Source organism: Methylophaga sp. SB9B (assembly GCF_004832235.1).
Classification (GTDB): domain Bacteria; phylum Pseudomonadota; class Gammaproteobacteria; order Nitrosococcales; family Methylophagaceae; genus Methylophaga; species Methylophaga muralis.
On sequence record NZ_SSXS01000001.1, the window covers coordinates 128,506 to 185,043 of the forward strand.

The following is a 56,538-nucleotide window of genomic DNA, read 5'->3' on the forward strand; positions in this document are numbered from 1 at the left end:
AGATATCACTACCCCAACGAACATCATCAAGAATGAAGAATTCTGGTTCAGGACCAAAGTAAGCAGTATCTGCCAAACCGGTAGAAGCAAGGTAAGCTTCTGCACGTTTTGCAACGCTACGTGGGTCACGCTCATAGCCTTGCATGGTCGCTGGCTCAACGATATCGCAACGAACGATCAACGTTGTATCATCCATAAATGGATCCAAAACGGCTGTCGAAGCATCTGGCATCAGAATCATGTCTGATTCGTTGATACCTTTCCAACCTGCAACAGATGAACCATCAAACATCACACCTTCTGAGAAAGTATCTTCATCAATTGAATGGGCAGGGTAAGAAACGTGCTGCTCTTTACCACGCGTGTCGGTGAAACGGAAATCAAGGAATTTAACGTCCTCGTCCTTAATCAACTGAAGCACATTTTCGACTGACATTTATAATCTCCAAAATTGAAAAAACTGCACACCTTGGTGCAAAAAACTCACTCGCTAATACAGCACAAACCTTGCCAACTAATCTGTCCTATAAAATCAACCATTTGAGTGCAACCATCAACAACAACTGCATCAAAATGGTGCAAACTCTTTTACTTATGCACAAAAAAGGTGCTACGCACCAACACGGACCGTAATAGTGATCTCATCCCCCTCTTCCACGGACTCCACAATTTGATGTCCATGGATTCTGGCCCAAGCCGGAATATCACTTAATGCTCCAGGATCGGTGCAAATTACTTTTAGAAGATCTCCTGAAGATAATTCAGCTACTTTATTCTGCGTTTTGATTACTGGCAAGGGACATAACAGTCTTCTTGCATCTAATTCGAGTTGCTTCACACGTACCACTCCTGTGGAACATGTCCTACATTGATAGGCCGGGTTTGAATATGTTTGGGTGGTTTGTCTGGAACAGTAATCTCCACCTCAACTTCATCAGCATGTCGACCTTGGCCAAAACGCGCAACAATGGATGCTGCCAGTGGAAAATCCTGCTGTTCAATATCGCCATCAATAATTGCCATAGGCCCATTATGGCTGGTGGAATACAGGCTGATAAACTGTTTGCGATAGCCTTCAAGAAACTTACTTTCACCCGCATCACGGGCGATGATCATTTTAAAATCTGCTTTCGGTCGAATATGTCGGCCAACTTTCAACAACATAATGTCATCCAGTTCATATTCCCGGCTATTTCTGGCTTGCCACAAATCTACCAACTTGCTGGAGTAACTTTCGTCGGTTAGAAAACAACAGCGCCGGCGGGAGTAGCAAAATCATCGAAACCAAATTGTTTTGCCAATGCGATTTGCGGCTTACGATTTCGACCATGAAAACCAAAAAGCTGATCCCGATCAACCCAGCCTTCACGCTCTGGCTTAGTGGGCTGCAAATTCTTGGCGCATAAAGGACGTAACAGCAGATCATCAGCACCGGATTCCGCTGCCACAATTGGCATAGTCCGTTTTAATTGGGATTTAGGCCTCTGACCGATTACTTCACCGGTGATAATGAAATCAAACCCGCGCATATGGTTTTGTTTTACCCATTCAACTGCTTTTTTGACCATAAAGATCTTACAGTCAAGACAGGGATTCATATTGCTACCATAGCCATGCTTGGGATTAAGCAACACATCTTTGTATTCTTCAATGACATCAATTATGTGTAACTTTATGCCCAGCTGTTCGGCAACCCATAACGCGTTATTACGTTTCTGTTTGTCTTTATGCTGATTACGAATCGCGTGGGTATGGCCTTCGACGCAAAATCCGGTAAAAAAATTGATGCCTTCAACTTCAATGCCCTGCTCTTGCATCACTCGCACTGCCAGCATTGAATCCAGACCACCGGAGATCAATGCAACAGCTTTGTGCGATGAACTCATTAAGCTGTTCCCCCGACAGTTAATGCATCAATTTTCAGCGTTGGTTGGCCCACGCCCACGGGCACGCTTTGTCCCTCTTTTCCACAATTACCAATGCCTGAGTCCAACTCGAGATCATCGGCCACCATGCTGATACGATTCATTACTTCCGGACCATTGCCAATCAACGTCGCCCCTTTTACCGGACGAGTCACTTTGCCATTTTCAATCAGATACGCTTCACTGCTGGAAAACACAAACTTGCCGGAGGTAATGTCGACCTGCCCACCGCCAAAATTCACCGCATAAATGCCTTTTTCAACCGAAGCAATTATCTCTTCGGCCTTGTGTTGTCCGGCCAACATGTATGTATTGGTCATACGAGGCATCGGCAGATGCGCATATGATTCCCGGCGTCCATTACCGGTACTACGCATTCCCATTAAACGGGCATTTAGTTTGTCCTGCATATAGCCAGTCAATCGGCCATTTTCGATCAATGTGGTGAATTCGGTTGGCGTACCTTCATCATCAATGGTCAGCGAACCGCGTCTATCCGACAATGTGCCATCATCTACCACCGTGCATAATGGTGACGCTACTTGTTCACCAATTTTGCCGGAAAAAGCCGATGTAGCCCGGCGATTAAAGTCACCTTCCAAGCCATGACCGACAGCTTCATGCAATAACACGCCGGGCCAGCCCGAGGCTAACACTACCGGCATCGTTCCAGCCGGTGCATCAACTGCATCAAGATTAACCAAAGCCTGCCGAACCGCCTCTTTAGCAAACTCAACTGCTAAATCATTATCCACAAAATATTGATAATCCAGACGACGACCACCACCCGCGCTGCCACGTTCCCGACGTCCTTTTGACTCAACAATCACGCTGACATTCATCCGGATTAATGGTCGGATATCCGCGGCATAGGTGCCATCGCTGGCAGCAATCAAGATATGTTCAAGACTGCCCGCCAGACTTACGGTGACTTGTGTGACACGCGGATCAGCGGCGCGTGCATAAGCATCAGCTTCGCGTAGCAGGTTTAATTTTGTTTGGGTGTCCATGCCTAAGATAGGATCAAGCTCTGGATAGAAGGCTGCTGCATTCACCATTTTTCGAGCATCAACCTGTTTTTGCTGTCCATGTTTTACCACGGCACTGGCTGCATGAGTGGCTTCCAGCAGTGATTTCAAACTCAGATCATCCGAGTAAGCAAATCCGGTTTTCTCACCACTACAGGCACGAACACACCTACACCTTGCTCAAGATGATAACCACCATCTTTAATGATGCCGTCATCCATCAGCCAGTTTTCCCCGCGCGAACGCTGGAAATACAAATCAGCAAAATCAACACCGGGACGCATGGCACTCGATAATGCCCGCTCAATATCCTGCGATTGCAGATCAGCAGGCATAAGGATGTGTTGTTCCAATTGTTCAAATAGAGAGTTTGTCATTGTATTTGGACTACGCGGCAAAATGACAATCTTAGCAGATCATAGGGCCTATTGATCTTTCATAGCCGCTTACATTGGAAATGAAAGGTGACTAGACTTAGGGTGTTTCTGGGCGATTCAGCGACAGATCAGGCTCATCCCAAGTGCCAGTAAGTCTATAGCGATAACTGATCATATCGACCAAATCCCGATCAAATAGTCGACCAGCTATTCGGTCAACCAGATAGATAGCGGTACCAACACCAAGCCCTACCGGACCGCCCGCAACTGCGCCGGCAAGTGGCAAGGTTGAGGACACCTTCGGTGTCACTACAACAGTTTGATGATAGGTTCGGTCAACAATATTAATGGGACCGGAGACATCAATAGTGGCACTTTCCCCGCGCATGGTTAAGTTATTGGTGACAGCCAGGCCATTAGCGAAATCAAAATCGCCACTGATTTGCCGGAACGCAAAACCTTTACCAAAAAAATCACTGAAATCTAAAGCCAGACGACGAGGTATGGCGGCAAAACTCATCAAACCAAATATTCTTCCGGCTGCTCCCGGTTCTACGTCAACCAACTGACCATTATTGACTTGAAGATTCAGCTTACCTTGTAGCTCAGCCAAAGACAGATTCAATGGCTCATCAGGCCAACTGAACTGTCCCGTCACATTGACTTGATTCGATTGAACCGCGGGTTGATAACCTAAATCCATAAACAAGCCAGCCAGATCATTACTGCTGAGCTGTAAATTTAATTGGCTGTTATCTGCGGATTCACTTTTTTGCCAAACACCGTCCAAATTGGCCTGTAACACGGCTGACTGCAGAGTGGCATTTTCCAATACCCAGCGATTACCTTGCTGAAGTGCTTTAGCTTGCACTCTTCCTAATTGCATGCCGTCGACAGTCAAATTATCAATATTCAACTGAAAACTGGGCCACAAGTCTGAACTGAATTTTTTACGGCCAGCGTTATCATTGGTAGATGCCGGTAATTGCAGGTCTACAAAATCAAAATGCAAGGTGGGTAATAATGTGGCATCCATTGGCCAACGAATATCACCACGTAATTGTCTGGACTGGATTTCCAGCTGCCATATTTGATTTCTTTGAAACGCTTTTGACTGCACATCGCTCAGCGTCCACTGATTAAACTGCAGGCTATCAGCCGCTAATTCAATTTCTACGGCAGGCCAGTTATCGGTATTTTCAGTAGCAGGCAAATCTGCCAGCCATTGTTGCTGCCACTGTGTCCAATCCGATATGGATAATTCGTTAAAACGTCCTCTTAAGCGAATGCCCGAAGTCGGTAACTGCGGGTCAGCTATGCCAATCGTTATTTCTGCTCTTGCAGGATCCTGTACAAGCCAGAGAGCATGCAATGTATCGTCATAATTTACGTGGATAAGCGATCGCTGCTGAGGATCTTGGTCTAATCGTATGTTAAGTAGACGACTTTCTGTTGCCGTTTTTCCAAGCGGTTCTGGTGCATCAATGGTTAAACCGGTTAATTCTGAAGTGACCTGTATATCGGTTTCAAAATCGCCCATCGATTTTTCACGAATTTCAATATCTGCCTGATAACGTGTAATGCCCCGAACAAAGCCAGGCATTTCACCTTGCCATAATTCAGCGAGTTGCAGGACATCTACCTCACCTTTTGCTGTCACCAGGGTTGATTCTGCTTGTGGAATAACATCCACTGTCACTGGTCGAGAAAAAACAGTTGCAGTAATGGCTTGTGCATTGACACCATCATTATTGAAAAACAACTTTCCTTTAACATCTTCAATAGGCATGCCCGGCAAGGTTTCCAAACTTAACTGGCTGCTCTCAAAACTGACATATCCTTCAACATCAGTTGCATAAGGATCAAGTAGTGGAATTTTCAGTTTTAAGTCGATATTGCTATTGCCCTGAGCTTTTACCCAATTAGTGATCTCTCCATAACGCGGACTTAAAGGACTGGCCTGTAAAAAGCCGAGTGCATCAAGAGTGCTGCCCGATAAAAAGCCTTTTAAGTCTAATACCGGTTTTCCTTGGTAAACATTATTGATATCGGCTTTAACATCAACAAAATTGAAACCCGCAATCTTTCCCGAACGCGGCAAAATTTTCAGATTATTACCGCTACTAAGCACTTGCCCGTTGATAGACTCCAGCATTGGCCACCCCTCACCATAATTCAGGCCGACATCCATCACATTTAAGGCAAACTCAAATTCATTTGCTGAATCGTCATCTTTAAATGGAAACTCAGACAAGTCACCTTTTAAGCGAAGCGTTCCAGTTTCGATCTGTCCACTGGTATAGGCATCTTCGGCCCAGGCAAGATAAGCAGGATCTAAAATAGAACGTGGCACATAGGTCAACCATTTAGCGACCGCCACATCGAGCATTTGCATATCGATATCAGCCAATGTGCTATCACTTTGTTGTTCAATACCGATTTTGCCACGCAAGCTCAGATCGTTATTCCAGATGTTCATTTCTGAAAGTTTGAATTGCCAATGATCTTCATCCTGTTGCCAGTCAATATTTGCTTCGGCTACATCAAAGTAAATGGCCTCTGGTAACCAGCTCGGAGCAAATATCGTTAAGTTTCGACTGTTAACCAACACTTTTGCATAGCTTGGCTCCCATTCAACTTGCAAACTGAGCCCGGTTACCCCAGGAATATCTTCAACAGGCTGACTGGCAAACTCATCTACCAGCATTTTCACCGATAACAATTCATTTTGATTATTCAGTTGTAGCTGTAGCTCTCGAATATCGCCTGCCGGTTGATATTGTGTTAAAAATTCTGGTGCGGTCTGACTAAGTAGTGCCAGTGCAGTTGCATCACTAAGCCGCAAATAACTGCTTTCAGCTTCCCAGCCTTGTTCGCTTGAAAATTGCAGATTGAACATTGACTGCGGCCAACTATCGCCTTCAATCGTTAACTGAATGGGATTGGCATTTAATTGCCATGCTGCAGCATCGCCTTGCCAATTAAATTGTCCAGACATGGCATCAATGTTTAAAGGTTCAACGTCCGGTTTATTCAAATTTGCCAGACTGACATCACTGAACTGAACTTGGCCTCGCCATTGTTTTTTCACTATTGAACTAGTGTCTATCGTGATATCAGCACGACCTCGCAACAATGAAACATCATCCAGTTGTTGATCCTGCAACAGAGCCGCAAGTTGCAATTGGCTGGCATCAAGTTCATCAATCTGCCAACTCGCTACGCCATCAGCAGTTAATACAGCATCAACTGTAAAACTAAGTTGCTGCCCCAAATGATTCGGCAGCTGAACATCGCCTATCAGTTTGGACTTTTTAGCCTGGATGAAGGCCAACTGGTTAACTTGATAGAGACCACTGAATTGAGACTGCAACAAGTCTTCAAATTGGATTTCAGCCGACAGCAATTCAATATCGCGCCAAGACTTTAGTTGTTCAAGCCAAGCAATCTCAGAATCAACCAAATTCTCGTTGGCTGTTTTACCTTGCAGGCCAATCAAACTGATAGTCCCGTCGGGGCTACGTTGAATACCCAGTTTAAGACCGGATAAACGCGCTGAATCAACGACCAGTTGCCGTTGCTGCAAACTCGCGATCAAATCCAGACCAATATAAAGTTCTTTGGCAGTGAACAACTCCTCGACATTCGGCTCAGCCTGCATCACCGCAATATCGGTCACCATCAATTTTGGAAATAAATCAAACCAGTAGAGGCCGGCTTCGCCGATTTGAATTGGATAACCCGTTTTCTCGGTTGCCCAGGCTGCAATTTCATCTTTACGTTCAGCAATTGCGCTGGATAGCCAGTACGCCAATCCAAAACATACCAGCAGTACCACCACGAGCAAGGCCGTAATGTTGGTCACTTGTCTGCCAACGATTTGCAGACTGCGATGCAGTAGTGCCACGGCTACATCAACACCACATTAAATTGTTCACGGCCATATTGCGGCTCACATTGAAACAGAATCGGTTTACCAATAAATTGCTCCAACTCCGCCACTTTGGTGGAATCTTCATCATTGAGTCGATCAATCACGTCCTGAGAGGCCAGCACCAGAAACTGCTTGGATTCATATTGGCGGGATTCACGCAAAATTTCTCGAAAGATTTCATAGCAGACAGTTTCAACATTTTTGGTGTAGCCCCGTCCATCACAACATGGGCAAGGTTCGCATAAAATATGCCCCAGACTCTCGCGGGTACGTTTACGGGTCATTTCCACCAAACCTAATTCAGAAACCGCGCAGATATTGTGTTTGGCCCGATCCATCTGCATGGCTTTTTCGAAGGTGCGTAACACTTGCTCGCGATGACTAACTTCTTCCATATCAATGAAATCAATAATGATAATGCCACCCAGATTACGTACTCGTAGCTGTCGGGCAATTGCCTGTGCGGCTTCCAGATTGGTTTTGAAAATAGTTTCTTCGAGATTTTTGTGACCGACAAATCCGCCGGTATTCACATCGACGGTGGTCATCGCTTCGGTTTGATCAAAAATGACATAACCACCAGATTTTAGCGGGACTTTGCGATCCAAGGCTTTTTGGATTTCGTCCTCTACGCCGAATAAATCGAACAGAGGTCGGTCACCACGATAATGTTCCAATCTAGCGGCACATTCCGGCATAAAACCTTCAGCGAACTGCTGAGCTTCTTTGAATGTTTCAGCAGCATCAATGCGAATACGTTCAATTTCTGGCGAAAACAAATCGCGTAAGGCACGTAAAGTTAACGGTAAGTCCTGATATAAGGCTTCGCCACATTGTGTTGAGGTGACACGTTGGCGTAACTTTTCCCACAGACGATGTAAAAACTCCAGATCAGCTTGTAACTCAGCATCTGTGACACCTTCGGCAGCAGTTCGTAAAATATAGCCACCTTGTTGCTCACCGAGCAGTTCTGATAAACAATTTTTCAGCCGCTCACGCTCTTCTTCGCCTTCAATTTTCAGAGAGATACCGATGCCCTCAGCTTCTGGCATGTACACCAAATATCGTGAAGATGCGGATAGCTGAGTAGTCAGGCGTGCGCCTTTACTGCCCATTGGATCTTTGATGACCTGCACTAGCAACTCATCGCCTTCACGCAACAAACTGGTAATCGGCGGAGTAATTCGTGGCGCTTCTTTTAAATCACCAGACTGGCCTTTGGGAATCGAAATATCTGAAGCATGTAAAAATGCGGCGCGGGATAATCCAATTTCGACAAAGGCGGCTTGCATGCCTGGTAAAACACGGCAGACTTTGCCTTTATAAATGTTACCAACCAAACCGCGATGTTCACTGCGCTCAATGAAAACCTCCTGCAACACCCCGTTTTCCACCACTACGGCGCGAGTTTCACTTGGTGTCACATTAATCAGAATTTCACTGCTCATTGAGATTAGTTACCTGTTGTAAAAGCTGACGAGTTTCAAATAATGGCAACCCCATCACACCGGAATAGCTACCGCTGATATTTTCAATAAACATCGCCGCTAAGCCTTGTACAGCATATCCTCCGGCCTTGTCTTTACCTTCCCCCGTCGCCAGATACCAGTCGATTTCTGTGTTTGTCAGTGTTTTGAATCGCACATCACTGATTTGCAAGCTTAGCCAATATTGCTGTTGCCAGACAATCGCCACTGCGCTTAATACTTGATGTTGAATACCTGACAATTGCCCTAAGAAATCTCTGGCTTGATCCAGACTTTCCGGTTTGCCAAGAATTTGCTGAGTGGGCAGTACTACGGCTGTGTCTGCACCAATAACCGGTCGAAAATCCGTTTGCAATATATCCCATCCGGCCCGAGCTTTTGCCAGCGCAATACGCTCAACGTAATCCGAAGGGTTTTCACCAGACTTAACCGACTCATCCACCGCGATACTTAATATTGAAAAATTGACTCCGATTTGGGTCAGGAGTTCTTTACGCCGTGGGGAGGCTGAAGCCAGATAAACCTTTGGAAAGTTCATGCGCGATGATAAGGATGATTTTGCAGAACCGTCCAGGCGCGATAGAGCTGCTCGGCAACCACAATACGTACTAAGGGATGCGGCAGTGTCAAATTAGATAATGACCACTGTTGATCTGCACGTTGTTGACACTCACGGGATAACCCATCAGGGCCGCCAACTAACAAACTGACATCACGACCAGAGGCCTGCCAGTTTTTTAATTGCTCTGCTAATTGCTCAGTTGACCAGTTACGCCCACCAACTTCCAGCGCCACCACATAATCATTTTCAGGTAAGGCTGTCATAATCCGTTTGCCTTCTTCCTGCATCCATTGACTTGTACTTCCAGATTTACCACGTTTGGCCGGCGCTATCTCATTCAGCAACAACTGACATTCGCGCGGCATTCGCTTGGCATATTCGTTATAACCTTCGGTAACCCACTGCGGCATTTTCTGCCCAACAGCGAGCAAATTCAGTTTCATTCACGCTCGGCCGAAGCACTTTGCGTGACCTCAGCGACAGACCATAATTTTTCAAGATTGTAGATTGCTCTGGTTTGCGGCGTCATGATATGCGCAATAACATCACCCAAATCAACTAATGCCCATTCACCTACGTCTTCACCTTCCATGCCCAACGGTTGTACGCCAGCAGCTTTCGCCTGTGAAGATACTTCATTGGCCAATGCTTTAACTTGTCTGGTGGACTTACCTGTAGCGATAATCATCACATCGGTGACATCGGTCATTCCGGTTACATCTAACACTGTAATGTCTTCTGCTTTAATGTCTTCAAGTGCATCTATGACTAGTAATTTCAGTTGTTCTGCCTTCATGGGCACTCCAATAAATATAAATTGTGGTTTAGTTTAACGTAAGTCGACCTGAGCGTCTGTGGATGTTTCAATCACGTTACCAGTCTGCCGAGGAAACCATTGGCTGGTTTTTCCGGTAATAAAATAAGCAGTCAGTCCCACCCACTCTCGCCAAGCCGGCTCAAGCTTTTCCAATTGTTCAAAAACAGCAAAATCCAGCCGCCGCAAATTCGCTGACTGACTGCGATAATCCACAGGATATGGCAGCACGTTAATACCCTGTTTTTGAGCTATCCCGATTGAACGCGGCATGTGATAAGCCGAGGTTATCAATAAATACTGGCCATTGCGTTTAGGTAATACCGTTTTTAACCGCTGGAAATTTTCGTAGGTATTACGTGATTTCGATTCAATAATAAGCCGCTGTTGATCAATCCCGACCATCGTTAGTAATTGATGACTGAGGTCAGCAGGTGTTGTACCGGCGTCAAAACGTAATAAATTATGGCCCCCGGTAAAAATTATCGGTGTTTCAGGATAGCGCTTGGCCAAAGCTGCCGCGCCAAAATATCGATCACTGGCTTGACCGACCTGAGGCTGTTGCCAACTGATGGTGCCTTTTACGTCTTCACCGCCCCCCAAAACAATAATGCCATCAATAGTCTCTGGCAGTTGTTGAGGTTGACTGATACGCGATTCCAATGGATAAATCAGCCAATCCCCGAGCGGAAAAAACATCAGGCTGATACTGAACAAACTTGCTGGAAACAGAAATCGTAAAGCCGCTTTTCGATAACCTAACAATAAAAATAACGTGCCGGCCAGCAGCAACAGATTCCAAAACATCACTGGACTAAGCACTGACCAAGCCAATTTGGATAAAACAAAAAAAACCTGATCCATCAGTTATCGCTGGCATTGGATCGGTACAATCCTAACTGTTCAATCACGGCAATAACTGATTCTGGCAAGAGAAAGTTGACGGGGTTTGCTGCCAGTAAATCCTGACGAATCTGCGTTGCAGAAATGGCTAATGAGGTCACGGTAAGTGGCCAAATTTTGCCAGCGGCAAGATACCGATCTGTAGTTTGAGCCAGATTCTGCTGATACCAGTTTTGCAGATCTTCCTGCAGATCAAGAGTTTCATCCGGGCGTTGCACGACCACGATATGTGCTAAAGACAAAATCTGCTGCCAACGAGACCATGTGGCTAAGCCGCGAAATGCATCTGTGCCTAATATGAGAAATAACGGATTATCTTTAAACTCCTGACGCAAGCTCAGTAAGGTATCTACTGTGAAAGATGGGCCATCACGTTGCAGCTCTCGATCATCAACGATTAATTGAGGAACTGATTTAACCGCCAGTTCCAGCATTAAACGTCTCACCTCAGCACTGGCCATCGTCGCTTGTCGATGCGGCGGCTCTGCGCAAGGAATCAGTCGCACATGATCCAGATTAAGTTGCAAACAAACTTCTAAAGCCGAGCGCAAATGTCCGAAATGTACCGGATCAAACGTGCCGCCCAAGATACCGATGGCGTCGTAATTATTTTCTGATTTGACCACTACCAAACACTATCCATTTTTGTGATGTCAGACCATTTAACCCCACCGGACCACGCGCATGCAATTTATCGGTGGAAATACCGATTTCAGCCCCTAAACCATACTCAAAACCATCAGCAAACCGTGTTGACGCATTAACCAATACTGAGCTGGAATCGACTTCCTGCAAGAAGCGTCTGGCGGTATCGTAGTTTTGCGTCACAATGGTTTCGGTATGCGCCGAACTATGCTTGTGAATATGCAGCATTGCCGCGTCCACATTCTCTACAACTCTAATAGACAGGATAGCTGCCAGATATTCCGTATCCCAGTCTTCCTCAGTTGCCGTGTTGATATCAGGCAAAATGCGCAAGGTTTTATCACAGCCACGCAATTCCACGCCTTGTTTGATAAATCGTTCGGCCATTATTGGTAAAAATTGTTTGGCGATATCGGCATGCACTAATAACGTTTCCATCGCATTACAGACACCATAACGATGGCATTTGGCGTTAAAGGCAATCTCTTCGGCCATAGCCAAATCCGCTTCAACATCCACATACACATGACAGATACCATCGAGATGTTTGATAACTGGAACACGCGCATCTTTACTGATTCGTTCAATCAGACTTTTACCGCCGCGTGGCACAATCACATCGACATACTCGGGCATGGTAATCAATTGAGCTACAGCCTCACGGTCAATGGTTTCTACCACTTGCACCGCGTTGATTGGCAAGCCAGCTTGTTGTAAGCCTTGATGAATACAAGCCGCAATCGCTTGATTGGAATGTATTGCTTCACTGCCACCACGCAAGATAGTCGCATTACCGGATTTCAGGCATAAACCCGCAGCATCGGCAGTCACATTTGGCCGAGACTCGTAAATAATGCCGATAACGCCAAGAGGTACACGCATCTGACCGAGCTGAATACCAGAAGGCCGATAACGCATATCACTGATTTCACCAATCGGATCGGCTAATGCCGCAACTTGTTCAAGCCCTTCAGCCATGGATTCAATACGAGCATCGGTCAATGTCAACCGATCCAACATGGCAGAATCCAGACCTTTGGTTTTTCCGGCCATGACATCCTGCTGATTGGCCGCTTTTAATACCTCAGCCTGACTACGAATTGCTTTGGCAATAGCCAACAACGCAGTATTTTTACTGTTGGTAGTGGCACGAGCCAACACTCGGCTGGCTTCACAAGCCTGTTGACCCAGTTTCTGCATATAGGCTGCAACTTCCACAGCACTCTCCTCTGCTAATATCTCTGCTTTCATGTTTGCTGCAAATTCATTGATACACCAGCGACCTGTAAACATAAGGTTGTCAGCATACGCCAGGCATTGTCACTACCACCGCCTTTTGCTGCTCGATCAATTGCTGCCATTTGCGGTAAAAAAGTTCGCCATTTTGCGGCAGCATGCCGCCGTAATCCCGATTGAATAAGAGGTCTAGCCTTGTCCCATACCGGCGGTTTCTGGCTGGCAAAAACTTGGGCAGGTTGCGCCCCGTTTTCAATTTGGGCTGCCATATCAATCATTCGATGTAATGACCAGGATACCGCCGAAAACACTGCTAATACATCGTTGCCTTCTGCCTGCAACATTCTTAACATACGTGGAATTTTTGCGGCTTGACCAGCATAGACAACATCCATCAATGAAAATGCTTCAAACCGTGCACTATCTGCAACACTCTCTACCAACAATTGCTCGTCTACCTGCCCATCAGTGCTCAGTAGAACCAGCTTATCTATTTCCTGGGCAGCAGCAAACAAATTGCCTTCGGTCCTTTCAGCCAACATGCTGGCAACCGAAGTACTGGTCTGCAAACCTTTTTGACGCATACGTTGCTGAATCCAGCGCGGTAACATTTCTAAACTTACTGGCCAAACGGGTACGCTGATACCGGCATTTTCCAGTGCAGTGAACCATTTGGCTTTTTGCTGTTGGGCTGTCAACTTGCCTGTGATTAATAACAGATACGTATCAATGGCGGGTTGTTCGGCAAATTGCCGCAGAAACTCTCCCCCTTCTTTACCGGGTGCTCCTGAAGGCAACCTGATTTCGATCAGCTTTTGTGAAGCGAACAAAGACAAACTATCTTCTGCAAATCTGAGCTTCGACCAATCAAACTTTGCGTCAGCATGCCAAACCTGCCTTTCGCTTATACCGTGTTTTTTTGCTTGCTGACGTATCTGATCAGCAGTCTCTTCCACCAGCAAAGCCTCGTCACCAAAAACTACACTGATGACAGGAAATTTATGTTGTATTTGTGAGCTTAGCTGTTCTGCCTTTACCCGCATCAGTTTTCAATCCAAAGCGGATAGACGACGAAGTATTGCCTGACTGACTTGTTTATCCATTTCATCGCGTAATAGACGTTCTTCACCATCTCGACCTAATACCTGCTCCTGATCAAACTGATAATCACGTCTCGCTTCAAAGCTTTCATTATCGATGACTTTATTTTGCTGGTTATCGGTTAGCTGAAATGTTACTTCTAAAATCAATTCGTACTCACTGACCTTGGCATTGCCACCAACAGATAATACGCGTCGCTCATAGCGATTCCGCAGAAAGCTCAGCACGGCTGCGCCTTCACTGTAATCATCAATCACATTGATACCGTTACGTCGTAAGGTACGTTTGAGTTCCAGCCCCAAACCATCACGCATGCTGATACCTTGAATATGCATGGTTTGAATACTTGCTGGCAGGTCGGCTGCACCCCGTAACTGAAAACCGCATGCGCAATCAGCATGCATACACCAGCAATAATCAGTTTTTTCAACATCAATGTTTCCTTTGTTTATCAGCCGACAACGATATTGATCAGCCTGCCAGGCACCAGAATGACTTTTCGAATCGCTTTGCCATCAATATAACGTTGAACCGTGTCATCCGCGAGAGCCAGTGGCTCAATATCCGCTTGCTGGGCATTTACATCGACCATCAATTTTGAGCGTAGCTTACCATTGACCTGAATCATCAGCTCGACTTTATCCTGCTTTAAAGCTGCAGAATCAACCTCGGGCCAAGCAGCATCAATTACCGCATTGCTATGTCCAAGCTGTGTCCATAAAACATGACAGATATGCGGCGTGATGGGCGCCAACATCAATACCACTAATTCCAATACTTCCTGACGGACAGCGCGCGCCTGATCACTTTGCTCGGTAAACTTGGTCAGGGCATTCATCAATTCCATCACCGCTGCAATGGCTGTGTTAAAGGTATGACGGCGTCCCAAATCATCTGCTACTTTGGTCAGGGTTTGATGTGCCAGACGACGCAGATCTGTCGCAGCTTCTGACAAGTCGGTTAACGTTTTGCTTTCGACTACGCCAACCTCAGTATGCTCATGCACACTGCGCCATAAACGTTTTAAGAAACGATTAGCGCCTTCCACCGCATTGTCTGACCATTCCAGTGACATTTCAGGCGGTGCAGCAAACATCATAAATAAACGCGCTGTATCAGCACCGTATTCATCGATTAAAGCCTGCGGATCGACAGTGTTGCCTTTTGATTTCGACATCTTGGCGCCATCTTTAAGCACCATACCTTGAGTCAACAGATTCTTGAATGGCTCATCGCCTGTAACCAGCCCTTCATCACGCAATAACTTATGGAAGAACCGGGCATACAGTAAATGCAATACCGCATGTTCAATACCACCGATATATTGATCAACCGGTAGCCAGTAATCCGCCCGCTCGTCCAGCATCGCCTCTTGATTATCTGCGCTGGTAAACCGTGCGTAATACCAGGAAGATTCAAAGAAAGTATCAAAGGTATCGGTTTCCCGTCGCGCGGGTTTGCCACATTCAGGGCAAGCACATTGATAAAATTCCGGCATCGATTTAATGGGTGAGCCTGAACCGTCAACTACGACATCTTCTGGTAAGAACACCGGCAAATCCGCTTCAGGCACGGGTACTGCGCCACAACTATCACAATAGATAATCGGGATTGGGGTACCCCAGTAACGTTGACGGGATACTCCCCAATCACGTAACCGATAATTAACTTGACGTTCGCCTTTGTTTTGTTTGCTCAGTTCATCGGCGATTGCATCAAAGGCTTCTGCTGAAGTAAGGCCGGTAAATTGCGACGAGTTAATCAATCGGCCTTTTTCGGTGAAAGCCGCTTGTTGCAGATTGATTTCCGTATCATCTAATGCCGCAATAACCTGACGGATCGGTAAATGGTATTTTTGAGCAAATTCGAAATCACGCTGATCATGTGCCGGAACTGACATCACCGCACCAGTGCCATACCCCATCAACACAAAGTTGGCGACCCAAACCGGAATACGTTCACCACTGATTGGATGAAATACCGACACCCCGGTAGCCATACCTTTTTTCTCAGCGGTTTCCAGTGCTGCTTCGGTGGTGTCAGTTTTCTTGCACTCTTCAATAAATTGCTGCAACTGAGCATTCGATTCAGCCATGCGCAACGCAATTGGATGTTCGGCAGCTATTGCGACATAACTGACTCCCATCAGGGTGTCCGGTCGCGTGGTATAAACCGCAATATCTTCTTCACTGTCAGCTACGGAAAAAGTGATTTGCACCCCTTCAGAGCGACCAATCCAATTCGCCTGCATGGTTTTAACTTGTTCAGGCCAGCCGGAGAGTTGTTGCAAATCATTACGCAGATCTTCTGCGTAATCGGTAATTTTCATAAACCACTGAGGTATTTCACGCCGCTCAACCAAAGCACCCGAACGCCAGCCACGACCATCAATTACCTGTTCATTCGCCAATACCGTTTGATCAACCGGATCCCAGTTCACCGCCGCTGTTTTGTTATAGACCAGACCTTTCTTGAATAAACGTACAAACAGCCATTGTTCCCAACGGTAATAATCGGGTTTACAGGTGGCTATTTCACGATCCCAATCATAAGCCAGACCCATTCGTTGCAACTGAGCGCGCATATAATCGATATTTTTATAAGTCCACTCAGCTGGCGGCACCTGATGTTTTAATGCGGCATTCTCGGCCGGTAAGCCAAAAGCATCCCAGCCCATAGGTTGCAATACATTTTTGCCCAGCATGCGCTGATAACGAGAGATAACATCGCCAATCGTGTAATTGCGTACATGGCCCATATGCAGCTGACCGCTTGGATAAGGGAACATCGACAGGCAATAGAATTTTTCTTTGCTCGTGTCTTCAGTAGCACGGAAAGTTTGATGTTGTTGCCACCAGGCTTGGGCGGCGGTTTCGATCACATCTGGGCGATAATCAGCTTGCATGGTTTCTCTTTGTGAATATGATGCGGGAAAGCTGGAAAGGATACCTTAGCGACAGAAATGCCGAAAGCACCGAATGTGTGAACCACAATCAGCGAAATGATTTCTGTAACCTGTCAAACGAAAAAGCAGTGCGGCAAAACCACTGCTTGATATAGCTCTACTTAATTCTGAACTCTTCAAGTTTGCGACCTTGGTTGAGTTCTTCAACCAACCACAAAGGACGTTTACCAAAGCCTTTCCAGGTTTTTTGCGGATCTTGAGGATGGCGATATTTATCGGCACTTTCCGCACGAGGTTTGCGTGCACCAGATAAACCGACTCGCATATTTTTAGCAACGGCTGTTAAGGCTTCTGCCGGAGTTACTTTTTTATCTTTTGCCAAGGCTCTTACAGCATCCGCTACCGCGACAACATCATTGTCTTTGCTGTTTAATTCAGTGACTTTTTTGGTTTTCAATTTTTTAATTTGTTTTTTTGACTGACTTATCAGTTTTTGTAATTCTTGTTCTGAAAGTTTTTCAAGTTGCAAAGCAGATAAAGTACTCATCACATTACCTTTATTTAAAACATATAAAAACGGAATAATAACAATATTAGTAAGTTTGTCTATTTGAAAACTTTTTAATTCCCTGCAGACATAAGTACTTTATATTTTGCATAAAGCTGATCATGGTCTTCAACGTTATCAGGATCTTTTGGAATGCAATCAACTGGACAAACTTCAACACATTGTGGCGTATCAAAATGCCCAACACATTCTGTACATAAGGCAGGATCAATTTCATAAATCTCCTCGCCTTGCGAAATGGCTCCATTAGGGCATTCCGGTTCACATACATCACAGTTAATGCATTCATCAGTAATAAACAGAGACATATTTAACTCCGGTAATTCTCTATTAAACGGCCATAAAACCGGGAATTCTAGCGCGACTATTTCTTCACTGCCAGTTGCAGTTTTAATGCTTCTTGAACACACGGCGCGACAAATTGAGAAACATCACCGCCTAAAGCAGCTATTTGTCTGACCAGACTGGAAGAAATAAAGGTAAATTGTTCAGCAGGTGCTAAGAATAATGTTTCAACTTTCCACTGCAATCGACGATTAATTGCGGCGAGTTGCACTTCATATTCAAAATCTGAAACCGCACGTAAACCACGTATTATCACCGAGGCATTTCGCTGCATTGCATAATCAACTAACAAACCATCGAAACTGGTGATTTCTACATTCGGCAAATCACTTAAGGTTTGTTTGGCTAACGCCAGTCGCTGTTCAATGGAAAATACTGGTTTTTTACCGGTATCTGCAGCAACCGCAACAATGACTTTTTCAAATAAACGACTGGCTCGTTGAACCAGATCAGTATGCCCATGGGTAATGGGATCAAATGTTCCGGGATAAATGGCGGTAATTGACATGCCAAAACCTTATTGCATTGCAAATAAACAATATCTTACATCACCCGCTTGTTTATCTTTAATTAAATGCCAATTTTCGGGAAGCTGTTCCACATTTTGATATTTATTAGATTCCAGATACACAAAACTATCTTTATGTAATAGCTTTCTTTCTGTTAATAAATTTGCCATTTCGGACCATAAATTTGCTTGAAATGGGGGATCCAGAAACACAATATCGTATGGAGTGGTGGAAGTATTTAGAAATTGCTGGGCAGGTTGTCTGAATAACGCACATTGCTCGGCAGCTAACATTGTTTTATTAGTCTGCAATTGTTTATAAGCTTGCAGATCCAATTCAATCATATCGACGTGTTCAGCACCTCTTGAAGCCGCTTCAAAACCTAATGCGCCACTTCCGCTAAATAAATCAAGACAAACCGCCTCATACAAATGCGGTTGTAACCAATTAAACACAGTTTCGCGAATACGATCCGGGGTGGGCCTTAATCCCTCAACATCGGGGAAAGACAAGCGTCTTCCCCGCCATTGACCACCAATAATGCGTACCGACTGACGAGTTGATTTATTCAGCTTCGCCACCCACCAGAATTGTGACCATTTTTTGCGGATGAACACGTTTTTTATATGCTGCTTTTATTTGTTCAATAGTGACCGCATCAACTCTTTCATTAAAAGTATCTAAATGATTAAGCGGCAAATTATAAAAACCTATCATTGCCAGATAATCGGCAATTTTACTGTTGCTATCTAAACGCAAAGCAAAGCCACCGGTGATATTTTTTTGTGCAGCAATAAGTTGCTCTGCAGTTGGGCCTTGTTCAACAAAATCCACTAATGTCTGTTGCAAAACTTCCAGCGCCAGTTCAGCCTGATCATTGCGAGTTTGCAAACCAAACTGATAAGGCCCAGCCTCACGCATCGGCCGGAAGAAACTGTAGGCGCTGTAGGATAAACCACGCTTTTCACGAATTTCGTCACTGATAATAGACACTAAGCCACCACCACCCAGAATGTGATTCCCCACATATAACGGGAAGAAATCCGCATCATCACGAGTTAATCCAGGTTGCCCCATCAAAATCGTGGTTTGACTGGAAGGATAAGGTAGACGAACTTCTTGTGCAGTTTCCAGAGGAGCGACTTTAGGCAGAGCGGCTGCTTTTGTCCCAGCAGGCAGACTTGCAGAAATGGTTTCCGCTAACGCTTTTGCCTGATTTTTATCAGTATCTCCAACAATTACCAATACCGCATTGCTGGCGACATAATATTGTTTATAAAACTGCTCCAGGTCGGCAATGGTTATTTCATTTACCGAGGTTTCCGTGCCAATTGGCATCGCCGCGTAAGGGTGATTGGCAAATAACTGCTGATAAAAAGCTCGGTCGGCCATTGCTGAAGGGGACTGTCTTTCACCTTGCAAGCTGGTTTTCATCTGATTGATTAGACGGGCAAACGAATCTTCAGGAAAGCTTGGTTGGCTAATCACTTCCACAAACGTGTCAATTGCAGGTTGTAAAGCATCCGCTTTGGATAACGTACGCAAACTGAATACCGCCATGTCCCGCTCTGATTCAGATTTGAATTCGGCACCAACATCATCAAAAGCAGTAGCGATTGCATCAGTATCTTTATTTTTGGTGCCCTGATTGAGCATAGAACTCGTTAACAACGCCACACCACCTTTTGGATCGCGTGCAGCACCGGCATCAAATACCAACCGAATATCCAGCATAGGCAGTTGTTTCGCTTCAACAAAATAGACTTGTGTGCCATTAGCCGTTTGCCAATTTTCTATTTGTGGGCTGGCAACCGCTGAAGTAGCTAATAAAAGCCCCGCTATTGAGGCAATAAACTTAACGAGCATGTGGATCTCCCGAAGTAGGACGTGGTGGTGCATTGTCTGTAGCCACTGGAATCAATTCTGCAATGGTCAGACCGTCTTCAATAAAATATTTTTCCGCGACTTGCTGGACTTGCTCGGCTGTGATCGCACTGATTTTATCGGGATAGCTGTCAACCAAACGCCAATCCAATCCTACCGTTTCGAGCATGCCTAATTGCATGGCTTGATAAAACACGCTGTCAAGCTGGTAAACAGAGCTGGCGATGACCTGTGTTTTAACCCGTTGTAATTCGGCCTCGGTGACCGGCTCCGTTTTAACTTTATCAAGTTGTGCAAAAACAGCTTGTTTAACATCTTCGATAGTTTTTCCTTGAGCAGGTGTGGCTGCAATAGTGAAGATATCGTCCAAACGGGAAAACGCACTGTTATAGGCACTGACACCTGCTGCAACTTGTTGACCGCGAACCAGTTCACGTGAGAAACGGCTACTTGCACCACCATCCAGAATTCCTGCCAGGACATCTAACGCATAGGGCTCCCATTCCTCCACCGCCGTGGTGACAACCGGTACTTTCCAGCCCATCATCAAATAGGGAAGTTCGGCAGGAGCTTTAAGTTGTAGCGTGCGTAGACCGCGTTGAGGTACTTCAACCTGTGGTTTAACGGTCGCAAGCTGCTCAGGAGCCAATGGACCAAAATATTTCTGTGCTAATTGGTAAACTTCGTCCGGCTCAACATCACCAACCACCACAACCGTAGCGTTATTGGGTGCATACCACATTTGATACCATTCACGCAGATCCTCTGGATCGTAATGATTAATATCATTCATCCAGCCAATAACCGGGTGATGATAAGGACTGTTCATAAAGGCCATCGCATTCATGGCTTCACGTAATAAAGATCGTGGATTATCGTCGGTACGCATGCGACGCTCTTCGGCAACTACTTCACGTTCCTTTAACAACTCAGCATCATCAATGATCAGTTTGCGCATTCTTTCTGCTTCAAGCCGAAAACTGATTTCCAATCGCTCTTTTTCTAAGGTCTGGAAATAGGCCGTATAGTCACGACCGGTGAAGGCATTTTGCGAGCCACCATTTTCAGCAATAATTTGTGAAAATTCGTTCGGGCCCAGGTTCTCGGTGCCTTTGAACATCATGTGTTCAAGAATATGAGAAATACCGGTAATTCCATTGTGTTCGTAACTTGAACCAACTTTGTACCAGACCTGAGAAACCACTACCGGCGCTCTGTTATCCGGTTTAACCAACAATTTGAGTCCATTTTCCAGCTGATATTCACTGACTTGTGCAAAGCCAATAACAGGCACTATCAGCAGTGCCCAAATAAGTTTTTTTAAGTTGTGCATCTGCATCTCACAATTGATGACATGATAAGATTATTAATCGAACACTAACGACAAACCGAGAATATGTTTAGTTTCCTCAGAAAAAAAGCCAAACCCAGCGAAAACAACAGCGAGCAAGCAAACCTCACTGAGCAGCAGTCAGCCGCACATGATGCGGAAATTACCGCAGATACTCAAGTTGCCGATATTTCAGATAAACCCAGTTTTTTTGGTCGCCTTAAACAGGGACTGAGTCGCAGCAGCTCAAAACTGACCGAAGGTTTTGCTGATTTAGTACTGGGCAGGAAAACCATTGACGATGATCTGCTGGAAGAATTGGAAACTCAATTACTCAGTGCAGATTTGGGTATCGAAGCCACTCAAACCATCATTAATGATTTAACCCAACGCGTCGCCCGCAAGCAGCTGAATGATCCACAAGCACTATTTGCTGCCATGCATGCCGATATGGTGGAGATCCTTAAACCAGTATCCAAGCCACTACAGATTCAATCATCGCCTGGCCTTTTGTGATCTTAATGGTGGGCATTAATGGGGTTGGCAAAACCACTACTATTGGTAAATTAGCCAAGCAATTTCAATTGCAAGGCAAAAAAGTCATGTTGGCTGCTGGCGATACTTTTCGTGCCGCAGCTGTTGAGCAGTTGCAGGTTTGGGGAGAACGTAATCAGATCCCAGTGATTGCGCAACAAAACGGCGCCGATTCAGCATCCGTTATTTTTGATGCGTTACAAGCCGCCAAAGCTCGACAAATGGATATTCTTATTGCGGATACCGCAGGGCGTTTGCATACGCAATCCAATTTGATGGAAGAACTCAAAAAAGTAAAAAGAGTGATGGCCAAACTGGATGCAAATGCACCGCATGAGATAATGCTGGTTTTAGATGCCGGTACTGGACAAAATGCTTTGTCTCAAGCTGAACAATTTCATCAGGCCATAGGTTTAACTGGCATTACCCTGACTAAACTGGACGGAACCGCTAAAGGCGGAATCATTTTTGCGATAGCCAAAAAAATCGGCTTGCCCATTCGTTATATTGGTGTGGGTGAAAGCATTGATGATTTAAGAACTTTCGATGCAGAAGATTTTGTTGATGCCCTACTCGGCCGTGAAACCACACCATGATTCGTTTTGAACAGGTTTATAAACGTTACGAAAGCCAACATGAAGCACTCTCAGGCTTAAGTTTTGAGTTATTGTCGGGTGAAATGGCTTTTTTAACCGGTCATTCAGGTGCAGGTAAAAGTACCTTATTAAAACTGATTGCATTGATTGAGCGCAGTTCTCATGGTCAGGTCATCGTCAATAATCAAAATCTGAATCGGCTGCCAAAATGGAAAATACCCTATTACCGCCGCAAAATAGGTTTGGTCTTTCAAGATCATAATCTGCTGCATGATCGAACGGTGTTTGATAATGTTGCCCTACCATTGATTATTGCCGGCGAAAATCATCGTGAAATTGGCCGCCGGGTACGGGCGGCTTTGGATAAAGTTGGTTTACTCGGTAAAGAGCGCAGTTTACCAATTGCCTTGTCAGGTGGTGAACAACAGCGTGTTGGTATCGCCAGAGCAGTGGTTAATCGCCCCCCAGTGCTATTAGCGGACGAGCCAACCGGGAATCTCGATCCAGAATTATCCAGAGAAATCATGCATCTGTTTGAACAATTTAATCAGGTCGGCGTTACCGTGTTTATTGCCAGCCATGATCAGGATTTAATCAACCAGATGTCCTATCGCCATATCACGCTGCAGCACGGAAAACTTGCTGAAAATCATTCATGAAATTATTTAATATCCATAACTACCTGCTACGTCATGTGCAGGTCATGCTCTCCAGCCTTGGCGAATTATGGCGACAACCAGTGGCCACCACGATGACCTTACTGGTAATCGGCATTGCCCTTTTATTACCTGCAGGTTTGTATATCATTCTAAAGAATGTCGAACAAGTAAGCGGTGAATGGCAACAAGCCAATCGCATTTCATTATTTTTGCAGAATGAGATGTCTGACAGACGTGGTGAGCAACTGGCAGAACAGCTGCTTACCTGGCCAGATATCACTGAAGCGTCATTTCAATCAGCGCAGCAGTCATTAAACGAGTTTCGTGAAATATCTGGTTTACAGAGTCTGCTGGACACATTACCGAACAACCCTTTACCAGCAGTTATCATTATTGAGCCTGAAGAAAATCAGCCTCAGGAAGCTACCGAAGCGTTGCTGGAAAGACTGGCAGCTTTACCCGAAGTGGATTTAGCTCAACTCGATATGCAGTGGTTGCAACGTCTTCGCAGTATTAATGAAACTGGTCAACGTGGTATCAGTATCCTGGCTATTTTATTGTCGTTAAGTGTGTTGCTGGTTATCGGCAATACCATCCGCCTCGCCATTCTTAATCGTCAAACGGAAATTCGTGTTATTAAATTAGTTGGCGGTACCAATGCGTTTGTCAGACGACCTTTTTTATATACCGGGATGTGGTATGGCCTGCTTGGTGGAGTGTTAGCCTGGGTGACGTTATTAATAAGTCTGCTCATCATCAGCGGACCAATTGATGATCTGGCCGCGTTATATGACAGTCAATTCAAACTTCGATGGTTTGCTGGGCAAATGTTATTTGGTTTGCCGCTTTGCGGATTATTGCTCGGTGTGATGGGCGCTTGGCTAGCCGTGAGTAGACATTTGAGCGCAATTGAGCCAAGCTAGGCAGATAAAGAAACTTTCCATACCAATGGTATTCTAATAGGTACTTTTTATTATTCTATTTGGTAAAATGAAATAGGTTTTCTCAGGGAGAACGCATACATGACAACACATGCAGCCCAATATCAACTTGCCACTGCACCTATTGGCAATCTGGATGCATATACAAATCTTGTGCATCAGATTCCCGTTTTAACGGCTGAAGAAGAGCACGATTTAGCAACACGTCTTCAACAAAATGGCGATCTTGAAGCAGCACAACGTCTGGTTCTGTCACATTTACGTTTTGTAGTTCGTATTGCCAAAGGCTACAGCGGTTATGGTTTACCTGTTGCCGATTTGATTCAGGAAGGTAATATCGGCTTGATGAAAGCGGTTAAACGCTTTGACGCGGAAAAAGGCGTCCGCCTTGTTTCATTTGCTGTGCATTGGATTCGTGCTGAAATTCATGAGTACGTTATTCGTAACTGGCGCATCGTTAAAATCGCTACCACTAAAGCACAACGTAAATTGTTCTTTAATCTGCGTAGTGCCAAACAACGTCTGGGTTGGCTGAATCAAGATGAAATTGAAGCGGTCGCCGAAGATCTCGGTGTGACCGCGGCCAATGTTATCGATATGGAACGTCGACTGGCCAACCGGATACATCATTTGATTTGCCAGTAGATAATGATGATGACGAATCCAGTTATTCACCTGCAGCTTATTTAGCTGCCGCAGATAACAGCGATCCATCAAAGCAATTGGAACAAGATGATTATGCTGAATTTCAGCAGCAGAAACTGGTAAATGCATTAGCCACATTAGATGATAGAAGTCGCGATATTATCAGCCAGCGCTGGCTACATGATAATGATAAAGCCACGCTGCATACCTTAGCTGAGCAGTATCAGGTTTCCGCTGAACGGATCCGGCAAATTGAAAATAATGCGATGAAAAAACTTCGCCTTTTAATGGACTAAATGCCAAGCACAAAAAAGCCCGCCAACCTTTCGGAAAGCGGGCTTTTTTTATTCAAACTTAACGTTCGAGCAAAGGTGTTTTGTTAGGTTTGCCATCCCACTCTTCAGCATCGTCGAGAGGATCTTTTTTCTCCGATAAAACCGGCCAGACTTGAGATAATTCTGCATTAATCTGCAGAAATTCCATTTGCTCATCCGGTAAATCATCCTCAGAAAAAATAGCTTCTGCAGGACATTCAGGTTCACATAGAGTGCAATCTATACATTCATCAGGATCAATAACCAAAAAGTTAGGACCTTCGTGAAAACAGTCTACTGGGCAGACATCAACACAATCAGTATATTTACATTTAATACAGTTTTCAGTGACAACAAAGGTCATGGTGAAATCTCCACAAATACAATTTTTTACAGGCCAGACCTGTCAGAACGTTCGACATTCTACATGATTTACCACTGTTCTGGGCAATGAAGATAATTGCGGTATGATCATCTTCAACTTCCAGATAAACCATCTGCAACAGGATGACCCCATGATAAGAAAAATTTTTATTCTCGCCGTATTTATCAGTGCATTCTTGATCAGCACTGCTTTTGCCGCATTTAATATGCAGGCGGTATCACTGGATCTGTTTTTTGTAGAATGGCAATTGCCTTTAGCCATTCTTTTAATTGCTGTGTTGCTGTTGGGATTGCTGATTGGAGCAACTTTAATTGGACTCAGCACACTTCGAATACGCTATGAAAATCATCGTTTAGTCAGTAAATTACAAAACGCCGAACAAGAACTAAACAGCTTGCGCATCTTGCCTGTACGCAGCAGCCATTAGGCCAATATAATGATGATGCAATGGTTATTTTTGTTATTACCGGTCGCGGCATTATCCGGTTGGATTTTGGCCAAGCGACATTATCAACGCCATCCCCAAAAGCACGTTAAAGCTTTCAATCCAGAATATTTCAAAGGCTTGAACTACCTTCTTAACGAACAACCCGATAAAGCCATTGATGTGTTTATCGGCTTACTTGAAGTAAATAGCGAAACTGTCGAAACGCATCTGGCCTTAGCCAATCTGTTCCGTCGTCGCGGTGAAACTGAACGCGCGATACGTATTCATCAAAACTTAATCGCCCGGCCAAGCTTGCATGGCGAACAACGTTTGCAAGCCATGGTGGAATTAGGTCTGGATTATATGCATGCAGGTGTATTAGACCGTGCCGAGCATCTTTTTTTAGAATTACTACAGCAACCAAATCCGCATCCGCAAGCAGCAAAACAATTAATGCGTATTTACCAGCAGGAAAAAAAATGGGCTCAAGCGATTGAGATGGGCAAACAGATTGATACCAGTAAAACAGGTCAGGTCAGACCTTTGATTGCCCAATTTTATTGTGAGCTGGCAGAGCAACATGCCAATCAAGATAGACATGAAGCCTTTACCATGCTGAAACAAGCGTTATTTCAGGATCCGAATTGCGTTCGGGCGAGTCTGCTTGAAGCCAGGCTTTACCTCACAATCAACCAACCACGTAAAGCTCTTGATGCGTTGCAAAATATCGAACAACAAAATCCTGCATTTCTCTCAGAGGCTTTGCCCTATTGGCATAAGGCATATCAGCAGCTCGCAGATCTACCCGCATTAAGGGACAAGTTATCTCAATTGATTACCCGCCATCCCAATATGACCTCAGCCCGAATTATGCTGACAAATATTATTGCAGAGCTAGAAAGCTCCAAGGCTGCCCAACAATTTCTTTACGAGCAATTACATCATCACCCTTCAGTCGAGGGCCTACATACCCTGATTAAATTGGGTGAAAACAATCAAATTGCACTGATTCCGTTGATTGATCGCATCACCCGTACAATGGTGGAAAAAGGTGATCGCTATACCTGCAAAAACTGCGGTTTCTCTGGTAAAACCATGCACTGGTTATGTCCGGGCTGTGCCAAATGGGGTACGGTCCGGCCAACTGAAATTCATCTTACCGCCTTGGAAAAACTACTGGATTCAGCTTCATGAGTAAAATACGCATTTATCACAACACACGCTGCAGCAAATCACGTGAAACCTTAGCATTATTGGAAAACGAGCAACACGATATTGATATTATCGATTATCTGAAAACACCTCCGACACCAGACGAGTTAAACGTGATTTTGCAACAACTCAAGATGCGCCCCAGGCAATTATTACGCTCTAAAGAAACGCTGTATAAAGAGCTAGAGCTTGATAATGACAAATTATCTGATAAACAGTTGATCGAAACCATGTGTGCCAACCCTAAACTTATTGAGCGTCCCATCGTCATTAAAGATAATCAAGCCATTATTGGTCGGCCACCTGAAGCCGTATTAAATATCCTTTGAGAACCCAACATGCATGAGATTTTGATCCTCTATTACAGCCAGTCCGGTCAGGTTAAAGCCATGGCAGAACAAATTGCCCGAGGCGTGGAAAAACACCCGCAATGTATTGCCAGAATTCGGACCGTGCCTAAAGTTTCTAGCGTGTGTGAAGCTACTGAAGAAGCTATTCCTTCCTCTGGGCATCTTTACGCGACCGCAACTGATTTACAGGAATGTGCCGCTCTTATACTCGGTAGTCCAACGCGCTTTGGGAATATGGCGTCAGCACTGAAATATTTTATCGACAGTACCAGTGATAGTTGGTTATCCGGCACATTAAGTGGCAAGCCTGCAGCAGTGTTTACCTCAACCGGCAGTTTGCATGGTGGACAGGAATCAACATTGTTATCGATGATGTTACCGCTGTTACATCACGGCATGGTGATAAGCGGACTGCCTTATACTGAAGCGGCATTAATGACGACACAAACAGGTGGAACGCCTTATGGTGCTAGCCATTTTGCTGGTGTAGATAACAAACTATCACTGAGTCAGGAAGAAATTGACCTTTGCCAGGCATTAGGCCTGAGAGTGGCAGAACTCGCAGTAAGGCTAGCCAAATGAATTTAGTTCGAAACCTTAGAATGATTTCGTTAATCAGTTTTTTTGGACTGATGGTTACTTTATTAATTTGGATTTTAATCGCTGAACACAGTGAAAACTTTCCGGTAGCCGCCTGGCTTATCATTGGTGTTATGCCTTTATTGTTTCCAATGCGAGGTATCCTTTACGGTAAAACTTACACCCACGCCTGGGCCAGTTTTTTGATGTTGTTCTATATCGCGCACGGTATCGGCGAGCTTTACAGTCGTGATGCCATTATCTGGTATCCGTTATTTGAAGTGATATTCAGTAGCAGTTTTTTTATAGCTGCGAACCTCTATATTCGTGCCTTTGCAAAATTGCGAAAGAACGCACAGACTTAATCCATGAATAGTGTTGAAATGATTGTGAATTTTAGGGGGTTCAAATGAGCACAATTCCAGCCATCCAATCAGCTTTTCAAGGCATTCAGAGTGGCATGCAAAGCATGAATAAAAATGCTTTTGCGGTAGCCAGCGAATCCACCAAAGGTGGTGATATGGTGACCCCATTAGTAAATATGAACAGTGATAAATTTCAAGTTCAGGCTTCTGCTAAAGCATTACAAATTAGCTCCGACACACTGGGCACATTGCTCGATATCAAAGTCTAAATTTAACTTTCTTTGATTCTATTCTAGGTAATACTGGCGAAAAAAAGACATTTGACGCTACACTATAGTCGTTACTGACTACGAAGCCCTATTTTGAGTTTACCCCCATACGTTGCGCTCAACGAAACCAGCATCCGCGAAGCGCTTAGTCCCGATGTTCTTCAACAAATTGATAGTCTTCAGGTTTTCTCTGAAGTCACTTCGACCAATGATATTCTCTGGCAACAATCGCAAAGCGGAATTAAAGGTATTGCCATATGTATGGCTGAAATGCAGACCGCTGGTCGCGGACGTCGTGGAAGCCAGTGGCTTTCCCCTGCTACGGGCAATATTTATCTGTCAATAATGCGTCCGCTCAATGTCGAATCGTTACGCAATGGCCTGAGCATCGCGATTGGCATTGCTCTAATCAATACTCTTCATGAGCTGGGGATCGAAGACTTACAACTGAAATGGCCTAATGATGTTTTACATAAGCGGCGTAAACTTGCAGGAATTCTTGTAGAATCACGTTACGGAAGCCAAAACTACGTTACCGTCGGCATCGGCTTGAACCTCTCACTACCGGACAATATACAGACTGCCATCCCTCAGCCTATTATCAGCCTTGAGCAACTTTGTAACCCGCTCCCCTGTCGCAATCGGCTGGCAGCCAAAATAATTCAAAATATGATTGAAACTTTAGAGCTATTTTCTCATCGTGGTCTTAACGACTTTTTGCCGTTATGGCCGCAATATGATGCCTTGCATAATCAAGCCATCAATATCATCAGTGAAGACGGTCAATTTACCGCGCTTGCTTGTGGTATCAACGAACAAGGTGAATTACGTTATATGCGCGACCAGCAAGTTGCTTACTTGTCCAACAGCCACCTCAGTATCAGGTTTGCTTCATGATCTTATTAGTCGATATTGGTAATAGTCAGATTAAATGGACCACCATACAATCCAAAGTCTTGGCTGAATCACAGAACTTCGCCCGACCTAAGACAGGCATCAAAGCAGCCTTGAACAAAGCCTGGAAATCTCTAGAAGAGATCGAAGCTGTTTTTGTCAGCAATGTAGCCGGTGAGAAAATAGCAACTCAACTCATCGACTGGATCGAAAAACAATGGCAACTTACACCTGTATTTGTTCAAAGTGAGAAAAGACGTTTTGGTGTCACTAATGCTTATGATCAGGCCGAGACCTTGGGTGTTGATCGCTGGTTAGCAATCGTTGCCGGTCGCCAGCATGCCAGAGAAGCCACTTGTATTATTGATTGCGGCACCGCGATTACTGTCGACATTGTCACTGAAAAAGGTATGCATCAAGGTGGGTTAATTCTGCCTGGATTATCCCTGATGAAACAAATGCTCACCGATAACACGGATGCTTTAAATGATGTGGCGCAGGAAAGTGAGTTTAAATTATTGGCAAGCAACACTCACAGCGCCATTCAAGCTGGAACGCTGTATATGGTGACCGCTACTTTGGAAAGCCTCATCAATGATCTGCAACAAAATTTCAAAAATGAAATTCGCTTTTTGATTACTGGTGGTGATGCAAGTGAGTTAATTCCGTTACTTCCTCAACCACTTAATCATGAGCCGGATCTCGTGCTAAAAGGATTGGCGCAATACGCCAGACAAACTAATCAACGTCAGCAGAATAAATCCGCAAAAGAAACAGAATCGTCGACAGATGAAAATACTGAAGAAGATTCACCAGCATTGCCAGAAACCACGAACTGAGATAAGCTTTCGCCCCCTTATAGGAGAACTGGCCGAGTGGTTGAAGGCGCACGCCTGGAAAGTGTGTATAGGTTAATAGCCTATCGAGGGTTCGAATCCCTCGTTCTCCGCCAATTAAACCAATGTAACTAAATTAATTTTAATTCAATTAGTTACGCCAAGAACATCTTAAGCAAAACACCACCTCTTTATACCAATCGATTTACCCTCAAGTCATGCCCTAAATAATCTTTTGCGCATGTATATGTTGGTCAGTTTATTTTCATACGTTGCCTTCTCTAAATTTCTCGTTTTTTATTGGCTTGATGCATGGCACTAAAGTCAAAAAAAGCATAGAATAGCCAACTCTATGGTGGCCCAGCCGGTCTCCTCGCGACGATATGTTGGTTACCACGTCAGGCCCGGAAGGGAGCAGCGCAGCCATCGGACTCGGGCGCCGAGATTGGGCTGGTTTGGGTCACCACCCTTATGACCACATTGGGTATCTGACAAGCTACATGAGTTATCTGGTACTGGCCCGCAAGTGGCGCCCCAAAAAATTTGCCGAAGTAGTCGGCCAGCAGCATGTATTACGCGCGCTGATCAACGGTCTCGATCAAAATCGTTTGCATCATGCGTTTTTGTTTGCAGGCACTCGTGGGGTGGGCAAAACAACCTTAGCAAGAATCTTCGCTAAATCTCTCAACTGTGAACAAGGCATCAGCTCAACCCCCTGCGGTGTATGTAACAGCTGCATGGAAGTCGACAGTGGACGTTTTGTAGATTTGATTGAAGTGGATGCCGCGTCGCGCACCAAAGTCGATGATACCCGTGAGTTACTCGATAATGTTCAATACGCGCCAAGTCGCGGAAGATACAAAGTCTATCTGATTGACGAAGTGCATATGCTGTCTACCAGCAGTTTTAATGCCTTGTTAAAAACGCTGGAAGAACCCCCTCCCCACGTTAAATTTTTGTTTGCCACCACCGATCCGCAAAAACTGCCGGTAACGATTTTATCGCGCTGTTTGCAATTCAATTTGCGGCGACTGGATATCAAACAAATCGCTGACCATCTGGCATTTATCCTGCAGCAAGAAAACATTGAGTTTGAAGTTGAAGCATTAAACCAGATTGCTTTTGCTGCCGACGGCAGTATGCGGGATGCGTTGAGCCTTCTTGACCAAGCGATTGCTTTTGCTGGTGGAATGGTAACAGCTGAAATTGTCAGCCAGATGCTGGGCAGTGTGTCACAGCAACAATTGATTCAGTTACTCGAAGCCTTTGCAGCCAAAGATGCCAAAGCACTGCTGGCACATACTGACGAACTGGCTTCCTTAGGTCGTGATTTTGTTGTGGTACTTGATGGCTTGATGACCAGTCTGCAGCGCATTGCAACAATCCAATTGATTGCAGATGCAGAATCGCTTGACCAGCAAGATGACGCGGCTTTACAGAAGTTGGCTAATATTTTCAGCACGGAAACGGTGCAACTGCTATATCAGATTGCCTTGCATGGTAAACGCGACATGCCTTACGCGGCTGATCCACGTAGTGGTTTTGAAATGACCTTGTTGCGGATGTTGAGCTTCCAACCACAAGCGGTAAATGCCAATTTGGGGCAGCCCCCCGTAAAAAAGCCGCAAGCTGACTCCAAATCAGTGCCTGCAATGGCACCTGAACATGCGACTGTAAAATCAATTCCAACAGCCAATTCTCCAGAAACCACCATTAATCGTACAACTGAATCAGTACCGCAAACCATTGCTAAACCTCCATCGGACATAGCACCATTGGAAATCAATGAGGCTCCGGTTGAACATCCAACGGATTCTATAGCTTTAAATAAACCTGAAAAAACGGCAGTAGAGTTATCGGGAGCAGACTCTGCAGAGCAGCTTGTCAGTTTAACAACGGCAAACTGGACGGCTTTGATTGCACAGTTAAAACTTTCTGCTTTTGCCAGACAACTTGCCGATCATTGTGCTTTTATTCGTACCGATAAACATAAAATTTATCTTTCAGTTGCCCCAGAATTACAACATCTGACTAATGAAAAATCAGTGGCTAAATTACAAGCTGCAGTCAGTAAACAGCTAAATGTGGAAGTCATACTGGTGTTTACGGAAGCAACAGACACGGAAAATGTGCCAACACTGGCTGCAGAACGTGCGCAACAAGCTGCCGAAGTTCAACAAAATGCGGTGGATGCCATACACAATGATCCGGTAGTTGAGCAGATCAAAAATGCATTTAATGCCCGTATAATCGACACAACAATTAAACCCTTATAACTTTAAAAAGGATCTCCTATGAAAGGTGGATTAGGTAATCTGATGAAACAGGCCCAGCAAATGCAGGCCAATATGCAAAAAGCCCAGGAAGAGCTGGCCCAAGTAGAAGTTACCGGTCAGGCGGGTGGTGGCATGGTGCAAATCACTATGACTGGCAAACATGATGTAAAACGTGTGAGCATTGAAGACAGCCTGTTTCAGGATGATAAAGACATGCTTGAAGATCTGATTGCCGCAGCAGTTAATGATGCGGTGAGACAAGTTGAGAAAACGACTCAGGAACGTATGGCCGGTATGATGCCTCCCGGCATGAAAATGCCTTTCTAGTTCAAAAATATGGCTACTCTCGGACCCAGTATTGATCAATTGATTCAGGCTCTGCGCTGTTTACCCGGCGTAGGTCCTAAATCAGCCCAGCGAATGACATTTCATTTACTGGAGCGTGACCGTAGCGGTGGCGAACATTTGGCTGAAATGTTGAGCAAAGCATTGGCGAATGTAAAACATTGCCAGCGTTGCCGAATATTAAGTGAATCTGATATTTGCAGTCGTTGTAGTGACAATTCCCGCCGCCAAGATCAACTGTGTATTGTGGAAATGCCTAGTGACGTTATAGCTATTGAGCAAGCAACAAATTATAAAGGCCAATATTTTGTGCTGACTGGTCATTTATCACCGCTAGATGGTATTGGCCCTGAAGCGCTCGGCATACCCGCTCTGATTGAACGGTTCGAACAAAAAACCGTCACTGAAGTTATTCTGGCGACTAACCCTACTGTTGAAGGACAGGCAACAGCGCATTACATCAGCGAATTGGCTCGGGCAAGAGACATTTATGTGACGCGTTTGGCACATGGTATTCCATTGGGGGGTGAACTTGAGTATGTTGACAGTGGTACACTTTCTCATGCATTTTCTGGAAGAGAAACCTATTAATCAAACCTAATTTTTAAAAGAGCGGATTTACATGACGGAAATCTACACGGCATACGACTCACTAAAACACTTTAACGGTCTCATTCACCGCCAGCCGTTGTTTATTTCCAAAAAACTTGATGTGGATAGCTACCATCTGACATTTCTCGATACCAACGGTAATACGCTGGATGAGGATGCGCCAGTTCCTGAATTCCTATCGCAGCTCTCTGACATTCTGCAAGCGATTAATCACAATCAAAAAACCTTATTAACTATCCCGGCATCCTGGCAACAAGCACTTTTTGATTATTCAATGCCCGGTATTGATCTGATCATCGAAGCAAATGAAAAATCATTATCCAAACCGGCGTCTACGCATGTCAGCTACGCTGCTAACGCAACATCTTCCGTCGGTGAAAGCCAAACCTTATTGATTGATTTAGATGTATTTTCTGCAGACGAGTTATCCGCAAATTTACCGAAATGGCGTCAACAGCATGCCGTCTTATGCGCGTTAAATGTGAATGCAGCCAACCAATTCAGCATGTGCCAATTACACAATATTGATTTGTTGCAGGGTTTTTTCTATACCTTGCCCGACACCAGTTTTGATAAAAAAATCGCTCCCGCTGCTCAAACTTTAATGGAATTGTTAGTTAAGTTACAGGACCCAGAAGTTGAGGTTGATGAACTGGCTGAAATCATTAATCAAGATGTTGCTTTAAGCTATAAACTGCTGCGTTTAATCAATTCTGCTTTTTTTGGTCTTCCTCGTGAAGTTGGTAGCACTCGACAAGCCATTGTGATGCTGGGCCAAAACAAAATCAAAACCTGGGCCAGTCTGCTATGCCTGTCTGGACTCGATAACAAACCTAATGAGCTACGCACTACCGCCATGATTAGAGGACGAATGTGTGAATTGCTAGCAAAATATTACAAAGGTCATGCCGATGTGTTTTTTGCTGCAGGCCTATTTTCTACTCTTGATGCATTGATGGATAAACCGCTTGAAGTGTTATTGCAAGACTTGCCGCTAAGTGAAGAATTGCACTCCGCCCTGCTGCTCAAAGAAGGTGTCGCTGGCATGGCACTCAATCAGGTGTTGAATTATGAGCGCGGCAACTGGTCCGCAATTGATTATTCTATTGTGAGTGCTGATGCACTGTTGGCTGCATACCTTGATGCACTTTTCTGGGCTAAAGAACTTACTTTACAATTGAATGATTAATTAATGGCTATCAGCTGGTTAGGTATATCTGCCGATAGTCCATTCCCACCAGTTGACCAAGCCACCTCTCACGGCTTATTGGCTGCAGGTGGCGATTTATCTCTCACTCGGTTGTTGAATGCATATCGACAAGGGATCTTCCCTTGGTTTAATGCATATGACCCCATTTTATGGTGGAGCCCCAATCCACGTATGGTCTTTCAAACAGATAATCTGCATATCAGTAAAAGTTTAAAAAAAGCGCTACGGCAGAAACCTTTTCATATTACATTTGACCAAGATTTCGAAGCTGTTATGCAGGCCTGTGCGGCCCCCAGACAAGCAAAAGTACCAGCTGAACAACATGAAACCTGGATCCATAACGAAATGATTGCGGCCTATACAGCACTACATCAGGCCGGATATGCACACAGTGTAGAGTGCTGGCAGGATGAACAGCTGGTTGGTGGTATTTACGGTGTATCCATAGGCAAAATGTTTTTTGGTGAATCCATGTTCAGTTATCAAACAAATGCTTCTAAAATTGCGTTAGTTGCCCTTGCCCGACAGCTTAAAATGTGGGGATATCCTTTGATCGACTGTCAGGTTTATTCTGAGCATTTGTCGCGTCTTGGCGCAATGACCCTGCCCAGAGAAAGCTTTGTTCGCCAAGTACAGCAGTTGTGCTCCTTACCCGGCCAATCAGGCAACTGGCAAACCATCACATCACCATTTAACTATGAGCCTTGATTTTTATCAGGACAGACCGCATGCCTGTTCATATCTTGAAGACCGGCTGGCGCGAAATATCTATCCCGACCCACTCCGTCCGTTGACCAACGCACTATACAGTCAGCTCATCCAACACGGATTCAGACGAAGTGGTGATCACGTATATCGTCCATTTTGTCCGGCATGTGATGCCTGTGTTCCGGTCAGAATAGACGTAAATAATTTTCAGCCGAACCGCAGCCAACGACGATGTTTACGTGATAATAATGATGTGTATGTAAACATCACACCAGCCATTTTTAATGCTGAGCACTATGATCTTTATCAACGCTATATCGCACATAGACATGCTGGTGGTGGAATGGATAATCCCAGTAAAGAAACCTATTTGCAATTTCTCACCAGCAGCTGGAGTGATACAGCATTTATCGAATTTAGAACCCGGCACAAATTGCTTGCGGTAGCCATTACCGATTTTATCACCGATGCCGCGTCAGCATTTTATACTTTCTTTGATCCCGACTGTTCCGCAAGAGGCTTGGGTACCTTGGCTATTTTGAAACAGGTCGAATTATCTAAACAACAAAATCTATCCTGGCTATATTTAGGCTATTGGATCGGTGATAGTCCTAAAATGCGTTATAAGAGCCGATTCTCCGCTTTACAACAATTTGACGGGCAATGGCGCAATTTTGATAAAAAAGCTTTGAATAATCAGTGATTTTACGGCAAAATGGATCTTTTAATAGTTTGGTAAATTAAGACCTGTATGGCAAAAGAAGATCATATTGAATTCGAAGGCACTGTAATTGACACGATGCCTAATACTACTTTCCGCGTTGAGCTGGAAAACGGTCATGTTGTAACAGCACATATCTCCGGCAAAATGCGTAAAAACTATATCCGCATCCTCACTGGCGACAAAGTAACTGTTCAATTGACTCCCTACGATTTAAGCAAAGGCCGCATCGTCTATCGTGCCCGTTAATCCAATATAGTCTAACGCCAGCTTAGTTATTCAACTTCAGTTTATTGCTGCCGCCAGGCAGCTAAAATTGCCAAGCCGAACATCCCCACAAATGTAAGCAGCGTCCATGCAGGAATACTGAGGCTCAGAAATGTCCATGAAACCTCGGCGCATTCTCCAGAACCTCTTAACACCAAAGATAATGCATCGGTCAGCGGAAAGTTTTCCATAATAAAGCCCATTCCTGGTCCGCAACTTGGTACTTGATCAACCGGAAGGTTCTGCAGCCAGACATGTCTTGCTGAAACCGATGCTCCCAATAAAGCCGATAAACTGATCAACCCTACATAAATTCTGGTTCCTGTTCTGGCCGGATTATGAATGGCCGCTATCAGGAAAAACACCCCGGTAACCATCACTAACACACGTTGCAAAATGCATAATGGGCATGGCTCCAACTCCATCACATGTTGCATATATAGAGCAGCCAAAAATAAGCTGAAACAAAATAAAAACCCGCCAAACAATAGCTTGCGTGTTGTGATCAAAACGGTTTCCTCCGTTGGATTAATGTGTGCTAAGTTAACCTAAAAACCGCATCAGATAAAGGGTTAAGTCATGTCAGATAATAACTTCGAAGAAAAGTTCGCCGCCGCCTATGACAAAATGATGGAACGCATTCATCACTTTTTTGATGATGCTGAAGCGAATGCTGTTCCCACACTTAAGCAGCGGATTGAATTGGCAAAACTTCGTGCAATTGAACTACGAGAAGTGACCGCAGAAGAAGCTGATAAGATTGCCTATTATGTCGAGCGGGATTTACAGGATGCAGCAGAATATCTTGAAACCACAGGAAAAGAATTTTCAACCTGGTTTAATTTCGATTTACAACTCGTAGAAGAACGGCTTTATGAATTATTTGCTTCAGTTGCCGATCGGACCCGTCTGGAACTCGGCCAATTGGCTAATCAAGCACAAATGGCCCAGCAGTATCACACTGGGGAAATTACCGGCATCGGCACATTAGTGTGTAATTCTTGTGGCACAGAAATGCACTTTAAAAAAACCGGCCGCATTCCACCTTGTCCGAAATGTCACCATACTGAATTCAAACGGCAGACTAAATAAACTCAGGCAAAATCTTCCGGCCAGTACCAGGCACCCTCGGCAATCAATTCACAACAGATATCCATTAATTTTGGGAAATTGCGTATAGATTGCCAATCAGTTTGATGGATTTGAGCTTTAGTGGTTAGCCACGGAAGCTGTTCCACGGCGGCAAGCTCAACGTTATAAGCTTCCCCTGCCACAAATATATATGCTCCTGCTGAATCATTATGCCAAGCGAAACGTAAATACACGTTGCGTTGCAAATACTCACCCGTATTAAAGCGTTCATCCACTTCAACTAATGACGGTTTATCGGTTACAAACTCTTCTGCTAAGTCCTGTAAAGTTGATTTAGTTTCAGTCACCAGCCGCCCAACCGCCAAAGCAATTAAACCTTGATTATCACTTATGGTTTCGATCAGTAAATTTTGAAAGCGCTGGATTGCACTGCCATCAATTTCAGTTGCAGAGTGAATAACGTCCACATCAGCATCCGCATAAAGTTGTTCAGCAACATCCTGTTCTAACAAAGTGTGACTGAAAGCATCAAGCAACTGTAATTGGGATGGGGCTCTGAATCCTATCGAAAAGGTCAAACATGGATTTAAAGCTACGCCATGATGAGCAAAGTGAGGAGGCAGATAGAGCATATCACCCGGCTGTAATTTCCAATCATGATCAGCTGAAAACTGCTGCAGTATGCGTAAATCAGTATCATCTCTGAAAGTTGCATTAATTAACGGCTTATCACTGATTTGCCAATGGCGGGTTCCCTGAGCTTGTAACAGAAATACATCATAACTGTCGGTATGTGGCCCGACCGATCCACCTTCAGGCGCGTAACTAATCATCAAATCATCGCGGCGCCAGGCCGATAGAAACTCAAATGCTGTTAGTAATTGCTGTAACGGTGGATGATGTTTATCCATGTCCTGAACTAGTAACGTCCAATGCGTATCAGGCAAATCCGCAAAATCTTCGTCGTCAAATGGACCGTGACGCAGTTGCCAGGGCTTTTCACCGAATTCTTCAATCAAGCGCGATTCGACTTCTGCCTCACTGGCAAACGCTGCAAGATCATCTGGGCTAAGATCACTGACTGGCAAAGGAAAAGCCTGCCGGATCACTAAGGGTTTCTTTTGCCAATATTCATCGAGAAACTGTTGCTGGCTGAGACCGGTATTAAAAAACCCTGTCATGGCTTGCCTGCGTGAAACTGTAACTGCGGATAGAGTCTCGGCCCTTCGTTGTATATCACAATGCGACTAATCGCAGCGTAAGGCACTTGGATACGAAACATAGCCTCTAATGGCATTGCCAATATCTCAGTGAGAATGACACGTATCACACCGACATGAGCGACCAACAGAATATGTGTATCGCTATGGGATTGCACTAGTGCTTGCCAGGCGTGCTGAATGCGCTGTTGAAACGCCAAAAGCGATTCTGCATTAGCTGGAGTATTGTTAATTGGATCATCATAAAAAGCATAAAATGCTGCTTTATGATGTTGTTCCAATTCACTGGCAGTTTTACCTTCCCAATCACCAAAACCTATCTCGGTAAATTGCTTATCTAGTTGCAAGGGAATGGCATGATTATCGGCCAGCTCTTTGGCAAAATCCGCACAGCGAGTTAAGGTCGAGCTGACAATGTGCTGCCAGGGTGTGACATTTGCAGTAGCAGATCGCATTTGCTGCCAACCCAGCTCACTTAACGGATCATCAAGCTGCCCACGATAACGCATTCCGCCCTGGGGTTCTCCATGACGCATTAAATCGATCACTAAAGCCATTGTTAACCAATAATTTCAACTTTAAGAATAACGTTATCTACAGCGATAACTTGAACACGAGTACCGGTCGGCAATCGGGACCATGTACTTTCCAGGTGGAATCATCGAGGATGACTTTTCCCTGCCCATTCACAATCGGATTGGTCAGCGTAAGAATCCGACCGACATGTTGTTCACCCCGCCGATTGAGTAATGGCTCATCCGTTGCGATGGGATGTTTGACGTAGTATCTGCGCCACAATACGATACTTAACACTGATAACACAGCAAACATTAACCATTGGAACTGCCAGGGAATCGCTGGAAATAACAGCAACACCAGGCCAGTGATAAATGCTGCAATGCCTAACCATAAGGCAAAAAAGCTTGGCAAGATGATTTCAAGTGTTATTAACACCACTGCCAAAACCCACCAATGCCAGAAATCAACGATAAACGGCATAATTACTTCTCTTTACCGATGAAGGCTTCCTTGGCGAGCTCAGTAATACCCGCCAATGAACCAATTACGCTACTCGCTTCCAGCGGCATCATGATGATTTTGTGATTGTTGGCACTGGCCATATCTTTAAGTGCTTCAATGTATTTTTGTGCAACAAAGTAGTTCACCGCCTGAACATCACCTTGTGCAATGGCTTCTGAAACCATGGTTGTGGCTTTAGCTTCAGCTTCCGCTAAACGTTCACGGGCTTCGGCATCTCGAAATGCAGCTTCACGTCTACCTTCAGCGTCCAATACTGCAGCTTGCTTTTCACCTTCTGCTCGCAAAATTTCTGATTGACGATGACCTTCGGCTTCAAGAATATTAGCGCGTTTAATCCGCTCTGCTTTCATCTGACGGCCCATGGCTTCAATCAGATCGGCGGGTGGTTCAATATCCTTGATTTCAATACGGGTGACTTTAATTCCCCATGGTGTGGTTGCGTCATCAACTACCGTCAATAATCTTGTATTGATTTCATCACGTTTGGAGAGCAATTCATCCAGATCCATTGATCCCATAACAGTACGCACGTTAGTCATGGTTAAATTCAATATTGCATTATCCAGTCCGCTGACTTCATAAGCGGCTTTTGCAGCATGAATAACTTGATAAAACACTATACCATCAACCCGAACCATCGCATTATCCTTAGTGATAATGCCTTGCGAAGGCACGTCCAAAACCTGCTCCATCATATTAATGCGTGCGCCGATCTTATCAATCACTGGCACAATCAGATTTAAACCTGGTCGCAATGTTTTGGTATAACGACCAAAGCGTTCAACCGTATATTCCCAACCCTGATCGACTGACTTGACGCCCATTAAAACAAGGACAATGGCCAGTACCAGTACCACGATGACAAATAGCGAAAAACCTTCCATTACTCTGCTCCATTGCGACTTTTGATGTTCATTTGATGATACCAGCAAAGTACATCAAACGGGTGGATCTTGGACTTTTTCGGGTTAGCGTAAGACAATAGCTACATTCGTTATCCGGGACTGCTTTTTTATGAAATTTCTGAACCTAACCAACAGCATATTATTTGTCGGTTTAATGAGTATTGGCGTCGGCGCACAGGCGCAACAGTGGTACCACGTCGAGCTGATCGTGTTCGAAGTTCTTAATCCCTCTGATAACGAACAATCACCTGCATTTACGCTACAAGATCCCGCTCCGTTGAGTGTTGGTATGGCAAATAAAGCGATTCAACCGGCAGAAAATAAAAATCTCGGTGATATTGCCCAGCGCTTGCGCAATTCAGCTGGCTATCGGGTAGTGAGTCATCAGTCCTGGCAACAAGCGGTAGGAAATCGCAATCGTGCTCAAGCAGTTGCTATTGAGTCAGATCGGGTGAAAGGACAGGTACGTTTTCACATTGCAACCTACCTGCATGCCAATCTGGATTTATGGTTGCAGGATGGTGTACGGTCGGTTGAAAGTGATTCATTTCATACCTTGTCTCAACCACGTTTAGTGGAATTACGCCGTATTCGCAGTCGACAGGTGCATTATTTTGATCACCCGCGATTCGGGGCCATTTTACAGCTGATCCCAGTTTCAACTCCGGATCAGGTGTTATCCAATATGACCGGCCCGGAAACTATTCCTTACCGACTGAGGGTGAAGCTACAACAGCGGAATAACACATTTTAATAAACGATGAACCTGGCCCATTGTTGCCTCCATAGTTTCCAAGATGGCTTCGATAGTCAACGGATGTGAACTTAAACCAGCGGCCTGATTAGCTACAACCGCAATACTGGCATAGGCAATATTTAACTCTCGAGCAAGCACAGCTTCCGGCATCAAAGTCATGCCCACCATATCGGCGCCATCGGTTTTTAATCTGCGGATCTCGGCAGCGGTTTCCAGTCGCGGCCCTTGAGTAACCGCATAGACGCCGCCATCAATCACCAACATTTCTTCAATATTGGCAGCCAGTTGGATTTGCTGACGCAAGGTTTCATCAAATGGATAAGTGAAATCAATATGTTTATCCGCTGAAAAATCCTCACTGGCAAAACTGGATTCCCTTCCGCAGCTGTAATCAATCAATTGATCAGGCAAAGCGATCGTTCCAGGCTTATATGCTTCGGTAATGCCTCCAACAGAGGCGACGGCAAGAATTTGATCGACGCCTAACTGATGCATCGCCCAGATATTGGCCCGATAATTTATCAAATGTGGCGGAATGGTATGATGCTCGCCATGCCTTGGTAGAAACGCGACGTCTTTACCCGCAAACTTACCAATCATTAATGGTGCTGATGGTTCACCAAATGGCGTTTCACGCTGCATTTGCTCTTCAAGAACTAAGCCGTCTAACTGACTTAAACCACTACCTCCAATCAATCCGATCATGATGCATTCTCCTTGATTGCAAAAATACCGGGGGCATTGCGCAGATAGCCTTTGTAATCCATACCAAACCCAAAAACGTAGCGATTTGGAAGTGATAATCCTATATATTCCGGCGGTATACCATGCTTGTTGCCATGTTGTTTATCAGCTAAAACCAAGGTCTTAACCGAAATGGCTCCGGATTGCTGACAGAATTCTCTTAGGGCGGCTAATGTGAAGCCTTCATCGTAAATATCATCAACTAATAAAACATGCCTTCCATGCAGTTCAATGCTTGGTTTTGCACGCCAATCCAACGTTCCGCCAACAGTTTTATCGCCATAGCGAGTCGCATGAATGTAATCGGTTTCCAGATTAAATTGCAGCTTGGGCAATAGATGACCCATGGTCATCACCGCACCATTCATCACACACAGTAATACTGGGTTTTTATCCACATACTGCTGATTCAACTGAGAGGCCAGTTGTTCAAGACTTTCGTCGATCGCCTGCAACGTAAATAAACACTCTGCCTGCTGCATTACCTGATTCATGCGTTTTACCTATCTGTATGTATCAACATCAGTCAGTATAATAGGCTGTTTTGGTCACAGGGAAGCCAAAATGGCACGTTTTTGGCCGATTCTGCTGTTTATCGCGGTATTTACTTTTGTCTGGTTGCAGCCTGAAAAAACGTTGCAAGATAGCAGCGTGGCCACGCTATCTCCACCTCAGCGGATCATTAGCTTGGCTCCCAGCATTACAGAAACACTTTTTGCAGTGAATGCCGGAGATAAGGTGGTTGCCGTAACAGATTATTGTCAATATCCCGCACAAGTGAAAAATTTACCCAAAGTTGGCGGCTATCTTGACCCGAATCTGGAACAGATTGTTCGGTTAAAGGCTGATATGGTAATCCTGCTGGAACGCCAACATGCGCTGAAAAAACAGCTACAACAACTAGGAATTGCCACCTTAAGTATCGATAATTCCAGCCTGGCCGGTATTCGTCGCAGCATCATCGATATTGCCGCTGCAGTAGGACAAACTACTATCGCTGAGAAGCTGATTAGTGATTTTGATAGTCGGCTTGACGCGATTCGCCAAAAAGTTGAGGGTCAGCCAAAACTCAATGTTTTAATAGCCATTGCCCATAGTTCAAACACCAATTATTTGGATAAAGTCTATATCGCCGGGCAACAGGATTTTTATAATGATTTATTGCCATCCGTTGGCGCCACCAATGTCTATCGAGGCACACGACTGCGAGTTCCTGCGCTGTCTACAGAAGGGCTGTTAAGGCTTAATCCAGAAGTTATTATCGATATTTTCCCCGATGCAGAGGTGTATTCACCGGATATCACTGCCCTTCGGCAGCAATGGCAGCGACTGGATAAAATCAATGCTATTAAAAATAATCAATTACATATTATTCAGGCGGACTATGCTGTAATTCCTGGGCCCAGGATTATTCAGTTGGCTGAACAGCTGGCGCAGATATTACACCCTCACCTAGACTGGGAACAGGTGAACCATGTTGATTAACGCACAAGATATCTCCGTCAAAACTTCTGATAAAAGACTTATTGAATCAATTAGTTGCAATGTGAAGCAAGGTGATTATCTGTGCATCGTTGGACCAAATGGTTCGGGTAAAAGCACCTTCCTGAAAACATTGATCGCGATTTTGCCGATTCACAGTGGCAAGCTAATGATTGATGGTCAGCCAATCTCCCAGTATCGCCACAAAAAGCTGGCAAGACTTATCAGCTACGTACCACAAAGCGGTGGCAACCATCTGACCTTTACGGTTGATGACTATGTGCGGATGGCAAGATATAGTCATCATCATGTTTTTTCAGAATGGCAGGCTCATGATAATGAGGTGGTAGAAAATGCCCTCAACATCACTGACTGCCAGCCATTTCGTTACCGTAAAATGTCGACCTTAAGCGGTGGCGAATGTCAGCGGGTTATGATCGCTGCTGCTTTGGCGCAGGATACACCGGTATTGATCCTAGATGAACCTACCGCATTTCTGGATCCGCATCATCAGGTCGCGGTGCATCAACTTATCCGCAAACTCAATCAACAGCATAATAAAACCATTATTGAAGTCACCCACGATATCAATCATGCCGCGCAGCACAGCAAACATGTATTGGCATTACTCGATGGAAAATGTCTGTGGCATGGTCCTGCTGAACAGTTTTTAAATGCCGAGCGGTTACAGCAGCTTTACCAGCAAGCGTTTGTTTTTGCCAAACATCCGCATCATGATCGACTGATTGCTGTGGCAGATGAATCATGAGCATAAAACTTAAACTCATCGCATTAAGTCTGTTTACCGTTCTGGTGGTAATTATCAGTCCGTGGCTGGATTTTTCAGCGGCTAGTTCCCCGGAAATTCAGCAGATGATCATCTATGAGTTGCGGATCCCAAGGGTGTTATTTGCATTTACTGCTGGCTGTGGTCTGGCATTGTGCGGCATGGTATTTCAGGCAATGTTTCGCAATCCACTGGCCACACCATTTACCCTGGGTGTGGCCAGCGGTGCTTCGTTAGGTGCAGCGATTAGTGTCTATACAGGTATCAGTTTTACGATTTTAGGATTAAGTGCCACCAGCCTTAGCGCCTTTGCCGGAGCCTTAATAGCCATCAGTTTTGTTTACAGTATCAGTCGGTTTCGGTTTGGTTTTTCTGGCGAAACCTTATTGTTAACTGGCGTTGCTATCAGTTTCTTCTTTTCCAGCCTGATATTGTTTATTCAATATCTCAGCAACGTTGCCGATTCATTTCAAATTATCCGCTGGTTGATGGGCAGTTTAACGGTGGTGGGTTATCAGGAATTAAAGCAGCTATTACCTTTCGTTACACTGACGGCAGTAGTGATTATTTTTCTGAGCCGCGAGCTGAACCTGTTAATGGCCGGTGATGAAATAGCCACAAGTCGAGGCGTTTCGGTGAAATACGTACGCTATGCATTGTTCTTTGTTACTTCGTTGTGCGTGGGAGCTATCGTTGCCTTATGCGGGCCGATTGGCTTTGTCGGTATGATGGTGCCGCATATCTGCCGATTGATTATCGGCGAAGATCATCGCTATCTGATACCGGCGACATTGCTTTTTGGCGGCAGCTTTCTGGTGATTTGCGATACGCTTGCCAGATTGGTCATTGCCCCTGCAGAATTACCTGTCGGCGTTATTACTACCTTACTGGGCGGACCGTTTTTCTTGTGGCTTTTGATGCGATATAAATCTCAGCATTAATTTAACGAAATAGTTAACTACTGTTGTAATGCGCAATTTATGCTTAAACATTCTGTAGCTGGTATTGATATGACTGATTCTGAAAACCGTTTAACTGACGCAATTCTGCAAAGAACCTTTAGCAGACGCGAAATATTACGTTATCTGGCTGCCAGTGGGGCCATATTAATGATGCCCGCGGCATGGGCAAATCTGCCTAAAGAAGCCCCTCGCCAGCTGTCGCTTTACAACTTACATACAGAAGAAAAACTTAAAACCACCTATTGGGAACAAGGTAAATATCTGCAAGATGGGCTGGCAGAAATTAATTATCTGTTACGCGATCATCGGAGCGGCGAACACACCGATATGGACCGGCAATTGCTGAATTTAATGTTTCTTTTGCAGCAAAAGGCTCAAAGTAAACAAGCCTTTAATATTATTTCCGGTTATCGCTCCCCCGCCAGCAATGAAATGTTGCGTAAGAGCAGTACAGGTGTTGCTCAAAAAAGTCTCCACACACTTGGCATGGCGGTAGATTTGCGATTACCAGGGGTAAAACTCGAAGCATTGCGAGATATGGCGATCAGTCTGCAAGGTGGTGGTGTCGGTTTTTATCCAAAATCCGACTTTATTCACATTGATACCGGGCGAGTTCGCCAGTGGTAATCCAGAGCTTGTTTATCTTTCAGCTAATAACAGAGGTGGTGATGAAAGATAAACAGACCCTAGCCCTCAGCAATTTCCTGCATCAATAACTTTGCTTGTTGGTAAAAATTCGCCATCTGATTTTTATACTGCTCGCTAAATTGTTGATGATGCAGTTGCATTTTTTTATGCAGTTTTCGCAACTTATCGTGAAACGCCCGTTGCTTTTCTAAATCAATATAACTGTCACAGCTGGACATACAATTAGGGTCAAGCCCACATTCATAGCGGTTGATGGTTTCTTCATGTTGCATGATTAATCCAACATGTTGATCAAGCTTGGCACTGTGTTCGGGCAGGCTACGTTCAAGCTTGTGTAAAATAGCAACCAGGCGTTGAGTATGATGTGTCCAATAATCCGCATCGGCCAACCAGCGAAGATGATCAGCGCGCCACTGTTCGCTTTCTTGTTTGAGTTGTTGCAATTCATCCATTTCACACCTCAATGTGTTGATTGGTAAAGTCATTTCTTGCTTGTAAGGCTTGCTATTAACTAAGCATACACGACCCAACAATATCCCTGTAAAATATAGGGCTTTAAAATCTTTACGGAATATTTCTATGGCTCAAACTGTGGTCTGCGCATTATATGAATTTGTCACTCTGGATGATTATGCGGCGATTAAACCATCGCTACTCAAATTCATGCTGGATCATGAGGTACGTGGCACGTTATTACTGGCTCAGGAAGGTATCAATGGCACCGTCGCGGGATCACGTCAGTCAATTGATGCCTTGTTGGATTATTTACGTACAGATTCCAGATTAAAAGATTTGAGTTACAAAGAGTCGTATACCGATACTCCGCCATTTCTGCGCAGCCGGGTGAAACTAAAGCGTGAAATCGTCACTATGGGTGTGGAAGGCATCGATCCAAAACAGTCGGTCGGAACCTATATCAAACCCAAAGACTGGAACAAGTTAATCAGTGATCCTGAAGTTTTGCTGGTAGATACCCGTAATGATTACGAGGTACAGGTTGGTACATTTAAAAATGCCGTTAATCCCCACACCGAAAGTTTTCGTGAGTTTCCAGAATATGTAAAACAGCATCTGGATCCGCAAAAACACAAAAAAAGTCGCCATGTTCTGTACAGGCGGAATTCGCTGTGAAAAATCCACCGCTTATCTCAAAGAACAAGGTTTCGAAGAGGTTTATCATCTGGAAGGTGGCATTCTCAAATATCTGGAAGACGTACCGGAACAGGAGTCACTCTGGGAAGGCGAATGTTTTGTATTTGATGAACGCGTTACCGTTAATCATAGTCTGGAAAAAGGCGAATACGATCAGTGTCATGCCTGTCGGTTACCCATCACCGAAGAAGACAAACAAAGCGAAAAATACCAACGCGGCGTTTCATGCCCGCATTGTTTCGATAAAACCACTGACGATCAAAAAGCCCGTTATGCCGAACGTGAAAAACAGGTACAACTGGCATTGAAGCGCGGTGAAGCACATATCGGCTTGGAATCAAACGAAGCAGCCGAGCAACACCGTATGGAAAAAATACGTCGAAGAGAACAGGATAGGCTTGCCGCCAAACAAAAACAGCATTCATGAGATTATTCACCAGCTTATTACTTTATCTATTTTTTATTCCGGTTAGCTTTGCTCATACTCAAAGCGGACAAGCGGCGATTGCTTCGGCACATCCTTTAGCGACTGAAGCTGGTTTTGAAATTCTTCAACAAGGCGGCAATGCCTTTGATGCAGCAATTGCCGTCAGTGCAGCGCTTGCAGTGGTTGAACCTGCAGGATCTGGTCTCGGTGGCGGTGGTTTCTGGTTATTGCATCGTCAAGCCGATAAACAGCAAATCATGCTGGACAGTCGCGAGACCGCACCCGCCAAAGCACATCGTGATATGTATCTGGACGAAAATGGTGAGGTATTACGAGATTTAGCGCTTAATGGTCCATTGGCCGCCGCTATTCCCGGAACCCCGGCTGCATTGGATTATTTGTCGCAACATTATGGCAAGTTGCCATTATCGACCACGCTTGCCCCGGCAATTCGTTATGCCAAAGAAGGCTTTGCTGTCACACCGCGCTATCAGCGCTATATGGGGTTTAGAAAACAGGCGTTAAATGCTGAAGCCAAAACAATCTTTCTGGATGGAGATGACATTCCCGAATTAGGCACCGTAATTATTCAACAGGATTTAGCCAAAACCCTGGAAGCGATTGCCGAAAAAGGTCGCGATGGTTTCTATCAGGGGGATATCGCTCAACAGATGGTGGAATCAGTGCTGGCCGCCGGCGGTATCTGGACCCATCAGGATCTGGCTAATTACCAACTGAAAATTCGCCAACCGGTGCAAACACAATTTGCTGGTTACACCATCACCACTGCAGCTTTACCATCAGCAGGCGGACAGTTAATCAGCTTGATGTTGAATCAGTTGAATACATTGAATTACCTGCAAGCTAACACCCAACAAAAAAGACATTTGTTGATCGAAACCATGCGCCGGGCCTATCGCGAACGCACTGTACATTTAGGTGACAGTGATTTTGTTGAGGTACCTGATTATTTAACTGATGCCAACTACGCGGCGCAGCTGGCTGCCGATATTGATGCAGAAACTGCCAGCAAAAGTGATTATTTACCTGATGAATTCAGTAATAAAGGTGAAGACACCACGCATTTTTCGATAGTCGATCAATTCGGTAACCGGGTATCCGCCACGCTCAGTATTAACCTGCCTTTCGGCAGCGGCTTTGTTGCTGGCAATACTGGCGTATTACTTAATAATGAAATGGATGATTTTTCAGCCTTAAGTGGCAGCCCGAATGCGTATGAATTGGTCAGTGAATCTGCCAATGCGATCGAACCCGGCAAACGCCCCCTTTCCAGCATGACCCCCAGTTTTGTTGAAAATGACCAACGATTGCTGGTAATCGGCACTCCTGGAGGTAGCCGGATTATTACTATGGTGATGCAAGGCATTCTGCATTTTATGGAAGGCCAGGACGCCGAAGCAATTGTCAGTGCACCGCGATTGCATCATCAATATTTACCTGACCGGGTACAGATGGAAACTCCCGGCTTCAGTGAGGCGGAGCAAGAGGATTTAATCCGCCGGGGTCATCAACTGGATATATTAAATCGTCAATTTGGCAATATGCAGGTAGTAGTTGCTGATAAAACAACTGGCAAAGTCAGTGCAGCCAGCGACCCACGTGGTGAGGGCCTGGCAAAAACTGAAACCATTACGCTCGATTAAAAGGTAAAGGTTACAGCTTCATCTCTGACGGCATCACGCCTTTGCGCGATTGAACCAATGCGCTACCTTCCAGAACAATCAACGCAATTAATGTTAGCGAAAGAGGTACCAAAGCAAACCAGCCCAGTACTGAACGTTGAATAAATCGCATGCTTTCATCGGCTTGAGCCTGCAATAAAAACGAGCCAACACCAAATATGACTGCCGCCACCAAATAAGCACCTAATAGATACAAACTGCGCTTCCAGGCTAGCTTCCAGTGGGCTTGAACCAATGCAGTCTGGTCTTTTGAGTTGTGCGCTTTATAAGCTATTGAGCCAATCATGATGAGTGACCCCAATAACGATAATGAGAAAATCAACCACAGGTTTCGGGTGCCAAACAAAATCGCCGGAACAAAAAAGTGAAATATCGCAACATTGAACATTAAGCGCTCATGTGGCTTACTGGCTTCATGATAGATTTCTGACATGGTATGTTCCTCTGTTTATAAAGGCAGTCTTAACATGTTGCACCTGATTGATAGTCATTGCCATCTCGACTTTAATGATTTTGACGCAGATCGTCAGACTATCCTGACCAACTGTCTTCAATCAGGTATCGAAAAAATTGTCATTCCCGGTGTCACGGTAAATAGTTGGCCCAAACAAATCGAATTATGTAACAGCAATCCAATGCTATCGCTGGCGTTAGGCTGTCATCCAATGTTTATGGAAGAACATCCAGAAGATGCTGCACAACTTCTGGAGCAGGCCGTCCATCAATACCAACCGATCGCGATTGGTGAAATCGGTTTGGATTTTTATGTGGCGGATGCCGATATGAGCGCCCAACTGAGTTTATTTGAAGCACAATTGGATGTCGCAGTTAAATTTGCCTTACCGGTTATCCTGCACGTTCGCAAAGCCCATGATGAAGTTCTCAAACTGTTACGCCAAAAACAACTACCGGGTGGCACTGTGCATGCCTTCAGCGGCAGTGCCCAGCAAGCCGAACAATATCGTGATCTCAATTTTCTATTAGGCATTGGCGGCGCATTGACCTACCCAAGAGCTCAGAGATTACAACGCTTATTTGCTGAATTACCGCTGTCACAAATCGTCTTGGAAACCGATGCGCCAGATATGCCGCTATGCGGTCATCAGGGTCAGCGTAATACCCCTGAAAATATCCCGGTGATTCTGCAAAAGCTTAGTCAATTGCGCGGTGAATCCAGCGATCATATTGCTGAAATCACCACGGCGAATTGTCGACGTCTTTTCAGTATCTGACTAATCGTGGTGATGGGTAATTTCACCTTCAGTAAATAAATAATCCCGTAATTGCTCATCCATCTTTTTATCTTTACGGCGAATCCATTCCAACGTCATTGCGGCATGTTCTTTTTCTTCATCACGATTATGTTCGAGAATCTTTTTCAATTCCGTATCTTTACACGCATCAACCCGCTGGTTATACCAATCAACTGCTTCCAACTCTTCCATCAACGACACGATCGCACGATGCATATCTTTGGTTTCGTCTGATAACTCATTAAACGGCTCGTGGTAACCTTCATTTGACATTTAAATCTCCTTAGCAAAAAGTGAAAAGAACCCAAATCAAATTAGCATGTCTATTCCGACATCAACAATAACCTAAATCAATACAGGATTTTCCATGACGCAAGGCAGCACGGACCGCATACTCCAAACAATTAATGCAGTGATACTGGGTAAACAACACGCCGTCAAACTGGCCTTATCCTGTCTGATTGCCCGTGGTCATTTGTTGATTGAAGATTTGCCCGGTGTCGGTAAAACCACGCTGGCACATACGCTGGCCACCACATTAGGCTTACGTTTTCAGCGGGTACAATTCACCAGTGACATGCTGCCAGCGGATATTCTAGGAGTATCGATTTATGACCCTGAAAAACATCAATTCAGCTTTCATCGTGGACCGATTTTTACCCAGTTACTATTAGCCGATGAAATTAACCGCGCCTCGCCTCGCACGCAAAGTGCCTTGCTGGAAGCGATGGAGGAGCAACAGGTCACTATTGAAGGTGAAAGCTACCCATTGGATGATCCGTTTTTTGTTATTGCCACCCAAAACCCCACTCATCAGATTGGCACCTTTCCATTACCGGAATCGCAACTGGACCGATTTCTGATGCGTATTCAAATCGGTTATCCCGATCATCAGGCCGAACGTGCTTTATTGATTGGCGAAGATAGACGTCAAATGCTTAAACAGCTTACTGCTGACATTACCCCGGATGAATTGCTCGAGTTACAACAATCCGCCAGCAAAATAACATTGAGTGATGCCCTGATTGATTATGTGCAGGCGTTGTTAGCCTATACCCGACAAACGGGTCAGTTTTATAACGGTCTGTCCCCTCGGGCCGGTTTAGGTCTGATTCAAGCTGCCAGAGCCTGGGCCATGATCAGTGGCCGGGATTTTGTGATCCCCGAAGATGTGCAGGCGGTTTTTCCCAGTATCGTTCAACATCGTCTGCAAGCCCGCGAACATCTGCAATCGGCTGATTGGGCAATAGAGATCCTGCAGCAGGTCGCGATCCCCTAATGTTAATGTTGCGCCAATATTGGCAGCGCTGGCGACAACAGCAGCGTTATCGGGTATTTATTTTGCCCAGCCGTTATGGCATGAGTTACGCGATTTTAATTCTGGTGATGTTGCTGGGTGCCATTAATTACAACAACAGTCTTGGCCATTTACTCAGTTTTCTGTTGGTAGGTGTCGGCCATGTTGCCATGCATCACAGCTACCGCAATGTAAGACAGCTAGATTATCAGCTGGGTCATGCTGAACCGACATTTTGTAAACAAAACATTCTGTTGCCGATAACGTTTATCAACCAAAGCCAGCGCCCTATCCGGCAACTGGAAATGGCTTACCTGGCATCACCCTCAGCATCAAGTTGGTGGCCGTTTAAAAAGTTTTCCCGCTATGTTGCGTTTTATAAGGCCGCTTTAATTGCTGCAGATCACAACAGCCTGCATCTGCTACCAATCCCCACCCAGCAAAGAGGATGGCAAGAGTTAGGTCGGCTGCGACTGTCCAGCGTGTATCCGGTCGGCTTGTTATTCAGCTGGTTTTTTATTGATATTAATCAACGGGTTCTGGTTTACCCCAAACCGATCGGTAATAAACCTATGCCACTTCCCTCAGCGATGGAAACTGGTGTGGCTTTGCAACATCAGCAAGGCATTGATGATTTTGCCGGTTTTCATCGTTATCGTGAAGGCGATGCCAGACAACATATCGCCTGGAAAGCTCTGGCACGTGATGGCGTATTACGGACCAAACAGTTCAGCAGTCCCACCGGGCAGAGTCTGATGCTGCAGTGGCAGGATGTTGCTGATCTGCAGGATACCGAAGCCAAATTATCGCAATTATGCCAGTGGATCCTCACCGCTGATGCCGCCGGATTGCAATACGGGCTGGTGATGCCCAATCACACCATTGATATCAGTCATGGTGAACAGCACCGACATCAATGTTTGCAGGCTCTGGCATTGTATGGCGAGTAAAAAGCCGGTTATCGCTCCGTCACAAACGGCCATTCACTGGTTAATGGTGACCTTGACGATTATTGCCATTCCGCATTTCTTCTATCAACCACTCTGGGTCGCGTTGATATTCCTGTTAATGATGAGCTGGCGAGTCATGCATAGCTGGCGTGGTTGGTTGTTACCGGCTGATAAACGGCTGTTAAAAGTGCTGCATTCCATCAGTGCCGTACTGACCATCGTACTGGTGTTTTACAGTTATGGCATCACCATCGGCCGGGATGCAGGTGTCGCGCTATTAACCACCATGGCGGCCTTCAAAATTGTCGAAGTAAAAAGTCTGCGGGATTATTATCTGAGCTGCTTTATGGGGTTTTTCCTGGTCATTACCCATTTTTTCTTTAATCAAAGCATTCCAATCGTCATATTGATGCTGGTGAATGTGATCCTGCTGACCAGTTGTTTGATTACTGCCAACGAAACTGACAGCTCTGCCAAAAACCGTGTCAAACAGGCCAGCGTTATGGTGTTGCAAGCTACGCCGTTAATGCTGCTATTGTTTGTGTTGTTTCCACGCATTTCCGGCCCAATCTGGGGACTGCCCAATGATGCATTGGATATTCCCGACAGCCTGCCAGACAGCATGACCCTGGGCGAAGTACCGCCTCGTAACAATGCCATCAGTGGCATGTCTGATGATATTACCATCGGCAATATCAGCCAGCTGATTCAATCCGATGCCATTGCCTTTCGCGTTAAATTTGATCAGAACCAGTTTCCTGATCGGCAGAATCTGTATTGGCGTGGACCTGTACTCTGGCATACCGATGGTAAACGTTGGCTGCCGCTTAATGACAATCAGAAAAGGCTGGATAAGCCCTTACAAATTCATGTCACTGGTGAATCAACGTCTTACAGTATCACCCTGGAACCACACGACAGGCGCTGGCTATTTGCTTTGGATTTCCCCACTACCTATCCCACCACCATGCAGACCCAGCTCACCGCAGATGGTGAATTAAATAGCCGCGAAGCCATCAAGCAACGAGTGCAATACCAATTAAGCTCACACAATCAATACCAATTTAACCCGGAAATGGATGGCTATTTGGGCTATGGGTTAAATCTGCCGGATGATCGCCATCCACGCAGTCAGCGATTAGCCCGGGATTTGGTCGAAAAAAGTGAGTCCAGTGAAGCTTATATAGAGTCAGTATTGGATTATTTTCGCCAGCAAAACTTCAGCTATAGCCTCACACCTCCAGCCTTGCGCGGCGATACTATTGACCAGTTTCTGTTCGAAACCAGACAGGGGTTTTGTGAACACTATGCAGCGAGTTTTACCGTATTAATGCGCGCTGCCGGTATTCCGGCCAGAATTGTCACCGGTTATCAAGGTGGCGATATCAACCCGGTCGATCAAATTCTCACTGTCCGCCAGCGTGATGCGCATGCCTGGACTGAAGTCTGGCTGCCAAATAAAGGTTGGATCAGAATTGATCCTACCTCTGCGGTATCAAGTAATCGGGTAGATTTTGGCATTGGTGATTTATTACCGGCTGAGCGACGATCCCCCAGAGCAATTGCCAACAACGATCGGCTGGTGGAAATGTGGCAGTCAGCGAGAAACAACTGGGATGCACTCAATAGTGCCTGGGATATGTGGGTTGTCAGTTACGGGCCGGAAAGACAACTCGATTTACTCAAAAAACTCGGCATGCATCAGCCGGATTGGCAAAAAATGATTAGCTGGCTGGCGCTAGGCATTGCGCTGATATTCAGTTGGATTGCCTGGACAACATTAAGATTGAAGTCTGTATCCCAAGATAAAGTGCAACGAATTTATCAACAATTTTGTGCCAAGCTGGCCCGACTAGACATTGTGCGTCAGCCCAATGAAGGACCAGAAGATTTTGCACTTCGGGCGCAACAGGCCCTTCCGGCGTATCAACAACAGATTGCGACCATCAGTGAACTTTATCTGCATTTACGTTATCGCGGCGATGCCGTTGAAGAAGATTTCTTTGATTCAGTGAAGCAGTTTAAACCTCATCATTAACAGTTCAGTCAGCGCCTTTTGCCATTAGCGGATGGTTATCGGAAAATAGCCGGAATTAAATTTTTGTTGTTGAGGAAAACGAATGGCGCACAGCAATCCGCTTTTTGAGCGCACGCATATTTTGCTGGGAGACTCCGGTATTGAACGGCTACAGAACAGTCATGTTTTTCTGGCAGGCATGGGTGGAGTTGGCTCGTTTACCGCTGAAGCGCTGGCTCGTATGGGTGTTGGTAAAATGACTCTGGTGGATCATGATGTCGTATCAGCGTCGAATCTGAATCGGCAACTGGTAGCACTAAAATCAACGGTCGGTAAATTAAAAGTCGAAGTCATGGCAGAGCGGATCGCAGATATAAATCCGCAATGTGAACTGAACCTTATTACTGATTTTTTAACGCCGGAAACCATTCCCGACACGCTGAATCAAGGCTTTGACGTAATCATTGATGCGATTGACAGCATGAGCAGTAAAACCACATTACTGGAAACTGCATGGCGTAATCAGTTGCCGGTATTCTCCAGTATGGGTGCGGGCGGTAAACTTGATCCGACCCAAGTGCGTACCGGCGATTTAATGAATACGTCTATCTGTAAGCTCGCCAAACAATTACGTTCACATTTACGCAAGCGCGGTGTCGGTAAAGGTATCCAAACCGTTTATTCGCTGGAATACCCGTTACCACCATTGCCCCCAGAACCGGTCAGCCGCGGACGGCCCGCGCTGTAAACGGCACGGTAAGTTATATGCCTTCTATATTCGGCTTAACGCTGGCGGGCCTGGTGATTAATCATATTATTGGTGATGCCCGACGTGTCTGATCCGCAAAATGTGGTGAATTGCACAGCGTTCTATCAACAACATCTGCAAACACTGCTGCAGCCTTACGGCATTGAAATCAAACCGGTTGCTGAGCATGAAGCCATACCGGGCAGTTTTTTTGGTGAACGTGAAGCTGGGCTGGTAGGCAATCAATTATTGCTGCGGTTTGATACGCCAGTACATTCAGCCTTGCATGAGGCTGGTCACTATATCTGTATGGATGGTCAACGGCGCATTACTTTAGATACGGATGCGGCCGGTGATTATGACGAAGAAAATGGCGTGTGTTATCTGCAGATCCTGCTTAGTGATTTTCTGCCTGATCTCGGCCGAGATCGGATGATGCTGGATATGGATAGTTGGGGTTACAGTTTCCGCCTCGGCAGCGCCAAAGCCTGGTTTGAACAGGATGCCGAAGACGCTCGTGAGTGGCTGCTCTCACATCATATTATTGATGAAAATAATCAGCCTACTTGGCAACTACGAGATTAAAAAACAAATATTGCAGTACTCAGTTGAGGCCGCTTATAATGCCTCCTGTCTTAGGGGAGTAGTCTACCCA

Annotated in this window: 59 protein-coding genes, 1 tRNA gene, 1 other RNA gene and 6 pseudogenes (1 of these 67 only partly in view); 35 read left to right on the plus strand and 32 right to left on the minus strand. The window is 45.1% G+C overall.

The window, feature by feature from the left end:
- The 21 genes and pseudogenes from glnA to E8Q33_RS00670 form a co-directional block, all read right to left on the minus strand.
- Nucleotides 1-436: the 5' portion of a glutamate--ammonia ligase gene (gene glnA, locus E8Q33_RS00570; protein ID WP_136552143.1), read on the minus strand. The gene continues 974 nt to the left of window position 1, outside the view; the window shows 436 of its 1,410 coding nt (coding positions 1-436); the start codon lies at nt 434-436; its stop codon lies off the left edge, out of view.
- 174 nt (nt 437-610) lie between these two features.
- Entirely contained in the window at nt 611-838 is a 228-nt protein-coding gene (locus tag E8Q33_RS00575; RefSeq protein ID WP_069296643.1) for a sulfurtransferase TusA family protein, read from the minus strand.
- Nucleotides 835-1,886, minus strand: a pseudogene (locus E8Q33_RS00580) (tRNA (5-methylaminomethyl-2-thiouridylate)-methyltransferase). Before E8Q33_RS00580 ends, E8Q33_RS00575 begins: the two are co-directional and overlap by 4 nt.
- Nucleotides 1,886-3,330: pseudogene (gene tldD / locus E8Q33_RS00585) on the minus strand (metalloprotease TldD). Before tldD ends, E8Q33_RS00580 begins: the two co-directional pseudogenes overlap by 1 nt.
- Before the next feature lie 97 nt (nt 3,331-3,427).
- Nucleotides 3,428-7,237: a YhdP family protein gene (locus tag E8Q33_RS00590; RefSeq protein ID WP_136552144.1), complete on the minus strand. Its 3,810-nt coding sequence runs from the start codon at nt 7,235-7,237 to the stop codon at nt 3,428-3,430.
- Nucleotides 7,238-7,239: 2 nt separating this feature from the next.
- Nucleotides 7,240-8,712, minus strand: a complete 1,473-nt coding sequence (rng, locus tag E8Q33_RS00595) for a ribonuclease G (RefSeq protein ID WP_069296647.1) — start codon at nt 8,710-8,712, stop codon at nt 7,240-7,242.
- Nucleotides 8,702-9,289 (minus strand): nucleoside triphosphate pyrophosphatase, encoded by a 588-nt coding sequence (locus E8Q33_RS00600; protein WP_136552146.1) that lies wholly within the window; start codon nt 9,287-9,289, stop codon nt 8,702-8,704. Before E8Q33_RS00600 ends, rng begins: the two co-directional genes overlap by 11 nt.
- The gene (rlmH, locus tag E8Q33_RS00605) at nt 9,286-9,756 is read right to left on the minus strand and encodes a 23S rRNA (pseudouridine(1915)-N(3))-methyltransferase RlmH (RefSeq protein ID WP_069296649.1); all 471 of its coding nucleotides are present in this window, start codon (nt 9,754-9,756) and stop codon (nt 9,286-9,288) included. Before rlmH ends, E8Q33_RS00600 begins: the two co-directional genes overlap by 4 nt.
- Nucleotides 9,753-10,109 carry a ribosome silencing factor gene (rsfS, locus tag E8Q33_RS00610; RefSeq protein WP_069296650.1) on the minus strand — a complete coding sequence of 119 codons (357 nt, stop codon included), beginning with the start codon at nt 10,107-10,109 and terminating at the stop codon, nt 9,753-9,755. The genes rlmH and rsfS overlap by 4 nt, the downstream gene beginning before the upstream one ends.
- Before the next feature lie 33 nt (nt 10,110-10,142).
- Complete coding sequence (locus E8Q33_RS00615) at nt 10,143-10,991, minus strand: YdcF family protein (protein WP_136552148.1); 849 nt, start codon at nt 10,989-10,991, stop codon at nt 10,143-10,145.
- A complete protein-coding gene (nadD, locus tag E8Q33_RS00620; RefSeq protein ID WP_371413245.1) occupies nt 10,991-11,656 on the minus strand; it encodes a nicotinate-nucleotide adenylyltransferase in 666 nt (221 codons plus the stop codon). Before nadD ends, E8Q33_RS00615 begins: the two co-directional genes overlap by 1 nt.
- A complete protein-coding gene (locus E8Q33_RS00625) occupies nt 11,637-12,926 on the minus strand; it encodes a glutamate-5-semialdehyde dehydrogenase (RefSeq protein WP_371413234.1) in 1,290 nt (429 codons plus the stop codon). The genes nadD and E8Q33_RS00625 overlap by 20 nt, the downstream gene beginning before the upstream one ends.
- Entirely contained in the window at nt 12,923-13,954 is a 1,032-nt protein-coding gene (gene holA, locus E8Q33_RS00630; protein WP_136552152.1) for a DNA polymerase III subunit delta, read from the minus strand. Before holA ends, E8Q33_RS00625 begins: the two co-directional genes overlap by 4 nt.
- A 6-nt stretch (nt 13,955-13,960) precedes the next feature.
- Nucleotides 13,961-14,416 carry an LPS assembly lipoprotein LptE gene (gene lptE / locus E8Q33_RS00635; protein ID WP_247869847.1) on the minus strand — a complete coding sequence of 152 codons (456 nt, stop codon included), beginning with the start codon at nt 14,414-14,416 and terminating at the stop codon, nt 13,961-13,963.
- A 47-nt stretch (nt 14,417-14,463) separates the two neighbouring features.
- Entirely contained in the window at nt 14,464-16,917 is a 2,454-nt protein-coding gene (gene leuS / locus E8Q33_RS00640; RefSeq protein ID WP_136552154.1) for a leucine--tRNA ligase, read from the minus strand.
- A gap of 157 nt (nt 16,918-17,074) precedes the next feature.
- The gene (locus tag E8Q33_RS00645) at nt 17,075-17,464 is read right to left on the minus strand and encodes an H-NS family nucleoid-associated regulatory protein (protein WP_136552155.1); all 390 of its coding nucleotides are present in this window, start codon (nt 17,462-17,464) and stop codon (nt 17,075-17,077) included.
- Between the two features lie 74 nt (nt 17,465-17,538).
- A complete protein-coding gene (locus E8Q33_RS00650; RefSeq protein WP_136552157.1) occupies nt 17,539-17,793 on the minus strand; it encodes a YfhL family 4Fe-4S dicluster ferredoxin in 255 nt (84 codons plus the stop codon).
- 56 nt (nt 17,794-17,849) lie between these two features.
- Nucleotides 17,850-18,338, minus strand: coding sequence for a pantetheine-phosphate adenylyltransferase (gene coaD, locus E8Q33_RS00655; RefSeq protein WP_069296836.1), 489 nt, complete (start codon nt 18,336-18,338; stop codon nt 17,850-17,852).
- 9 nt (nt 18,339-18,347) lie between these two features.
- Nucleotides 18,348-18,920 (minus strand): 16S rRNA (guanine(966)-N(2))-methyltransferase RsmD, encoded by a 573-nt coding sequence (gene rsmD, locus E8Q33_RS00660; RefSeq protein ID WP_136552467.1) that lies wholly within the window; start codon nt 18,918-18,920, stop codon nt 18,348-18,350.
- Entirely contained in the window at nt 18,904-20,205 is a 1,302-nt protein-coding gene (locus tag E8Q33_RS00665) for a pitrilysin family protein (RefSeq protein WP_069296834.1), read from the minus strand. Before E8Q33_RS00665 ends, rsmD begins: the two co-directional genes overlap by 17 nt.
- Entirely contained in the window at nt 20,195-21,556 is a 1,362-nt protein-coding gene (locus E8Q33_RS00670) for a pitrilysin family protein (protein WP_136552159.1), read from the minus strand. Before E8Q33_RS00670 ends, E8Q33_RS00665 begins: the two co-directional genes overlap by 11 nt.
- A gap of 63 nt (nt 21,557-21,619) precedes the next feature.
- Between E8Q33_RS00670 and ftsY the strand changes: the two are divergent.
- The 4 genes and pseudogenes from ftsY to rpoH all read left to right on the plus strand — a co-directional run bounded on the left by ftsY (nt 21,620) and on the right by rpoH (nt 25,224).
- Nucleotides 21,620-22,683 (plus strand): annotated as a pseudogene (ftsY, locus tag E8Q33_RS00675) (signal recognition particle-docking protein FtsY).
- On the plus strand, nt 22,680-23,342 hold the full coding sequence (gene ftsE / locus E8Q33_RS00680) for a cell division ATP-binding protein FtsE (protein WP_136552161.1): 663 nt from the start codon (nt 22,680-22,682) through the stop codon (nt 23,340-23,342). Before ftsY ends, ftsE begins: the two are co-directional and overlap by 4 nt.
- Nucleotides 23,339-24,265 (plus strand): permease-like cell division protein FtsX, encoded by a 927-nt coding sequence (gene ftsX, locus E8Q33_RS00685; RefSeq protein ID WP_136552163.1) that lies wholly within the window; start codon nt 23,339-23,341, stop codon nt 24,263-24,265. The genes ftsE and ftsX overlap by 4 nt, the downstream gene beginning before the upstream one ends.
- A gap of 99 nt (nt 24,266-24,364) precedes the next feature.
- A pseudogene (gene rpoH / locus E8Q33_RS00690) lies at nt 24,365-25,224 on the plus strand (RNA polymerase sigma factor RpoH).
- A 58-nt stretch (nt 25,225-25,282) separates the two neighbouring features.
- Here rpoH and fdxA read toward each other — a convergent pair.
- The gene (gene fdxA, locus E8Q33_RS00695; protein WP_069296830.1) at nt 25,283-25,606 is read right to left on the minus strand and encodes a ferredoxin FdxA; all 324 of its coding nucleotides are present in this window, start codon (nt 25,604-25,606) and stop codon (nt 25,283-25,285) included.
- 151 nt (nt 25,607-25,757) lie between these two features.
- Here fdxA and E8Q33_RS00700 point away from each other — a divergent pair, with 151 nt between their 5' ends.
- From E8Q33_RS00700 to infA, 17 genes are all read left to right on the plus strand, one after another.
- Entirely contained in the window at nt 25,758-26,054 is a 297-nt protein-coding gene (locus E8Q33_RS00700) for a lipopolysaccharide assembly protein LapA domain-containing protein (RefSeq protein ID WP_136552165.1), read from the plus strand.
- Between the two features lie 9 nt (nt 26,055-26,063).
- Nucleotides 26,064-27,248 (plus strand): lipopolysaccharide assembly protein LapB, encoded by a 1,185-nt coding sequence (gene lapB / locus E8Q33_RS00705; RefSeq protein ID WP_247869848.1) that lies wholly within the window; start codon nt 26,064-26,066, stop codon nt 27,246-27,248.
- The gene (arsC, locus tag E8Q33_RS00710) at nt 27,245-27,595 is read left to right on the plus strand and encodes an arsenate reductase (glutaredoxin) (RefSeq protein ID WP_136552167.1); all 351 of its coding nucleotides are present in this window, start codon (nt 27,245-27,247) and stop codon (nt 27,593-27,595) included. Before lapB ends, arsC begins: the two co-directional genes overlap by 4 nt.
- 9 nt (nt 27,596-27,604) lie before the next feature.
- The gene (wrbA, locus tag E8Q33_RS00715; protein ID WP_136552169.1) at nt 27,605-28,198 is read left to right on the plus strand and encodes an NAD(P)H:quinone oxidoreductase; all 594 of its coding nucleotides are present in this window, start codon (nt 27,605-27,607) and stop codon (nt 28,196-28,198) included.
- Complete coding sequence (locus E8Q33_RS00720; RefSeq protein ID WP_136552171.1) at nt 28,195-28,560, plus strand: DUF2069 domain-containing protein; 366 nt, start codon at nt 28,195-28,197, stop codon at nt 28,558-28,560. The genes wrbA and E8Q33_RS00720 overlap by 4 nt, the downstream gene beginning before the upstream one ends.
- A 44-nt stretch (nt 28,561-28,604) precedes the next feature.
- A complete protein-coding gene (locus E8Q33_RS00725; RefSeq protein ID WP_069296826.1) occupies nt 28,605-28,829 on the plus strand; it encodes a hypothetical protein in 225 nt (74 codons plus the stop codon).
- Nucleotides 28,830-28,922: 93 nt separating this feature from the next.
- Entirely contained in the window at nt 28,923-29,726 is an 804-nt protein-coding gene (locus E8Q33_RS00730) for a biotin--[acetyl-CoA-carboxylase] ligase (RefSeq protein WP_136552173.1), read from the plus strand.
- Nucleotides 29,723-30,562: a type III pantothenate kinase gene (locus E8Q33_RS00735; protein ID WP_136552175.1), complete on the plus strand. Its 840-nt coding sequence runs from the start codon at nt 29,723-29,725 to the stop codon at nt 30,560-30,562. Before E8Q33_RS00730 ends, E8Q33_RS00735 begins: the two co-directional genes overlap by 4 nt.
- 22 nt (nt 30,563-30,584) lie before the next feature.
- Nucleotides 30,585-30,675 (plus strand) — tRNA-Ser (locus tag E8Q33_RS00740).
- 246 nt (nt 30,676-30,921) lie between these two features.
- An RNA gene (gene ffs / locus E8Q33_RS00745) (signal recognition particle sRNA small type) lies at nt 30,922-31,018 on the plus strand.
- 41 nt (nt 31,019-31,059) lie between these two features.
- The gene (gene dnaX, locus E8Q33_RS00750; protein ID WP_136552177.1) at nt 31,060-32,835 is read left to right on the plus strand and encodes a DNA polymerase III subunit gamma/tau; all 1,776 of its coding nucleotides are present in this window, start codon (nt 31,060-31,062) and stop codon (nt 32,833-32,835) included.
- A gap of 18 nt (nt 32,836-32,853) precedes the next feature.
- A complete protein-coding gene (locus E8Q33_RS00755; RefSeq protein WP_069295715.1) occupies nt 32,854-33,162 on the plus strand; it encodes a YbaB/EbfC family nucleoid-associated protein in 309 nt (102 codons plus the stop codon).
- A gap of 9 nt (nt 33,163-33,171) precedes the next feature.
- Nucleotides 33,172-33,771 carry a recombination mediator RecR gene (recR, locus tag E8Q33_RS00760; protein ID WP_136552179.1) on the plus strand — a complete coding sequence of 200 codons (600 nt, stop codon included), beginning with the start codon at nt 33,172-33,174 and terminating at the stop codon, nt 33,769-33,771.
- A 31-nt stretch (nt 33,772-33,802) separates the two neighbouring features.
- A complete protein-coding gene (locus E8Q33_RS00765; protein WP_069295713.1) occupies nt 33,803-34,981 on the plus strand; it encodes an EAL and HDOD domain-containing protein in 1,179 nt (392 codons plus the stop codon).
- Nucleotides 34,982-34,984: 3 nt separating this feature from the next.
- On the plus strand, nt 34,985-35,710 hold the full coding sequence (aat, locus tag E8Q33_RS00770) for a leucyl/phenylalanyl-tRNA--protein transferase (RefSeq protein ID WP_136552181.1): 726 nt from the start codon (nt 34,985-34,987) through the stop codon (nt 35,708-35,710).
- Nucleotides 35,700-36,413, plus strand: a complete 714-nt coding sequence (locus E8Q33_RS00775; protein ID WP_136552183.1) for an arginyltransferase — start codon at nt 35,700-35,702, stop codon at nt 36,411-36,413. Before aat ends, E8Q33_RS00775 begins: the two co-directional genes overlap by 11 nt.
- Before the next feature lie 48 nt (nt 36,414-36,461).
- The gene (gene infA / locus E8Q33_RS00780) at nt 36,462-36,680 is read left to right on the plus strand and encodes a translation initiation factor IF-1 (RefSeq protein ID WP_009726411.1); all 219 of its coding nucleotides are present in this window, start codon (nt 36,462-36,464) and stop codon (nt 36,678-36,680) included.
- Nucleotides 36,681-36,721: 41 nt separating this feature from the next.
- Here the strand turns inward: infA and E8Q33_RS00785 are convergent, their stop codons facing one another.
- Nucleotides 36,722-37,207, minus strand: coding sequence for a disulfide bond formation protein B (locus E8Q33_RS00785; RefSeq protein ID WP_084002966.1), 486 nt, complete (start codon nt 37,205-37,207; stop codon nt 36,722-36,724).
- Nucleotides 37,208-37,277: 70 nt separating this feature from the next.
- Here E8Q33_RS00785 and E8Q33_RS00790 point away from each other — a divergent pair, with 70 nt between their 5' ends.
- Nucleotides 37,278-37,790: a zinc ribbon-containing protein gene (locus E8Q33_RS00790; RefSeq protein WP_069295709.1), complete on the plus strand. Its 513-nt coding sequence runs from the start codon at nt 37,278-37,280 to the stop codon at nt 37,788-37,790.
- A 2-nt stretch (nt 37,791-37,792) separates the two neighbouring features.
- On the opposite strand, the gene E8Q33_RS00795 is transcribed toward E8Q33_RS00790, so the two are convergent.
- From E8Q33_RS00795 to E8Q33_RS00810, 4 genes are read right to left on the minus strand one after another with little or no spacing between them, the layout of a single operon-like run.
- A complete protein-coding gene (locus E8Q33_RS00795; RefSeq protein ID WP_136552185.1) occupies nt 37,793-38,971 on the minus strand; it encodes a cupin domain-containing protein in 1,179 nt (392 codons plus the stop codon).
- Complete coding sequence (locus E8Q33_RS00800) at nt 38,968-39,567, minus strand: histidine phosphatase family protein (protein WP_136552187.1); 600 nt, start codon at nt 39,565-39,567, stop codon at nt 38,968-38,970. The genes E8Q33_RS00795 and E8Q33_RS00800 overlap by 4 nt, the downstream gene beginning before the upstream one ends.
- 37 nt (nt 39,568-39,604) lie before the next feature.
- Nucleotides 39,605-40,009 carry an NfeD family protein gene (locus tag E8Q33_RS00805; protein ID WP_247869849.1) on the minus strand — a complete coding sequence of 135 codons (405 nt, stop codon included), beginning with the start codon at nt 40,007-40,009 and terminating at the stop codon, nt 39,605-39,607.
- 2 nt (nt 40,010-40,011) lie between these two features.
- Nucleotides 40,012-40,935: an SPFH domain-containing protein gene (locus E8Q33_RS00810; RefSeq protein WP_069295705.1), complete on the minus strand. Its 924-nt coding sequence runs from the start codon at nt 40,933-40,935 to the stop codon at nt 40,012-40,014.
- Between the two features lie 130 nt (nt 40,936-41,065).
- Between E8Q33_RS00810 and E8Q33_RS00815 the strand changes: the two genes are divergently transcribed.
- Nucleotides 41,066-41,710, plus strand: coding sequence for a CsiV family protein (locus E8Q33_RS00815; RefSeq protein WP_136552189.1), 645 nt, complete (start codon nt 41,066-41,068; stop codon nt 41,708-41,710).
- Here E8Q33_RS00815 and E8Q33_RS00820 read toward each other — a convergent pair.
- Nucleotides 41,684-42,418, minus strand: a complete 735-nt coding sequence (locus E8Q33_RS00820; protein ID WP_136552191.1) for an S-methyl-5'-thioinosine phosphorylase — start codon at nt 42,416-42,418, stop codon at nt 41,684-41,686. The genes E8Q33_RS00815 and E8Q33_RS00820 overlap by 27 nt on opposite strands.
- A complete protein-coding gene (locus E8Q33_RS00825) occupies nt 42,415-42,951 on the minus strand; it encodes a hypoxanthine-guanine phosphoribosyltransferase (protein WP_069295702.1) in 537 nt (178 codons plus the stop codon). The genes E8Q33_RS00820 and E8Q33_RS00825 overlap by 4 nt, the downstream gene beginning before the upstream one ends.
- A gap of 70 nt (nt 42,952-43,021) precedes the next feature.
- Here E8Q33_RS00825 and E8Q33_RS00830 point away from each other — a divergent pair, with 70 nt between their 5' ends.
- From E8Q33_RS00830 to E8Q33_RS00845, 4 genes are read left to right on the plus strand one after another with little or no spacing between them, the layout of a single operon-like run.
- Nucleotides 43,022-43,942, plus strand: a complete 921-nt coding sequence (locus tag E8Q33_RS00830; RefSeq protein WP_136552193.1) for an ABC transporter substrate-binding protein — start codon at nt 43,022-43,024, stop codon at nt 43,940-43,942.
- Nucleotides 43,932-44,708, plus strand: a complete 777-nt coding sequence (locus tag E8Q33_RS00835) for an ABC transporter ATP-binding protein (RefSeq protein WP_069295701.1) — start codon at nt 43,932-43,934, stop codon at nt 44,706-44,708. The genes E8Q33_RS00830 and E8Q33_RS00835 overlap by 11 nt, the downstream gene beginning before the upstream one ends.
- A complete protein-coding gene (locus E8Q33_RS00840) occupies nt 44,705-45,667 on the plus strand; it encodes an iron ABC transporter permease (protein WP_069295700.1) in 963 nt (320 codons plus the stop codon). Before E8Q33_RS00835 ends, E8Q33_RS00840 begins: the two co-directional genes overlap by 4 nt.
- Nucleotides 45,668-45,706: 39 nt before the next feature.
- Nucleotides 45,707-46,315, plus strand: a complete 609-nt coding sequence (locus E8Q33_RS00845; protein ID WP_245652075.1) for a DUF882 domain-containing protein — start codon at nt 45,707-45,709, stop codon at nt 46,313-46,315.
- Nucleotides 46,316-46,374: 59 nt separating this feature from the next.
- On the opposite strand, the gene E8Q33_RS00850 is transcribed toward E8Q33_RS00845, so the two are convergent.
- Nucleotides 46,375-46,788 (minus strand): hypothetical protein, encoded by a 414-nt coding sequence (locus E8Q33_RS00850; protein WP_069295699.1) that lies wholly within the window; start codon nt 46,786-46,788, stop codon nt 46,375-46,377.
- A gap of 127 nt (nt 46,789-46,915) precedes the next feature.
- On the opposite strand from E8Q33_RS00850, the pseudogene E8Q33_RS00855 reads away from it, so the two are divergent.
- Both E8Q33_RS00855 and ggt read left to right on the plus strand, forming a co-directional pair.
- Nucleotides 46,916-47,915: pseudogene (locus tag E8Q33_RS00855) on the plus strand (rhodanese-related sulfurtransferase).
- Nucleotides 47,912-49,579, plus strand: a complete 1,668-nt coding sequence (ggt, locus tag E8Q33_RS00860) for a gamma-glutamyltransferase (protein WP_136552195.1) — start codon at nt 47,912-47,914, stop codon at nt 49,577-49,579. The pseudogene E8Q33_RS00855 and the gene ggt overlap by 4 nt, the downstream one beginning before the upstream one ends.
- Nucleotides 49,580-49,589: 10 nt before the next feature.
- Here the strand turns inward: ggt and E8Q33_RS00865 are convergent, their stop codons facing one another.
- On the minus strand, nt 49,590-50,051 hold the full coding sequence (locus tag E8Q33_RS00865) for a hypothetical protein (protein ID WP_136552197.1): 462 nt from the start codon (nt 50,049-50,051) through the stop codon (nt 49,590-49,592).
- A gap of 34 nt (nt 50,052-50,085) precedes the next feature.
- On the opposite strand from E8Q33_RS00865, the gene E8Q33_RS00870 reads away from it, so the two are divergent.
- Nucleotides 50,086-50,850 carry a TatD family hydrolase gene (locus E8Q33_RS00870; protein ID WP_136552199.1) on the plus strand — a complete coding sequence of 255 codons (765 nt, stop codon included), beginning with the start codon at nt 50,086-50,088 and terminating at the stop codon, nt 50,848-50,850.
- Here E8Q33_RS00870 and E8Q33_RS00875 read toward each other — a convergent pair whose 3' ends face one another.
- Nucleotides 50,851-51,144 (minus strand): encapsulin-associated ferritin-like protein, encoded by a 294-nt coding sequence (locus E8Q33_RS00875; protein WP_069295695.1) that lies wholly within the window; start codon nt 51,142-51,144, stop codon nt 50,851-50,853. It lies immediately after the preceding gene.
- Nucleotides 51,145-51,238: 94 nt separating this feature from the next.
- On the opposite strand from E8Q33_RS00875, the gene E8Q33_RS00880 reads away from it, so the two are divergent.
- The 5 genes and pseudogenes from E8Q33_RS00880 to E8Q33_RS00900 all read left to right on the plus strand — a co-directional run bounded on the left by E8Q33_RS00880 (nt 51,239) and on the right by E8Q33_RS00900 (nt 56,468).
- Nucleotides 51,239-52,150, plus strand: a complete 912-nt coding sequence (locus E8Q33_RS00880) for a MoxR family ATPase (protein ID WP_136552200.1) — start codon at nt 51,239-51,241, stop codon at nt 52,148-52,150.
- Nucleotides 52,150-53,118 (plus strand): DUF58 domain-containing protein, encoded by a 969-nt coding sequence (locus E8Q33_RS00885; protein WP_247869850.1) that lies wholly within the window; start codon nt 52,150-52,152, stop codon nt 53,116-53,118. The genes E8Q33_RS00880 and E8Q33_RS00885 overlap by 1 nt, the downstream gene beginning before the upstream one ends.
- Complete coding sequence (locus E8Q33_RS00890; RefSeq protein WP_136552202.1) at nt 53,108-55,156, plus strand: DUF3488 and transglutaminase-like domain-containing protein; 2,049 nt, start codon at nt 53,108-53,110, stop codon at nt 55,154-55,156. The genes E8Q33_RS00885 and E8Q33_RS00890 overlap by 11 nt, the downstream gene beginning before the upstream one ends.
- Nucleotides 55,157-55,238: 82 nt before the next feature.
- Nucleotides 55,239-55,975: pseudogene (locus E8Q33_RS00895) on the plus strand (ThiF family adenylyltransferase).
- Entirely contained in the window at nt 55,968-56,468 is a 501-nt protein-coding gene (locus E8Q33_RS00900) for a hypothetical protein (protein ID WP_211116058.1), read from the plus strand. The pseudogene E8Q33_RS00895 and the gene E8Q33_RS00900 overlap by 8 nt, the downstream one beginning before the upstream one ends.
- The last annotated feature ends 70 nt before the right edge of the window (nt 56,469-56,538 follow it).

What these genes read in the sequence shown, in the direction of transcription:
- rng (WP_069296647.1), bottom strand. Translation starts at nt 8,712, where the DNA reads ATGAGCAGTGAAATTCTGATTAATGTGACACCAAGTGAAACTCGCGCC.
- E8Q33_RS00600 (WP_136552146.1), bottom strand. Translation starts at nt 9,289, where the DNA reads ATGAACTTTCCAAAGGTTTATCTGGCTTCAGCCTCCCCACGGCGTAAA.
- rlmH (WP_069296649.1), bottom strand. Translation starts at nt 9,756, where the DNA reads ATGAAACTGAATTTGCTCGCTGTTGGGCAGAAAATGCCGCAGTGGGTT.
- rsfS (WP_069296650.1), bottom strand. Translation starts at nt 10,109, where the DNA reads ATGAAGGCAGAACAACTGAAATTACTAGTCATAGATGCACTTGAAGAC.
- E8Q33_RS00615 (WP_136552148.1), bottom strand. Translation starts at nt 10,991, where the DNA reads ATGGATCAGGTTTTTTTTGTTTTATCCAAATTGGCTTGGTCAGTGCTT.
- E8Q33_RS00625 (WP_371413234.1), bottom strand. Translation starts at nt 12,926, where the DNA reads ATGAAAGCAGAGATATTAGCAGAGGAGAGTGCTGTGGAAGTTGCAGCC.
- holA (WP_136552152.1), bottom strand. Translation starts at nt 13,954, where the DNA reads ATGCGGGTAAAGGCAGAACAGCTAAGCTCACAAATACAACATAAATTT.
- lptE (WP_247869847.1), bottom strand. Translation starts at nt 14,416, where the DNA reads ATGCATGCTGATTGCGCATGCGGTTTTCAGTTACGGGGTGCAGCCGAC.
- leuS (WP_136552154.1), bottom strand. Translation starts at nt 16,917, where the DNA reads ATGCAAGCTGATTATCGCCCAGATGTGATCGAAACCGCCGCCCAAGCC.
- E8Q33_RS00645 (WP_136552155.1), bottom strand. Translation starts at nt 17,464, where the DNA reads ATGAGTACTTTATCTGCTTTGCAACTTGAAAAACTTTCAGAACAAGAA.
- E8Q33_RS00650 (WP_136552157.1), bottom strand. Translation starts at nt 17,793, where the DNA reads ATGTCTCTGTTTATTACTGATGAATGCATTAACTGTGATGTATGTGAA.
- coaD (WP_069296836.1), bottom strand. Translation starts at nt 18,338, where the DNA reads ATGTCAATTACCGCCATTTATCCCGGAACATTTGATCCCATTACCCAT.
- E8Q33_RS00665 (WP_069296834.1), bottom strand. Translation starts at nt 20,205, where the DNA reads ATGCTCGTTAAGTTTATTGCCTCAATAGCGGGGCTTTTATTAGCTACT.
- E8Q33_RS00670 (WP_136552159.1), bottom strand. Translation starts at nt 21,556, where the DNA reads ATGCACAACTTAAAAAAACTTATTTGGGCACTGCTGATAGTGCCTGTT.
- ftsE (WP_136552161.1), top strand. Translation starts at nt 22,680, where the DNA reads ATGATTCGTTTTGAACAGGTTTATAAACGTTACGAAAGCCAACATGAA.
- ftsX (WP_136552163.1), top strand. Translation starts at nt 23,339, where the DNA reads ATGAAATTATTTAATATCCATAACTACCTGCTACGTCATGTGCAGGTC.
- fdxA (WP_069296830.1), bottom strand. Translation starts at nt 25,606, where the DNA reads ATGACCTTTGTTGTCACTGAAAACTGTATTAAATGTAAATATACTGAT.
- E8Q33_RS00700 (WP_136552165.1), top strand. Translation starts at nt 25,758, where the DNA reads ATGATAAGAAAAATTTTTATTCTCGCCGTATTTATCAGTGCATTCTTG.
- lapB (WP_247869848.1), top strand. Translation starts at nt 26,064, where the DNA reads ATGATGATGCAATGGTTATTTTTGTTATTACCGGTCGCGGCATTATCC.
- arsC (WP_136552167.1), top strand. Translation starts at nt 27,245, where the DNA reads ATGAGTAAAATACGCATTTATCACAACACACGCTGCAGCAAATCACGT.
- wrbA (WP_136552169.1), top strand. Translation starts at nt 27,605, where the DNA reads ATGCATGAGATTTTGATCCTCTATTACAGCCAGTCCGGTCAGGTTAAA.
- E8Q33_RS00720 (WP_136552171.1), top strand. Translation starts at nt 28,195, where the DNA reads ATGAATTTAGTTCGAAACCTTAGAATGATTTCGTTAATCAGTTTTTTT.
- E8Q33_RS00725 (WP_069296826.1), top strand. Translation starts at nt 28,605, where the DNA reads ATGAGCACAATTCCAGCCATCCAATCAGCTTTTCAAGGCATTCAGAGT.
- E8Q33_RS00735 (WP_136552175.1), top strand. Translation starts at nt 29,723, where the DNA reads ATGATCTTATTAGTCGATATTGGTAATAGTCAGATTAAATGGACCACC.
- dnaX (WP_136552177.1), top strand. Translation starts at nt 31,060, where the DNA reads ATGAGTTATCTGGTACTGGCCCGCAAGTGGCGCCCCAAAAAATTTGCC.
- E8Q33_RS00755 (WP_069295715.1), top strand. Translation starts at nt 32,854, where the DNA reads ATGAAAGGTGGATTAGGTAATCTGATGAAACAGGCCCAGCAAATGCAG.
- recR (WP_136552179.1), top strand. Translation starts at nt 33,172, where the DNA reads ATGGCTACTCTCGGACCCAGTATTGATCAATTGATTCAGGCTCTGCGC.
- E8Q33_RS00765 (WP_069295713.1), top strand. Translation starts at nt 33,803, where the DNA reads ATGACGGAAATCTACACGGCATACGACTCACTAAAACACTTTAACGGT.
- aat (WP_136552181.1), top strand. Translation starts at nt 34,985, where the DNA reads ATGGCTATCAGCTGGTTAGGTATATCTGCCGATAGTCCATTCCCACCA.
- E8Q33_RS00775 (WP_136552183.1), top strand. Translation starts at nt 35,700, where the DNA reads ATGAGCCTTGATTTTTATCAGGACAGACCGCATGCCTGTTCATATCTT.
- infA (WP_009726411.1), top strand. Translation starts at nt 36,462, where the DNA reads ATGGCAAAAGAAGATCATATTGAATTCGAAGGCACTGTAATTGACACG.
- E8Q33_RS00790 (WP_069295709.1), top strand. Translation starts at nt 37,278, where the DNA reads ATGTCAGATAATAACTTCGAAGAAAAGTTCGCCGCCGCCTATGACAAA.
- E8Q33_RS00795 (WP_136552185.1), bottom strand. Translation starts at nt 38,971, where the DNA reads ATGACAGGGTTTTTTAATACCGGTCTCAGCCAGCAACAGTTTCTCGAT.
- E8Q33_RS00800 (WP_136552187.1), bottom strand. Translation starts at nt 39,567, where the DNA reads ATGGCTTTAGTGATCGATTTAATGCGTCATGGAGAACCCCAGGGCGGA.
- E8Q33_RS00805 (WP_247869849.1), bottom strand. Translation starts at nt 40,009, where the DNA reads ATGCCGTTTATCGTTGATTTCTGGCATTGGTGGGTTTTGGCAGTGGTG.
- E8Q33_RS00810 (WP_069295705.1), bottom strand. Translation starts at nt 40,935, where the DNA reads ATGGAAGGTTTTTCGCTATTTGTCATCGTGGTACTGGTACTGGCCATT.
- E8Q33_RS00815 (WP_136552189.1), top strand. Translation starts at nt 41,066, where the DNA reads ATGAAATTTCTGAACCTAACCAACAGCATATTATTTGTCGGTTTAATG.
- E8Q33_RS00820 (WP_136552191.1), bottom strand. Translation starts at nt 42,418, where the DNA reads ATGATCGGATTGATTGGAGGTAGTGGTTTAAGTCAGTTAGACGGCTTA.
- E8Q33_RS00825 (WP_069295702.1), bottom strand. Translation starts at nt 42,951, where the DNA reads ATGAATCAGGTAATGCAGCAGGCAGAGTGTTTATTTACGTTGCAGGCG.
- E8Q33_RS00830 (WP_136552193.1), top strand. Translation starts at nt 43,022, where the DNA reads ATGGCACGTTTTTGGCCGATTCTGCTGTTTATCGCGGTATTTACTTTT.
- E8Q33_RS00835 (WP_069295701.1), top strand. Translation starts at nt 43,932, where the DNA reads ATGTTGATTAACGCACAAGATATCTCCGTCAAAACTTCTGATAAAAGA.
- E8Q33_RS00840 (WP_069295700.1), top strand. Translation starts at nt 44,705, where the DNA reads ATGAGCATAAAACTTAAACTCATCGCATTAAGTCTGTTTACCGTTCTG.
- E8Q33_RS00845 (WP_245652075.1), top strand. Translation starts at nt 45,707, where the DNA reads ATGCTTAAACATTCTGTAGCTGGTATTGATATGACTGATTCTGAAAAC.
- E8Q33_RS00850 (WP_069295699.1), bottom strand. Translation starts at nt 46,788, where the DNA reads ATGGATGAATTGCAACAACTCAAACAAGAAAGCGAACAGTGGCGCGCT.
- ggt (WP_136552195.1), top strand. Translation starts at nt 47,912, where the DNA reads ATGAGATTATTCACCAGCTTATTACTTTATCTATTTTTTATTCCGGTT.
- E8Q33_RS00865 (WP_136552197.1), bottom strand. Translation starts at nt 50,051, where the DNA reads ATGTCAGAAATCTATCATGAAGCCAGTAAGCCACATGAGCGCTTAATG.
- E8Q33_RS00870 (WP_136552199.1), top strand. Translation starts at nt 50,086, where the DNA reads ATGTTGCACCTGATTGATAGTCATTGCCATCTCGACTTTAATGATTTT.
- E8Q33_RS00875 (WP_069295695.1), bottom strand. Translation starts at nt 51,144, where the DNA reads ATGTCAAATGAAGGTTACCACGAGCCGTTTAATGAGTTATCAGACGAA.
- E8Q33_RS00880 (WP_136552200.1), top strand. Translation starts at nt 51,239, where the DNA reads ATGACGCAAGGCAGCACGGACCGCATACTCCAAACAATTAATGCAGTG.
- E8Q33_RS00885 (WP_247869850.1), top strand. Translation starts at nt 52,150, where the DNA reads ATGTTAATGTTGCGCCAATATTGGCAGCGCTGGCGACAACAGCAGCGT.
- E8Q33_RS00890 (WP_136552202.1), top strand. Translation starts at nt 53,108, where the DNA reads ATGGCGAGTAAAAAGCCGGTTATCGCTCCGTCACAAACGGCCATTCAC.